General features: G+C 52.9%; 50 protein-coding genes, 1 tRNA gene and 4 pseudogenes (1 of these 55 running past the window's edge). 29 read left to right on the top strand and 26 right to left on the bottom strand.

Annotated features, from left to right (window positions below; all coding sequences use genetic code 11):
* The 6 genes and pseudogenes from narH to H7F08_RS15660 form a co-directional block, all read left to right on the top strand.
* Positions 1 to 1450, top strand: partial view of a nitrate reductase subunit beta gene (narH, locus tag H7F08_RS05845; RefSeq protein WP_193640077.1) — the 3' portion only. It extends 113 nt beyond the left edge of the window; 1450 of the gene's 1563 nt are visible here — the last part of the coding sequence; the start codon falls outside the window, past its left edge; the stop codon is at positions 1448 to 1450.
* Positions 1447 to 1998 carry a nitrate reductase molybdenum cofactor assembly chaperone gene (gene narJ, locus H7F08_RS05840; protein ID WP_035219302.1) on the top strand — a complete coding sequence of 184 codons (552 nt, stop codon included), beginning with the start codon at positions 1447 to 1449 and terminating at the stop codon, positions 1996 to 1998. The genes narH and narJ overlap by 4 nt, the downstream gene beginning before the upstream one ends.
* On the top strand, positions 1995 to 2693 hold the full coding sequence (gene narI / locus H7F08_RS05835; RefSeq protein WP_193640076.1) for a respiratory nitrate reductase subunit gamma: 699 nt from the start codon (positions 1995 to 1997) through the stop codon (positions 2691 to 2693). Before narJ ends, narI begins: the two co-directional genes overlap by 4 nt.
* An 83-nt stretch (positions 2694 to 2776) precedes the next feature.
* The gene (locus H7F08_RS05830) at positions 2777 to 4084 is read left to right on the top strand and encodes an MFS transporter (protein ID WP_193640075.1); all 1308 of its coding nucleotides are present in this window, start codon (positions 2777 to 2779) and stop codon (positions 4082 to 4084) included.
* Positions 4085 to 4555: 471 nt separating this feature from the next.
* Positions 4556 to 5857 carry an OprD family outer membrane porin gene (locus H7F08_RS05825; RefSeq protein ID WP_193640074.1) on the top strand — a complete coding sequence of 434 codons (1302 nt, stop codon included), beginning with the start codon at positions 4556 to 4558 and terminating at the stop codon, positions 5855 to 5857.
* Positions 5858 to 5939: 82 nt separating this feature from the next.
* A pseudogene (locus H7F08_RS15660) lies at positions 5940 to 5987 on the top strand (hypothetical protein); the annotation flags it as partial.
* Positions 5988 to 6137: 150 nt separating this feature from the next.
* Here the strand turns inward: H7F08_RS15660 and H7F08_RS05815 are convergent.
* The 5 genes from H7F08_RS05815 to H7F08_RS05795 all read right to left on the bottom strand — a co-directional run bounded on the left by H7F08_RS05815 (position 6138) and on the right by H7F08_RS05795 (position 12853).
* Positions 6138 to 7460, bottom strand: a complete 1323-nt coding sequence (locus H7F08_RS05815) for an OprD family outer membrane porin (protein ID WP_193640072.1) — start codon at positions 7458 to 7460, stop codon at positions 6138 to 6140.
* A gap of 189 nt (positions 7461 to 7649) precedes the next feature.
* Positions 7650 to 8567, bottom strand: a complete 918-nt coding sequence (locus tag H7F08_RS05810) for an extracellular solute-binding protein (protein WP_075323371.1) — start codon at positions 8565 to 8567, stop codon at positions 7650 to 7652.
* Between the two features lie 295 nt (positions 8568 to 8862).
* Positions 8863 to 10131, bottom strand: a complete 1269-nt coding sequence (tolB, locus tag H7F08_RS05805) for a Tol-Pal system beta propeller repeat protein TolB (RefSeq protein ID WP_193640071.1) — start codon at positions 10129 to 10131, stop codon at positions 8863 to 8865.
* Between the two features lie 19 nt (positions 10132 to 10150).
* A complete protein-coding gene (locus tag H7F08_RS05800) occupies positions 10151 to 11320 on the bottom strand; it encodes a D-alanyl-D-alanine carboxypeptidase family protein (protein ID WP_081577634.1) in 1170 nt (389 codons plus the stop codon).
* 27 nt (positions 11321 to 11347) lie between these two features.
* Entirely contained in the window at positions 11348 to 12853 is a 1506-nt protein-coding gene (locus H7F08_RS05795) for a Do family serine endopeptidase (protein WP_031576023.1), read from the bottom strand.
* A 42-nt stretch (positions 12854 to 12895) separates the two neighbouring features.
* On the opposite strand from H7F08_RS05795, the gene H7F08_RS05790 reads away from it, so the two are divergent.
* From H7F08_RS05790 to H7F08_RS05775, 4 genes are all read left to right on the top strand, one after another.
* Positions 12896 to 13033 (top strand): hypothetical protein, encoded by a 138-nt coding sequence (locus H7F08_RS05790; RefSeq protein ID WP_193640070.1) that lies wholly within the window; start codon positions 12896 to 12898, stop codon positions 13031 to 13033.
* Positions 13034 to 13257: 224 nt separating this feature from the next.
* Positions 13258 to 15105 (top strand): penicillin-binding protein 2, encoded by a 1848-nt coding sequence (mrdA, locus tag H7F08_RS05785; RefSeq protein ID WP_193640069.1) that lies wholly within the window; start codon positions 13258 to 13260, stop codon positions 15103 to 15105.
* 371 nt (positions 15106 to 15476) lie between these two features.
* Complete coding sequence (gene kch, locus H7F08_RS05780; protein WP_010639263.1) at positions 15477 to 16724, top strand: voltage-gated potassium channel protein; 1248 nt, start codon at positions 15477 to 15479, stop codon at positions 16722 to 16724.
* Positions 16721 to 17029, top strand: coding sequence for a superinfection immunity protein (locus tag H7F08_RS05775; RefSeq protein ID WP_024893103.1), 309 nt, complete (start codon positions 16721 to 16723; stop codon positions 17027 to 17029). Before kch ends, H7F08_RS05775 begins: the two co-directional genes overlap by 4 nt.
* Here H7F08_RS05775 and H7F08_RS05770 read toward each other — a convergent pair.
* Both H7F08_RS05770 and H7F08_RS05765 read right to left on the bottom strand, forming a co-directional pair.
* Positions 17010 to 18125 (bottom strand): septal ring lytic transglycosylase RlpA family protein, encoded by a 1116-nt coding sequence (locus tag H7F08_RS05770; protein ID WP_193640068.1) that lies wholly within the window; start codon positions 18123 to 18125, stop codon positions 17010 to 17012. The genes H7F08_RS05775 and H7F08_RS05770 overlap by 20 nt on opposite strands.
* Before the next feature lie 14 nt (positions 18126 to 18139).
* Entirely contained in the window at positions 18140 to 18292 is a 153-nt protein-coding gene (locus H7F08_RS05765) for a hypothetical protein (protein WP_155270571.1), read from the bottom strand.
* Between the two features lie 58 nt (positions 18293 to 18350).
* Here H7F08_RS05765 and H7F08_RS05760 point away from each other — a divergent pair, with 58 nt between their 5' ends.
* A complete protein-coding gene (locus H7F08_RS05760) occupies positions 18351 to 20096 on the top strand; it encodes a peptidoglycan D,D-transpeptidase FtsI family protein (RefSeq protein ID WP_010639267.1) in 1746 nt (581 codons plus the stop codon).
* On the opposite strand, the gene H7F08_RS05755 is transcribed toward H7F08_RS05760, so the two are convergent.
* Both H7F08_RS05755 and H7F08_RS05750 read right to left on the bottom strand, forming a co-directional pair.
* The gene (locus H7F08_RS05755) at positions 20093 to 20650 is read right to left on the bottom strand and encodes a hypothetical protein (protein ID WP_193640067.1); all 558 of its coding nucleotides are present in this window, start codon (positions 20648 to 20650) and stop codon (positions 20093 to 20095) included. The genes H7F08_RS05760 and H7F08_RS05755 overlap by 4 nt on opposite strands.
* A gap of 4 nt (positions 20651 to 20654) precedes the next feature.
* Complete coding sequence (locus H7F08_RS05750) at positions 20655 to 21029, bottom strand: glycine zipper domain-containing protein (RefSeq protein ID WP_193640066.1); 375 nt, start codon at positions 21027 to 21029, stop codon at positions 20655 to 20657.
* A gap of 214 nt (positions 21030 to 21243) precedes the next feature.
* Between H7F08_RS05750 and H7F08_RS05745 the strand changes: the two genes are divergently transcribed.
* Both H7F08_RS05745 and H7F08_RS05740 read left to right on the top strand, forming a co-directional pair.
* Positions 21244 to 21630, top strand: coding sequence for a DUF3568 family protein (locus H7F08_RS05745; protein WP_193640065.1), 387 nt, complete (start codon positions 21244 to 21246; stop codon positions 21628 to 21630).
* Positions 21631 to 21800: 170 nt separating this feature from the next.
* The gene (locus tag H7F08_RS05740) at positions 21801 to 22358 is read left to right on the top strand and encodes a GTP-binding protein (protein ID WP_193640064.1); all 558 of its coding nucleotides are present in this window, start codon (positions 21801 to 21803) and stop codon (positions 22356 to 22358) included.
* A 19-nt stretch (positions 22359 to 22377) separates the two neighbouring features.
* On the opposite strand, the gene H7F08_RS05735 is transcribed toward H7F08_RS05740, so the two are convergent.
* From H7F08_RS05735 to H7F08_RS05700, 8 genes are all read right to left on the bottom strand, one after another.
* Complete coding sequence (locus H7F08_RS05735) at positions 22378 to 24180, bottom strand: putative bifunctional diguanylate cyclase/phosphodiesterase (RefSeq protein ID WP_193640063.1); 1803 nt, start codon at positions 24178 to 24180, stop codon at positions 22378 to 22380.
* 112 nt (positions 24181 to 24292) lie between these two features.
* Positions 24293 to 25600, bottom strand: coding sequence for an ammonium transporter (locus H7F08_RS05730; RefSeq protein ID WP_065974529.1), 1308 nt, complete (start codon positions 25598 to 25600; stop codon positions 24293 to 24295).
* 52 nt (positions 25601 to 25652) lie between these two features.
* Positions 25653 to 25991, bottom strand: coding sequence for a P-II family nitrogen regulator (gene glnK, locus H7F08_RS05725; RefSeq protein WP_010639279.1), 339 nt, complete (start codon positions 25989 to 25991; stop codon positions 25653 to 25655).
* Positions 25992 to 26048: 57 nt separating this feature from the next.
* Entirely contained in the window at positions 26049 to 27227 is a 1179-nt protein-coding gene (locus H7F08_RS05720; protein ID WP_010639280.1) for an outer membrane beta-barrel protein, read from the bottom strand.
* Between the two features lie 155 nt (positions 27228 to 27382).
* Positions 27383 to 28873: a SpoVR family protein gene (locus H7F08_RS05715; protein WP_193640062.1), complete on the bottom strand. Its 1491-nt coding sequence runs from the start codon at positions 28871 to 28873 to the stop codon at positions 27383 to 27385.
* Positions 28866 to 30170: a YeaH/YhbH family protein gene (locus H7F08_RS05710; protein ID WP_031571633.1), complete on the bottom strand. Its 1305-nt coding sequence runs from the start codon at positions 30168 to 30170 to the stop codon at positions 28866 to 28868. The genes H7F08_RS05715 and H7F08_RS05710 overlap by 8 nt, the downstream gene beginning before the upstream one ends.
* Before the next feature lie 221 nt (positions 30171 to 30391).
* A complete protein-coding gene (locus tag H7F08_RS05705) occupies positions 30392 to 31714 on the bottom strand; it encodes an ammonium transporter (protein WP_226831352.1) in 1323 nt (440 codons plus the stop codon).
* A gap of 220 nt (positions 31715 to 31934) precedes the next feature.
* Positions 31935 to 33869, bottom strand: coding sequence for a PrkA family serine protein kinase (locus tag H7F08_RS05700; RefSeq protein WP_024893113.1), 1935 nt, complete (start codon positions 33867 to 33869; stop codon positions 31935 to 31937).
* A gap of 602 nt (positions 33870 to 34471) precedes the next feature.
* On the opposite strand from H7F08_RS05700, the gene H7F08_RS05695 reads away from it, so the two are divergent.
* Positions 34472 to 35422, top strand: coding sequence for a PDC sensor domain-containing protein (locus tag H7F08_RS05695; RefSeq protein ID WP_031571629.1), 951 nt, complete (start codon positions 34472 to 34474; stop codon positions 35420 to 35422).
* On the opposite strand, the gene H7F08_RS05690 is transcribed toward H7F08_RS05695, so the two are convergent.
* From H7F08_RS05690 to H7F08_RS05675, 4 genes are all read right to left on the bottom strand, one after another.
* Positions 35419 to 38808, bottom strand: coding sequence for a DUF2126 domain-containing protein (locus H7F08_RS05690; protein ID WP_142087841.1), 3390 nt, complete (start codon positions 38806 to 38808; stop codon positions 35419 to 35421). The genes H7F08_RS05695 and H7F08_RS05690 overlap by 4 nt on opposite strands.
* 32 nt (positions 38809 to 38840) lie before the next feature.
* Positions 38841 to 39827 carry an alpha-E domain-containing protein gene (locus tag H7F08_RS05685; RefSeq protein ID WP_031571626.1) on the bottom strand — a complete coding sequence of 329 codons (987 nt, stop codon included), beginning with the start codon at positions 39825 to 39827 and terminating at the stop codon, positions 38841 to 38843.
* The gene (locus tag H7F08_RS05680) at positions 39812 to 41275 is read right to left on the bottom strand and encodes a circularly permuted type 2 ATP-grasp protein (protein ID WP_193640061.1); all 1464 of its coding nucleotides are present in this window, start codon (positions 41273 to 41275) and stop codon (positions 39812 to 39814) included. The genes H7F08_RS05685 and H7F08_RS05680 overlap by 16 nt, the downstream gene beginning before the upstream one ends.
* Positions 41276 to 41535: 260 nt before the next feature.
* Complete coding sequence (locus H7F08_RS05675; protein WP_010639297.1) at positions 41536 to 42285, bottom strand: proteasome-type protease; 750 nt, start codon at positions 42283 to 42285, stop codon at positions 41536 to 41538.
* A gap of 347 nt (positions 42286 to 42632) precedes the next feature.
* On the opposite strand from H7F08_RS05675, the gene glnL reads away from it, so the two are divergent.
* The 9 genes from glnL (at position 42633) to H7F08_RS05630 (ending at position 52065) form a co-directional block, all read left to right on the top strand.
* Positions 42633 to 43718, top strand: a complete 1086-nt coding sequence (glnL, locus tag H7F08_RS05670) for a nitrogen regulation protein NR(II) (RefSeq protein ID WP_193640060.1) — start codon at positions 42633 to 42635, stop codon at positions 43716 to 43718.
* Positions 43715 to 45124: a nitrogen regulation protein NR(I) gene (gene ntrC / locus H7F08_RS05665; RefSeq protein WP_193640059.1), complete on the top strand. Its 1410-nt coding sequence runs from the start codon at positions 43715 to 43717 to the stop codon at positions 45122 to 45124. The genes glnL and ntrC overlap by 4 nt, the downstream gene beginning before the upstream one ends.
* 95 nt (positions 45125 to 45219) lie before the next feature.
* Positions 45220 to 46158: a hypothetical protein gene (locus tag H7F08_RS05660; protein ID WP_193640058.1), complete on the top strand. Its 939-nt coding sequence runs from the start codon at positions 45220 to 45222 to the stop codon at positions 46156 to 46158.
* Positions 46159 to 46282: 124 nt separating this feature from the next.
* Entirely contained in the window at positions 46283 to 47251 is a 969-nt protein-coding gene (locus H7F08_RS05655; RefSeq protein WP_010639305.1) for a polyprenyl synthetase family protein, read from the top strand.
* Positions 47252 to 47261: 10 nt separating this feature from the next.
* A tRNA-Pro gene (locus H7F08_RS05650) sits at positions 47262 to 47338 on the top strand.
* Between the two features lie 291 nt (positions 47339 to 47629).
* Positions 47630 to 49720, top strand: a complete 2091-nt coding sequence (locus tag H7F08_RS05645) for an O-antigen ligase family protein (protein WP_193640057.1) — start codon at positions 47630 to 47632, stop codon at positions 49718 to 49720.
* Positions 49717 to 51471, top strand: coding sequence for a peptidoglycan D,D-transpeptidase FtsI family protein (locus H7F08_RS05640; protein ID WP_193640056.1), 1755 nt, complete (start codon positions 49717 to 49719; stop codon positions 51469 to 51471). The genes H7F08_RS05645 and H7F08_RS05640 overlap by 4 nt, the downstream gene beginning before the upstream one ends.
* Complete coding sequence (locus H7F08_RS05635) at positions 51468 to 51779, top strand: hypothetical protein (RefSeq protein ID WP_075323353.1); 312 nt, start codon at positions 51468 to 51470, stop codon at positions 51777 to 51779. Before H7F08_RS05640 ends, H7F08_RS05635 begins: the two co-directional genes overlap by 4 nt.
* Positions 51780 to 51789: 10 nt before the next feature.
* Positions 51790 to 52065, top strand: a complete 276-nt coding sequence (locus H7F08_RS05630; protein WP_031571614.1) for a hypothetical protein — start codon at positions 51790 to 51792, stop codon at positions 52063 to 52065.
* A 215-nt stretch (positions 52066 to 52280) separates the two neighbouring features.
* Here H7F08_RS05630 and H7F08_RS15850 read toward each other — a convergent pair whose 3' ends face one another.
* From H7F08_RS15850 to H7F08_RS05620, 4 genes and pseudogenes are all read right to left on the bottom strand, one after another.
* On the bottom strand, positions 52281 to 52757 hold the full coding sequence (locus H7F08_RS15850; protein WP_413541255.1) for a hypothetical protein: 477 nt from the start codon (positions 52755 to 52757) through the stop codon (positions 52281 to 52283).
* A gap of 36 nt (positions 52758 to 52793) precedes the next feature.
* A pseudogene (locus tag H7F08_RS15845) lies at positions 52794 to 53270 on the bottom strand (ATP-binding cassette domain-containing protein); the annotation flags it as partial.
* A gap of 33 nt (positions 53271 to 53303) precedes the next feature.
* Positions 53304 to 54140: pseudogene (locus H7F08_RS15840) on the bottom strand (ATP-binding cassette domain-containing protein); the annotation flags it as partial.
* A 93-nt stretch (positions 54141 to 54233) separates the two neighbouring features.
* On the bottom strand, positions 54234 to 54584 hold the full coding sequence (locus H7F08_RS05620) for a DUF4870 domain-containing protein (protein WP_031571608.1): 351 nt from the start codon (positions 54582 to 54584) through the stop codon (positions 54234 to 54236).
* 163 nt (positions 54585 to 54747) lie between these two features.
* Between H7F08_RS05620 and H7F08_RS05615 the strand changes: the two genes are divergently transcribed.
* The 6 genes from H7F08_RS05615 (at position 54748) to H7F08_RS15835 (ending at position 57247) form a co-directional block, all read left to right on the top strand.
* A complete protein-coding gene (locus H7F08_RS05615) occupies positions 54748 to 55686 on the top strand; it encodes a uracil-DNA glycosylase (RefSeq protein WP_031571606.1) in 939 nt (312 codons plus the stop codon).
* A 136-nt stretch (positions 55687 to 55822) separates the two neighbouring features.
* The gene (locus H7F08_RS05610) at positions 55823 to 56119 is read left to right on the top strand and encodes a type II toxin-antitoxin system MqsR family toxin (protein WP_010639321.1); all 297 of its coding nucleotides are present in this window, start codon (positions 55823 to 55825) and stop codon (positions 56117 to 56119) included.
* A gap of 2 nt (positions 56120 to 56121) precedes the next feature.
* Complete coding sequence (locus H7F08_RS05605) at positions 56122 to 56523, top strand: type II toxin-antitoxin system MqsA family antitoxin (protein ID WP_010639323.1); 402 nt, start codon at positions 56122 to 56124, stop codon at positions 56521 to 56523.
* Positions 56524 to 56592: 69 nt separating this feature from the next.
* Positions 56593 to 56790, top strand: a complete 198-nt coding sequence (locus H7F08_RS15415; RefSeq protein ID WP_226831350.1) for a winged helix-turn-helix domain-containing protein — start codon at positions 56593 to 56595, stop codon at positions 56788 to 56790.
* The gene (locus H7F08_RS05595) at positions 56735 to 57004 is read left to right on the top strand and encodes a transposase (protein ID WP_142087859.1); all 270 of its coding nucleotides are present in this window, start codon (positions 56735 to 56737) and stop codon (positions 57002 to 57004) included. Before H7F08_RS15415 ends, H7F08_RS05595 begins: the two co-directional genes overlap by 56 nt.
* 69 nt (positions 57005 to 57073) lie before the next feature.
* Complete coding sequence (locus H7F08_RS15835; protein WP_193640055.1) at positions 57074 to 57247, top strand: transposase; 174 nt, start codon at positions 57074 to 57076, stop codon at positions 57245 to 57247.
* A gap of 242 nt (positions 57248 to 57489) precedes the next feature.
* Here the strand turns inward: H7F08_RS15835 and H7F08_RS05585 are convergent.
* Positions 57490 to 57654: pseudogene (locus H7F08_RS05585) on the bottom strand (IS110 family transposase); the annotation flags it as partial.
* Positions 57655 to 57671: the final 17 nt, after the last annotated feature.

Below are 57671 nucleotides of genomic sequence, written 5' to 3'. Positions count from 1 at the left end.
TATCTGGTTCAATAATGTCGAAACCAAACCAGGAATAGGTTATCCCAAAAACTGGGAAAATCAAGACCAATGGCATGGCGGGTGGATATTGAAGAATGGTAAGTTATCCCTAAAACAAGGTGGTCGTTTCTGGGAGCTGATGACTATTTTTGCCAATCCACATTTACCCGAGATTTTGGACTACTACGAACCTTTTACGTACGACTATGCACATCTCCTCAATGCACAATTATCAGAAACAGCACCGGTCGCACGCCCAGTTTCACTGGTGAGCGGTCAGGTTATGGAAAAAATTGAATGGAGTGCGAACTGGGAAGATCAATTGGGTGGTACTTATCAAACGCGATCTGTAGATTACAATCTTAGAGATGTCCCAGGCAAAGACCTTTTGGGGGAATTCGAGAAAACCTTTCTTTTTTATTTACCACGCATGTGTAACCATTGCTTAAATCCGGCCTGCGTTGCTGCGTGCCCTTCTGGGGCCATTTATAAACGAGAAGAGGATGGCATTGTTCTTATTGATCAGGATCGCTGTCGCGGTTGGCGTATGTGTATCTCTGCGTGCCCATATAAAAAGGTATATTTCAATTGGGACTCCGGTAAATCGGAAAAATGTATTGCTTGCTATCCCCGAGTTGAATCAGGATTGCCAACTATCTGCTCAGACACCTGTGTGGGACGTATACGGTACAATGGCATTATGTTGTACGATGCGGACCGCATTGCTGAACTGGCCGGCACGACTGAAGAAAAGGATCTTTATGAAGCACAAATGAACATTTTTCTTAACCCGCACGATCCAGAGGTAATCGCACAAGCACGCCTCGATGACGTTCCTGATTCCTGGATTGATGCAGCACAGCGCTCGCCTATTTACAAAATGGCGATGGACTGGAAAATAGCACTACCTTTGCATCCTGAATTCCGAACCCTCCCCATGGTCTGGTATATCCCACCTTTATCACCTATGGGGCGCGAAATATCACCACGAAATATTCCGAGTAAGGCAGAGGACATAATCCCACGCTTGGAATCATTGCGTATACCAATCGACTATCTAGCCAGTCTTTTTACGGCGGGGAACCATAAGCCAGTAATCGCATCGTTGAAAAAACTCATTGCAATGCGAGCCTATCAGCGCAGTCTACATGTTCAAGGCGTGCCTAATACAGAGGTTTTAGACGGAGCCGATTTGGACGAGGCCACCGCTCAGGATATGTATCGGTATCTGGCCATAGCCAATTATGAAGATCGGTTTGTGATCCCTACCAGCCATCAGGAAACCATGATGGATGATCCATATGATTTTCAGGGACAAAATGGCTTTGTGTTTGGTAACGAAAGTAGTGCGGGTATCAGCGCTGGAGAGCTATTCCCAAGGCGTCGCAAAGAAACACCAGCGGCGAACGTGCAGCCGCTCCATTTCGTTCGGCACCGGGGAAACGTATGAGTATCTTTCATCAACCCATTTTGCACGTTGTGGCACTGCTACTGGATTATCCAGACGACGAACTCCTACAGAACCTACCAGAGATCGCCTTCGCACTAGAATCACTAGACAATGCGCACAAGAAAGAAGTTATTATGTTGCACGATCATATAAAGTGGATGCAAAGTCTGGCCCCTTTGCAATTAGAAGCTTTATATGTGAATACATTTGACTGGAATCCCAGTTGCGACCTGCATCTGAGTAATCACATCCTTCCTGAGGATGATCGTGGCCGAGGCGACGTTCTCGTCCGACTTCTTGAATACTACTCTACTTATGGATGGGCTCCAGGTGCTCGGGCGTTGCCAGACTTCCTACCTGTTGTTTTGGATTTCGCGGCAACCTTAGAGATAGAGGAGTCTTACATCTTTCTGAGCAGCGCAGACGAAAGTATTCAGATATTGCGAAACAATCTTTCAGAAATACAGAGTCCCTATGCCCGTTTATTAGAACCAGTACTGTATCGCAGTCATTTTCTTTCACCTATTTCATCAGGAGTTTCTGTATGATCTGGTCTTGGAATACCTTCTTGTTTGGCATCTATCCTTACATAGCCGGAACAATATTCTTGTTGGGTTCAATTATTCGTTATGAACGTGAGCAAGCCGGCTGGACTAGCTATTCCAGCCAGATTTTAGCATCGAAACGCTATATGATGTGGGCGAGTAATCTCTGGCATATAGGCATACTGACGCTTTTTCTCGGACATTTTACGGGATTTCTGACCGACATCCTGGAATGGCTAGGTTTAGATCCTGTCGAGCATCAATGGCTTGCTGCTAGCGCAGGTATCACAGCCGGAGTGGTGGCAATGGTTGGTGGAGTCATGCTTTTATTACGCAGGGTGCTTGATCCAAAGGTGCGTTACGCTAGTCGTCCTATGGATATTATTATATTGGTATGGTTATTGATAACACTTTGCTTTGGTTTGGGCACCCAATTCATCAGTGTGCCCGAAGTGATTCATGATCATGTCCAAAATATGGAAATACTTATTCATTATGTTCGAAGCATTGCCGAGTTTCAAGCCAATCCGCAACTCATTATAAACATTCCATTGATCTATAAGGTGCACATGTTTTGTGGATTTACTGTATTTCTCCTTTTTCCTTTCAGTAGGCTTGTGCATATTTGGACTGCACCATTAAATTATGTTGTCAGACCTTATCAGCTGGTACGCTCAAAAATTCGCTCCGTCGTATAAAAGTGATGACCTTGGTATTTCACCGAATTTGTTGGGGAAAGAAAAGGTTGTTTAATTATCATTAAAATGAAAATGGAGGTAACGTGGAAGCCACTCAACCCACAGTAACCGGATCGGCCAACCGCGCATTAATTGGCGCAACCATAGGATTTTTTATTGGTGCAGGGTCTGTTTCCCTGTTTGGGCCAACCGCACACATCTTTCTTAAAGCTATGCACCTGTCTCCCCAACAAGTGGGACTATTGGTAGCTATGCCTATGCTCACTGGATCCCTGCTGCGCATACCCTTTGGTGCATCTGTTGACAGGAATGGTGGTCGATTACCCTTTCTTGTATTGCTAATAGCATCCGTTATTGGTATTGCCGGGCTTTATTGGATGCTTCTGACGCTATATCCGAATCAACTTACGGCAAAATACTATCCGATGCTATTAACCTTTGGTGCACTAGCAGGGTGTGGAATTGCCACATTCTCTGTTGGTATTGGACAGGTATCGTATTGGTACTCAAAAAAGAAACAAGGATGGGCGCTCGCCGTTTTTGGTGGACTCGGTGATTCATCACCAGGATTTGTTGTCTTGATATTGCCGGCCGTTATTATGACCGTCGGCCTTTGGGGTGGGTATTTGTTTTCCTTGGCAATTATTATCGTTGGAATAATAATTTATTACCTCATGGGATTGAATGCACCATATTACCAAATCTATAAACGAAACCATGATACTGCTCGTGCTACTGAGGAAGCCAAAAAGTACGGTCAAGAGCTTTTTCCTACTGGCGGGACCTGGCATACGCTCCTTTTATCGGCAAAGCATTGGCGGACCTGGCCTCTAGTTATTCTGTATTTTACAAATTTTGGCGGATTTCTTGCGTTAACTGCATGGTTGCCTATTTTCTGGCAAACGTATTTCCATGTGGGCGCATTTCATTCCGTAGTGCTTACTGCGGTATTTTCATTAATTGCAGCATTTATTCGTGTTTATGGCGGAAAATTGTCTGACGAGATGGGTGGCGAAAAGACCGCAGTTATTTCACTGATTGCATTGCTAGTTGGGTCTGTAATTATGACTTTTTCCAGCTTGTTATGGTTAACCATCATTGGGGAAATATTGGTTGGTGCGGGTATGGGGGTGAATAATGCTGCGGTGTTTAAACTGGTCCCACATTACGTACCAGATGCTGTAGGTGGTACTGCGGGTTGGGTCGGAGGATTGGGGTGTCTTGGTGGTTTCGCAATTCCTCCGATACTAGGAGATATCGTTGCATTAGTGGGTATCAACGGCTACGCCTTAGGTTTCGGTATATATATTATATTATCCATCTTATGTTTGTTATTGGTTTGGTTGCTGTATAGAACCAGAGAAAATCTCACGGCACATCTCAGTCGCTGATATTTCTCGTGATTAAGTACTTTTTCTATCATTCTGTCCGCCACTACCGCTTAAGAACAAAAGAAAATTTTCTCTCTCGTTGAACCATGGTTTTCCTGGCTCTGTGTTAAACTGATTTATTGCTCATTAAATACAGGAGTAGTTTTTATGCGTACATAATGAAAGCGTCGCGAACAAAAAGATCCGACGTACAGTTGGCTGTTTGATTCTTTCTATTATATGGCGCGCTCTAAAATGAAGTGCAACATCTCTAGTCGAAGGCTGACGGAGGTGAGAGATCAGTGAGTTATGCCAGCCGTTCCAATTTGTTTGCATGTGAAACGACGTCTGTATTTCTGAGGCAGCGGGATTATTGCAGTTGAACACTGCACAAATTACATGTGTCTTACGGGAAACGACCTTGAAATGAGGGATTAGAAGGATCTGAAAAAATCATTCAGAACTTTGTCGAAATAAAAGGAGATATCAATCATGAAATATCCAATGATCGCTGCTGCTGTAGGCGCTTTACTGATGGGACCTCTAGTGGCCCAGGCTGATACTATGCCCCATGCGGAGCATTACCAGACAATTCAACAGTTTCTGGAAGCCAGCAAGGTCACCGGGAATATCCGTTCCTACTACGTCAATCAGCTTTATGGCGGTAGCACATTACCCAATAAGTATGCCTATTCACTGGGCGGCATGTTGAAAGTGCAAACGGCCCCGCTCTATGGTCTCAGTGCCGGTGTGGCTTTTTATACGGCCAACAGTCTGGGCGCCAACGATCTGAATGCTCCCGGTTATACCCATCTGGATGCGCTCTTGATGGGGGAAAAAGACAGTCTGAATGTGCTCGGACAAGCCTATTTGCAGTATCAGGATCGCTGGCTGAAAGTGAAAGCCGGCGATATGTTGCTGCATACCCCCTGGATGAATCCGTCGGATGCTTTCATGATTCCAAGCACCTTCCAGGCAGTCACCGTGCAGGCCAACCCCATTCACAACGTGCAACTGATCGGGATTCGCGAGTTTCGTTTCAAAAACCGGATACAGGAAAATTACTACCGAGAAACCCTGCTGAATCAAAATCCCATTTATCCCGATATGCCGGATCATATGGATGGCACACTGGCTTTCGGGATGAAGGCGCATTGGCAGGGCTTGAAATCCAGCGCCTGGTTCTACAAGTTTTATGATTTGGCGAATCTGTTTTACGGTACTGTCCATTATGGAGTGTCCTGCTTGCCCTATGGCTTGAAGCCCTTCGCCGACTTTCAGTATGCGCGGGAATGGGCGGACGGCGCGCAATACGCGGGTCCCGTCAACGCGACCGTATTTGGTGGCATGGTAGGTCTGCAAACGCCTTTGGGCCAGGTTTTTGCGGCTTATGATGATATTCCCGGTCGCAGTCCGTTTTCCATGGGTGGCCGGACTTTGTATAACGGCGGATTTGTTTCTCCCTATACCCAACAGTACAGTGCCGATCCACTGTACACCAGCATCATGGATTATGGGCTGGTCTCATCTTCTGCGGCGGGACATGCCTGGAAGTTTGGCTTTTTGATCCATCCCCTACGGCAATTGCGGATCAAGTATTCCTACAGCATGTATTGTACGCATCCCTACCTGCCGAACGTAGACGCCAACTATCTGGATGTGACCTATACCCCGGGAGGATTCTGGAAGGGATTATCTCTGCGTAACCGTCTGGCTGTAGATCATAGCAATCCCTATGCGAACTATCACGGAACCTTTATTGATGATCGTTTGATGTTGCAGTACGCCTTTTAAGGGCGTTTAAGCAAAGTGATGTGGTATTGATTTGCGGTGGTAAGGCGACCTCCTCCGTCTTAAACTCAAAGAGGGTGACGAAGTTTTCGCTGCTATCAAAGCCAGTGAAGTCAGTATCGAAAAACCCTGAAGCGACTTTTCCAGGCGATCCACCGTAACGCAGAGCAGGGCGTGTCGCTGTCCGATTACCCTGCAACTGCTGCCACGGATTCTCGGCAATGGCGAGTGTTTTAATCACTGCTATTGCCTTGACCATTCCCAAGCGGTGACTATACCGCCGTTAAAATTTATAGGTAAACATCACCCGATTATAAACGAAGGAGTGCTGAGGGGAGCCGGGGAATAAGCCCTGCACGCCGCCATTGCCGACTTCCACCTGATCCCGCAAGCACAGTCCTTTGAACATGCCCTGCGGAAAATAGCTGACGTTGAAGTGGGTCCAGTTGCTGTTGCCGGAAAAGTAAGTGGTGAACTGCGAATAGCCGGCGGTGAGTTGTACCTCTTTGGGCAAAACCCAGTAAGCGGCGCGGACCCGCCAGCCATGTCCGGGGCCAACACCCACCAGACCCTGAATCATGCTGTCCACATACAGTGGGTCCGCCGTATAGCCGACGGTGTAGGGGGAAATAATGGCTCCACCACCGAGGGCGTGAGCGTGTAATTCGGTAGCATCATAGGCCCACCATAAGCTTCCGTGGGGAAAGCTGACGCCGGTTTTGATCCCCCAGTTGGTACTGTTGACCCCTTGCCCCGATTGACCAAACAGAGTGGTTCCAGTGCTGGCAAAGGCTTCTCCGGCACCCCATTCCCGGGTGAACTGGGCGCCTACAAAGGGTTTGATGACGAAGGAAGTCGGCAGGGCGTAGTGGCCGCTCCAGTAGAACATGTTGGCAAATTGATCAAACTGATAAAACCAGGCATCAGTTTTGGCTGTGAGCCAGTGGTATCCGGCACCAAAGGCAAGTACCCCGTTGCTGGCCGGAGTGTCGGCGGGCAGGACGTTGGGTCCACCATAGAGAGAGTCACCATCATAGTGGCCAGGGTAATAGAGATTGTCCCGGTAGAACTGGTCAGTAGTACGGTCCTTCCAGCGGAAAATCCGCAGGGCGCTCAGGGTCAGCCCACTGACGGGATGAGCCTCCAGGGTAACACCCTGATAGGTGACGGGAATGACGCGGCCACCTACCCGATTCAGCCAGGGAGTATCGACCAGTTGATTGCCGACCTTGGCGGTGATCCAGTGATCCTGATATTCCAGGTAGGCTTGTCCAAGCGCGTTGACGGAGGGACTATCGCCCATCAGGGTCTTATCGACCCGGTCAGGATTGCTGGCGAGGGTACCCATGGCGTTGGCCGTATAAAAACTGACTCCTACCCGGAATCCCGATAAAAAAGGAGCGGTTAAAACATTGATGCGTCCTGCCAGAGAGTAAGCATAGGCGTTGGGCGTATCCGCTGTGCCGTACAGACGGCTGAAGTAGTAAGAGCGAATTTGTCCGTCGATTTTGCTTTTTGCAAAAAACTGGTCCAGGGTTTCACTCTGAGCATGGACGCAGCTCAGTATGCTGGCGGCAGTCATGGCCGTTACGAGCATTTTTTTCATGAAAGAACTCCAAATATAGCGATGGTTAAATGCGATAGGTTTTTTGATATATAGCGAATGGCGCTCAATAGCCTTGAAAATGATGACGTGAGCAGATATTCAACCCATGGGGAAAGTGTTCGTAATGCAGCAAGCCGGATATGAACTATGTCCGGCCCGCATCAGGAAACGAACAGGCGCAGAAAAAACTTACTTCAGGACGGGGCCTTTGGGTTCGCTGTATCCGGTTTCCTTGAACATGGCCTGACCCTGGGGGCTGGTCATGAAATGGATGAACGCCATGCCCAGTTTGGGATCAGGTGCGTCGCTAGGCACTGCCGCATAAAACACCAGCGGCTGGGTGTGGACGGTTTTGGTTTTGCCATCCACATTCAGGGTGAAATGGACCTTGCTGTACCAGTCCTTGGACATGGCCGGATCGCTGAGATTGATTTGATCGGGCAGGGTAATGTAGGGCAGATGCAGGGATTTTACGGCGCTTAAGTAACCCGAAGAAGCCGCCATCTGACCACTTTTGAGTCGCGCCAGCAGGGAGGCTTCGGTGAAAATCTGCTGCTGGTTCTCGACCGGGCCGAGAATGTTTTTGACCAGATCCGGCTGGTGATAATACTTTTCTGCCAGCATGAAGGTGAAAACAATGTTCTGTCCCTGCGGGTCGGTTTTGGGGTCGGTACGGCCAAAACGCACGCCCGGCATTTGCAGCACCTTGTACCAGGGCATTTTACCCGCAGCCGCCTTTTCAAAATCCTTGGCATAGGGGCTGTTGGGACTATAGGCAATGCACATGGCGGTGCTGGCTACGGGATAGGCTTCCTTGACCAGACCGGCTTTCATGAGGACTTCAATGGGTCCGGGAGTGATGGAGACAAACACATCGGTGCGCAGTTTGTGTCCGGCGATGAGATGTGCCAGACCATAGGCTCCTTGTCCTTCTCCTTGATAATTGACCTTGTGCGCTTTGGCAAAGGCCGGCCCCAGGTGCAAATCCATGACGGCACCCATGGAGCCGGCATAGGCGACGCGAAAGTCCTGAGCACTGGCGATGACCGGCAGGGTCATCAGGGTAGTGGCAGCGATGAGGTAAACAGCGGTGTTGCGTGGTTTCATTGTGGGTGTTCTCCTTTTTGAATATATACGATCATATATAACGATACCCAAGACATCGGTCAAGTACTTCATCAAAAATTCCTCTGCCGCGCTTTCTGCTGCAGGTACAGGGACTTTTCGAGATCCGAAAGTTTGTTGGTTTGCTGGCAGTCAGCCTGCGCTGCTACGCGGGTCCCGTGTGCTGCCGTCCGGGACTCTGAACGTGCTGATCAATCCGCAGCATTACGAAGCGGCGCAGTGCGTGATTACTGCCATTTACCATTGGCCTCTCGACCCGCAACTGTGCCGCAGGTGCTCAGCGCGGAGCCCAGGCCGGTTCATTAGTCTGCCCGGCAATAGATAAAAAATGCAGGCCTTTGCCGTTGATGGCTACTTCACCCAATACCTTCTGACCACCACGATGGGTGGCAAAAACAATCATGCGACCATCACGGGCAAAGCTGGGATGCTCGCAGTTGCCACCGTCATACAGCATCTGCACGCCACTGCCATCGGGCCGCATTTCCGCCAGGGAAAGCACGCCACGATAGGCATGCACAAAAGCAATCCAACGACCATCCGGGGCGTAAGAGGGCGAGACATTGTAGCCTCCGGAATAGCTCAGGCGCTGAATGTGGCTGCCATTCGTCCGCATCTGATAAATCTGGGCGCTGCCCTGACGGTTGGACACAAAAACCAGATGATGGCCACCGGGTGACCAGCTGGGGCTGGTGTTGACGGTTCCGGTGCGGGTCAGTACCTGTTCATGACCAGTTTGCAGATTTTCCCGCACCAATTCGGTGCGGCCGCGCTCCCAGACCTTGGCGAAGGCCAGATACTGACCATTGGGCGAAAAGGCCGGGGCGCTGAGCGCCGTGCCCTGATCGGGAACCTGATGACGCTGACCACTGGCGAGATTCTGAATGTAGATCACCGAGTGCCGATGCCGGTAGGTCACATAGGCCAGTTGTCGACCCCGGGGGGACCATGCCGGAGAAATAATCGGAATTTTACCCCGTAAAATGCTGTGCGGATTCCAGCCATCGGACTGGGCAACGTCCAGATCGTAGTGGCTTCCCTGCTGATTCACATAGGCAATATGGCTGGCAAAAGGACCTGGTTCACCGGTGATCTGCTGATAAAGCAGATCGGCTACTTCCTGACCGACCATGTGATAGCCTTCTGCATCACTGACGTAGCGCCGTCCGGCCAACATTTTGTGGGTGATCAGACTGACGGCATCTGCATCGACCACATAGCCGCTGCTGGTTGGATGCACTTTACCGACTACCATGGCCAATGCCCCGGTTTTTTCCCATTGGGCGACGTTGATGGTGGCGGCGGAATGCGGGTCGTCCGGATAAAGCGCGGGGTTGATGACCGAAAAATAGCCACTGTGTTGCAAGTCGTAGCGCACAATGCTGGCAATATCCGGCTGACCTGCTGGTCCGGAACCAAAAGATGGAACCGCCACGGGCGCCGAACTGCTGACGGCCTTGCTGATGTTGACGGTGAGGGCGCTGGCGCTCAGTGGTAGGGCGCTTAGTGCCATGAGCAGGGCGATACGACGAATAGGCCATTGCATGGAAGGCTCCTGGTTTGTTCTATAAGGATTGTTTGACGCGGTTCCACAAACTGCCAAAGGTGCCTGCCGGTTTGGCGGCATCGGCCGCAACCAGATCGGTTTTTCCCAGGACTTTGCCGTTCAATGACACGGTCATCTCACCAAGCTTCTGGCCTTTGGCAATACCCATGCTGCCAATTTTCTGGTAAGTCACCTGGGTTTTCAGATCTTTTTCAGCACCGGTGGGAATCATGACGTTCAGGCTTCGGGCGACGGTGACGGGGAGTTTGTCGGGGTCGAGGCTGGTGTCACTGTAGGTGCCCACCATGCTTCCGGCTTTGGTCACGGTGTGATCGGTGGTGAAGCGGTAACCATAATCCAGCAGGGCTACGACATCGTTGACCCCGCTGGGCCAGTTGGGAGCGCCCATGACTACGGCAATCAGGCGACGGCCATTGCGTACTGCAGTGGTATCCATGCAGTGTCCGGCAGCGTTGGTGTGTCCGGTTTTCAGGCCGTCAATGTCGGGATGTCCGAAAAGGGCCGGATTCCAGCTGCGTTGCTTGATGTTGTTGTAGCGATAATATTTTATTTTGGAAATGTTGATGACCTGGGGGTATTTGGCAATCAGGTCCCGGGAAATCATCGCAATATCCAGGGCGGAAAGATGCAGATCCGGGGTCGGAAGCCCATCCACGTCACCATAATGTGCACCGGGTAAGCCCAGTTTGGTCGCCGTGGCATTCATTTCATCTACAAAACTGGCGCGACTGCCTGCCACGGCCTGGGCCAGTGCCACCGCCGCGTCGTTGCCGGAGTCAATAATCAGTCCGTGCATCAGTTGATCAACGGTAACGGGGAGGTTGGGCTGAATGAACATGCTCGACCCGCCCGTGTGCCAGGCTACCCGGCTGACATGAATGCGCTGATGCCAGTGCAGGGTTCCGTTGGCCAGAGCGCCGTAAGTCAGATAAGCCGTCATCAATTTGGTCAGGCTGGCGGGGGGTAACTGCAGGTTGGCATCTTTTTCCGCAATAATCTGGCCTGTTTGGAAATCCATCAGCACATAGCTTTTGGCATCTGGTATGGGTGGTGGGGGGGGCATCAACAGGTTGGTACCCGCAAAGGCGGTGCCACCCGTCATCAGGGTGGCGAAGGCAGCAAGCAAAATGAAACGGGATTTGTGCTGCAGGTACTTTTTGTGGCGCATGCGACTTCCTTATACGATGGTTAATTTTTAGTGTGCAGGGAGTGTGATCACCACGTAGAGGCTTTGATGACCCTGGCGAACCAGCAATGGAATCGGGGTGTGAGCCGGCAATTTCCGGACAATTTGCTGCAGTTGTTCCGGGCTGTTCACTTCCTGCTGGTCAATTTGCTGAATGACCATCCCATCGGTCAATCCCATTTGCGCGGCGGGGCCGGGATAAATGCTTTCAATTTCCACTCCGTGATGAATGCCCAGACGCTTTTGTGCGGCCTGACCGAGGGTGGTGACGCGCAGCCCGAGACGGCGGATATCTGCCGTTTTTTCGGCTTCAACATGGCGCATTTTGGCGGGCATGGTGCCAATGGTAACCTGCAGGGTTTCCGGTTTACCGTTATGCAAAATACCCATGGGTACCGTGGTTCCCGGAGGGGTGTCACCGACGAGGGGGGGCAGTTGTCCGACGCTATAAACGGCCTCGTGGTTGTAGGTCACAATAACGTCACCCGGCTTCAGGCCTGCCCTGGCGGCTGCTTCATGGGGGCTGACCGAGGCAACCAGTGCCCCGACCGGTTCTTTCAGATGGAGGGCCTTGGCCATTTGCGGATTCACTTCCTGAACGTCCACTCCAAGCCAGCCAAAGCGAAGCTTTTTGTGTTCTTCGAAAGCATGTACTGCACGCATCGCCGTATTGATGGGAATGCTGAAGGAAAGACCCATGTAGCCACCATCGTTGGTATATATCTGATCATTAATACCGACGACCTGGCCTTCCATGTTGAAAATAGGCCCACCCGAGTTGCCGGGGTTGATGGGCACATCACTCTGAATGAAAGGAATATATTCATCATCATGGGGCAGCGGGCGATTCAAGGCACTGACTACACCCTGGGTGACCGTATTGTAAAAGCCAAAAGGCATGCCAATCGCCAGCAACCACTGGCCTACTTTAAGGTTACGGGAATTGCCCAGTTCTACCGTGGGCAGGTTGTGGGCATTGATTTTCAGCAGCGCCGTATCATAGCGAACGGATAAACCCACCACCTTGGCCGGGTAAGCATGATGGTTGGTCAATGTCACAATAATATGATGCATACCTCGCACCACATGCCCTGCCGTCACAATATAACCATTGTGGGAAATAATAAATCCTGAGCCGAGGGCCTCCATTTTTTCTTTCTGGGGCGGGTTGGCTCCGGAAAAGCCTTGGAAGAACTGGTAGAAAGGCGAGTTTCTGGGGAACGGATCGGTAGCATTTCCTGCCCCTCCCCGAACGATTTTAGTGTCGGAGTCATCAATTTTAACGATGGCATTCCCATATTTATTGACAATGGGTGTGAAATCGGGAAGATCCACCAGTTTTTGCGGCATGGTGTTTGTTGTTGCCGGGGCAGGTTTAGCCATTGTGGCGGGTGAGCTAGTCTGACTATCTGCAGCAAAAGCCCATCCTGCCGCACCGAGTCCAAAACCCGCCGTTGCGGCTATTACGGCGACAAGTATCTGTCGTGGCTGAAAACTGAATGAACGTAAAGGCATAAACGTAGGCTCCTAATTTTTTTCAGGATGATTTTTGTCCCAATGACGCAATATCTTCTCCACCAGAATGCTGGCTGGATAAGTGAAGAGGGCGATGCCTGCCAAAATAAGCAGTATTTCCAGGACGTCAGTCATCAGCATGGAACAGAGCTGAGTTCCAACGAACAACTACAGGAATGATTACGGGTCATTAGCGGCATCTTCAAGTCATGGTCACGGTGCTGTACACGCGTCTTAAGACGTCTGCTTTTCGCGGGAAGTTCCCGGCAGCTCAACAGTAATGTGTGAGGCTTGGGGAACTTTACCCGCTATCATGACCTCTCAGCATAGCCATAAACTTTGTTAGCAGAGGCCTTTACGCCGTTGTTGTTCCCTCATTTCATGGTTATTACAGGCAGGTTTTTATGAGTCCGAACGCCGTAAGAGCCGGTCGCTTCCGGGGTCGTTTGGCTTTGGCTATTACCTTGCTGCTGCTGGCGTTTGTGTATCTGGTCTGGCGTCTGGTCGATCTGGAGGTGCTGCATTATCAACGCTTCCGGCAAATGGCTCAGGCCAATCATACGGCCATTGTCCCGGTTGCTCCGGCGCGAGGACTGATTCTTGCCAGTCATGGCCAGATTTTAGCTGCCAATCATCCGCGTTATGTGCTGGAAATTATTCCGGACGAAACAGAACATCTGCATGCGACCCTGAAGCACATTGATCAACTGCTTCCTGTTCCGAAAAAAAATATTGCGCATTTACTGCGGACCCTGGATGACAAACCACCTTATATCCCCAGAATTCTTCTGCACCGCATGAATGCCCAACAAATAGCTGCATTTTCGGTGCGCGATATGCAGTTTCCAGGGGTGCAAGTGGCCGCACAGTGGCACCGCTATTATCCCTACAAAACCCTGTTTACCTCGGTAGTCGGTTATGTCGGACCGGTCAGTGCCCGAAATCTGAAAGGTTTTGATCCGCAAAAATACATTTATCGCCGGTTTATTGGAGAAAACGGTCTGGAGTATGCGTTTGAACGTGAATTGCGTGGAAAATTCGGATATCAGATCAAGGATGTAAATGCTTTGGGCGTACCTGTGGCCAATTTGCGGAATATTGCGCCGACGCCGGGTGATAATCTCCTGACCAGTTTGCGCCTGCGGGTGCAGCGTGCCGTCGCAAGGGTAATGCGCCGCAATCATTTTCGTGGTGCGCTGGTGGCCGTTAATCCCAATAATGGTGCAGTGATCGCCAGCTACAGTAATCCCAGCTTCAATGCCAACTGGTTTGTAAATGGCATCAGCGAGGTCCACTGGCAGAGTCTGCTGCAGGACAAGGGGCGCCCCCTGTTGAATCGGGTAGCGCAAGGGCTTTATCCTCCTGGCTCCTGCATCAAGCCCTTTTATTCCATTGAGGCGCTGCAGGATCATGTTATTTCGCCCCATTTCCACACCTACTGCCCCGGTTATATCCGTCTGGGTGGTCATGTTTACTGGGACTGGTATCGCTCGGGCTTCGGTGAAACCGGTTTGACCAAGGCGCTGGCCTGGTCGGTAGACGTATTTTTTTATAAGCTGGCTATCAAAATGGGTATTCAGCGTCAGGATGCGGCTCTCTGGCGTTTTGGCTTTGGTCACCCTGCGCCCATTGATACTCCCGGTAGCGCCAACGGTTTTGTGCCGACGCCACGTTGGAAAGAAGCGCATTTTCATCAGCCCTGGTACACCGGTGATTCGGTGATTCTGGGTATTGGACAAGGCTACTTGCTGGTGACGCCACTGCAATTGGTGCGTGCCGTGTCAGCCATCGCCAATGGCGGATATTTACCCTCTTTGCATGTGGTGAGCGCACTCATTAATCCGGAAACCGGAGTGCGGCAGCCTTTAGCGATACCGCCCGCCAAGAATCTGCATATTCCTGCCTTTGCTCTACGGGCCGTGCGCAAGGGGATGGCAGCCTGTGTAACCCGGGGAACCTGCAAAAGTATGGCAACACCGGGTTTGTCCATGGCCGGTAAAACCGGAACAGCCGAAGTGCCCATCGGTTATCACGAGGGCCGCACGATTTATAATGATGACTCACTTTTCATCGGTTGGGCGCCGCTCCATCATCCGCAAATTGCGGTGGCAGCAGTGGTGGAAGACGGTGGGAACAATGCCTGGCAGGCGCTGCCGGTAGCCAAGGCGGCTATTTTGAGTGACTTGCGTCCCAAAATGAAATTGCGGGATTTCACCAATATTGTCGTGAACCCCGCCCAGGCCTTTGGTTGATCTCTTTGAACTGTTCCCGATGATTACGGTCTACTGATATACTTGACTACCAGCTTATCCAAGAAGGAATCACTATCATGTTTTATGCTACTTTTATTGTTCTGGGCGCTTTGTGGGTTGTTGCCATGTATGCGGGTATGCGGACTACTTTTGGTCCAGCCGATCCAGATGAAAACGAGCACAGTGCCTGATCAAGCATTATTTGCGGCTTTGCGTCACCCTGTGTGCAAAGCCGGTTCAACGCCTCATCTATTCGTTCACTAGTTAAAGGCCTTATGTCGGGCTTTTTATTGCGTTGATTATGTCTGTAGGGTTAGTGTTGCTGCAACGCCATTAACTGAATAAGTAAGAATAGAGCCTGAGGAACTGCCATGATTCGAATTCCTGATGTAATGCGCCTGTCTTTGCGCCAGAGGTTATTTCGATTTGCGGCCAAGGCGCGTGCGGTTTTATATCTGGATCACTGGTTTCCCCATATTCCCATGGCATTAGCCGTAGGTTTGCTGGGTGCTCTCGCTATTCTCAATGCACTCCCCGATCTGCTGCGCATTTTCCCGGAGCTTGCTGAATTAGCACCTTCTACCAGTCTGACTCAGGCTCCTTTGCTTTCAGCGCTTGGCACCGTGCCCGAAGCCGTACTCGGCATCGTCCTCTTGTTAATGGCTTTTGGTTTGCTGTTCCGCTCACGTTTTTCCTGGGCGATTACGCTGGTATTGGCAGGGGCCATGTTGGCTATGCTGCTCCACCATTACGGACTGGAGTGGAGCGGATTCACTATTTTCAATGCCGTTATTCTCATTGCTTTGCTATTGTTCCGCCGACATTTTGCACACTCCAGTGTGGCGGCAGGTACGCTTTTCGCGGTCATCTCCATCTTGTTGTTGATGAGTTATGCGGTATTGGGTAGTTATGTGCTGGGCGCCGGTTTTTCGCCACCCATTACCAATCTGATCAGTGCCCTGTATTTTGCCGTGGTCACCATGTCGACAGTGGGTTATGGCGATATTGTTCCCAAAAGTACTGATGCCCGCTTTTTTGTAATTTCCATCATCATTCTGGGTATTACGGTTTTTGCCACCTCTATATCTGCAGTGATTGTGCCGTTACTTAATGGTCGGATGCAGCGCCTGCTTATGGGTGGTGAGAAACGCCATTATCGTAATCATTATTTGATTATTGGCGACAATATGCTTGCTCAAAATACCTATCGGGCGTTGCGCGCCCGCCATTTACGGACGCTGGTTCTGGTCCCTGCTCCCCCTGAAAACCAATGGATGGCCAATGAAGATTTAATGGTGGGTGATGCGACAGATCTGGAGGTTTTGCGGCGGGCGGGTGCTGAGTGTGCCCTGGGTATTCTGGCCCTGCGGGTGATTGATAGTGAAAATGCTTTTATCATTCTGGCCGCCAAGGAATTGAATGCTCCCGGAAAAACCGTTGCGGCTGTTCAGGATGCCAAAAATCTTGAACGGTTACGTCAGATTGGTGCAGATCTGATTATTTCGCCCGATGTGCTGGGCGGAGAACTGCTGGCCATGACCTTAAGTGGCGAGGAAATGCAGGGAGACATCATTATCAACAAATTGTTTGCCGCGAAAACGGAAGGAGCAGAAGCATGAGCGCATTTCTGGGTATCGGCATTGTGCTGCTGGCGCTGATTGGTCTGGGCATCGCCGCCTTGTTTATTCATTTTGTGGTCTGGTTACTGGCGGCGGTTCTCGGTTTGCTGATTTACTTCGTGCCGAGCGTAATTGCCGCTGCTCGTCATCATGAGCATTTCCTCTGGGTGTTGGTCCTCAATATCGTCCTGGGCTGGTCCGGCATTGCCTGGGTGGTACTGATCGTTTGGGCTATTCTGGGGGAGCGCCGCTTGCCGCCCCTGAACCGGGTACGGGCTGACGCCTCTAACCCGCCTGTTCGCTGACCACAAAAGTGCCTAGCCGCAAGCGCTCCAGGCTGGATGCGTAATCTTCGGGAGCAGCTGTCGGTGCCATGGGTCCGATTTTGATTTTGTAAAGACCGGCTGGGCTGCTGGATGCTGCGCGGACCAGCTTGGCGGTGCTGATGCCAAAGTCCTGAAGTTTGCTGCGCTCACGTAGTGCACTTTGCATACCCATCGCCTGGGCCGTTTCCAGATATACCTGCTCGACTTGCGGGCTTCTGTGCCAGCTGCGCAGAACATGGGCCGTCGGCGGCGCAGAGGGCTGTGGCGCAGACTGCGCTGGCATTGGCGGTGCTACCTGCGTGGGCACTGTCTGGACTGCCGGGTTGTTGCTGGCGAAAGCTTGATTGACGACTGCCGTCAGATTTTTCCGGGCATTTGCGGGAGGCGTGTAAGCGGGCAAGGGTATAGCCTGGGGAGCAGCCTGAGGAATCACCCGTTCTGGCGCTACAGATTGTAGTACTGGAGCTTGCGGCGTTGGCCTTTGTGCGACCTGGACAATCTGCGGGGTCGGGACATTGGGACTGAGAGCGCTGGGGACTACCTGGATATGTACCCGGGAAGTCCCCTGATTGAGCATTCCCAGAGCATTGGCGGCACCCGCCGACAAATCCATAATACGACTGTCTACGAAGGGTCCTCGATCATCTACCAGTACCACGATGCTGCGACCATTTTCAAGATTGGTCACCCGCACGCAGGAAGGCAGGGGTAAGGTGCGACTCGCGGCGGACAGTTGCCGGGCATGGAAGGCCGTGCCCATGGCGGTTGTGTCGCTGGAAGATTGACGATCATACCAAGAGGCGACACCGTTTTCAGAAAATCCCGAAGCGTTGTGCATCGGGTGATACCACTGTCCGTCAATTTCATAAGGCTGATTATAGGCAGCATTCAGGTCAGGAGACGGAGCGTAACAGGACTGCCCGGTTGAATAGGCGGAACTGGCCAAGGCGGATCCATAGCCGTTGCCTGAAGAAGCATGCATCTGGCCGGGCATGCTGGCACAGCCAGCCAGGGCCGCAACAGCTAGGGTAAAAGTCCCCAATCGGAAAAACGGGAATGCCTGTTTCAAGCGCATGAAAATGCATGACCTCAATAGTGTCGTTTCCGCCATTCTAGGGCAGAGTCTTCAGAAAGTTCAAGTTTGGCATTGGGTTGCCAAGCTTTTCTCATGTTCATATAGAACAGTATTTCAAATCCTGCCGTATTCCCGGAACTTTTTATCGGTACCGCCGTCTGATTCATGTTAAAACTCCATCAGAGTTCACTATGAATACTTTTACCAGCAGACAGTGCCCCAGTCATGGCTGAGACTTCCGTTAAAATATTACCCTCGGGTCGGGCGCGCTGGTTGATTATTATTCTTCTGCTCGGTTTTGCAGCCGTACTTGCCCGGGATTTGCGTTTGCAGCTATTGGAGCACCAAACCTTAAGATCTCAGGGGCGCATGCGTTATTTGCGGACCTTACCGCTGCCCAGTGAGCGTGGCGTAATCACCGCCCGAAATGGTGAGCCGTTAGCGGTCAATGTCAAAGCCGTCACCATCTGGGCTGACCCGGCCATTCTGGATAAACATCAAAATCATTGGGGCGCCATTGCTCAGGTATTACATCTGAGTCCTGCCAGTTTTGCCGAAAGGGTTGCCGGGGGTGGGGCAGATTATGCCTATATTCTCCGGCAGATTCCCCCCGCATTGGGAAAAAAGCTGGATGCACTGCAGGTTCCGGGTATTTATGTGCAAAACACCAGCCGCAGTTATTATCCGCTGGGTGCCGTCACTGCCCCCCTGTTAGGTATGGTCGACCTCCAGCATCAGGGAGGGACCGGACTGGAGCTGGGCTACAATCAGTGGTTGGCGGCTTACCCCGGCAAAGAAAAGGTTCTGGAAGATGGTCACGGACAGATTGTCCATGTCGATAAAATTTTGCGCCTTCCTCGCGCCGGACATGCCCTGCAGCTCACCATCAATCCACAAATCCAGTATTGGGCCTATATGACTTTGCTGGCTGCCCAGCGTCATTTCGGGGCAAGTAACGGTTCGGCGGTAGTCATGGATGTTCGTACCGGACAGGTGCTCGCGATGGCCAGTGTTCCCAGTTGCAATCCCAATAATATCGGGAGTTGCAGCAATCCCATGGATTATGTGGATAACGCCGTCCATCAGGCTTTTGAGCCGGGATCGGTCATTAAACCTTTTGCCATTGCCGCCGCACTGGCTACGCATAGTGTGCGCCCAACGGCCCGTTTCAACGTGTCTCATCCCCTCTGGGTGGGGGGGTATCCGATTACCGATGACGTTACCCATCACATTTTGAATATTGAGCACATTCTCAAGTATTCCAGTTGTATTGGCACCGCCAAAATAGCCCTGAAGACGCCGCGTCGAGATATATATGCCATGTATCGGGCGGTGGGTTTTGGCGATGTTCCCCAAGTCGCTTTACCAGGGACGACTTCAGGCGTTTTGCCCGCCTGGGAAGGTTGGGGAAAAGCACGTCACGCGACAATTTCCATTGGTTATGGAATATCTGTGACTACCCTGCAATTGGCAGATGCTTATGCGGCCATCGCCAACGGGGGCTATCATATTCGTCCCGTTCTGGTAAAAGGGGAGCCGTTAGTCAAACGTCGGGTCATGCCTTTTTGGGTAGCCAACGACTTGCGACGCTGGTTACGCAGTGTGGCAGAGCCCAATGGCACTGGTATTCTTGCTGCGATTCCCGGTTATGCAGTAGCAGGCAAAACCGGTACGGCAGATTTAGCCAACGGCAAGGATGGTTTTTTTCATCATCGCACCAACGCGACTTTTGTGGGCTTTGCCCCGGGACGTGATCCGCAACTGGTGATGGCGGTAACTCTGCGCGACAGCGATAAATTCTGGAATTTCGGGGGTGTCGAGGCGGCCCCGGTATTCCGGGTAACCATGGAGCATGCGTTGGAACAACTGGATATTGGTCCGGAATGGTGCGGCAAATCGGTGTGCCGTCTGCGGGCGCCGGATATTACCACAGCACAGGCGGAAATCTGGTCGGAGGGCGGCGGAAACTAAGTGCCCTGCTCTTTGGCCAGCTTATGTAATTCGTCCACCCAGTTTTGCAATTTACGTAAATCGTTTCTGATCAGAATTCCCATGATTAGACAGGAAAATATCAGGACCCCCAACGCTGTCCACCATAAAAATGTGGGCATCCCAAAAATCAGGTTGACCAGAAACACTCCGGCAACTGGACCAAAAAGAAATACCGAAAGTAGCCATTCGCGCTGCAATACTTCGCGAATGGCCGATTTCCGCAAAATTTCCGGATGCAAGGCAATATTGGCATTAGCCAGACGTACCGCCACAATGTGTCCCTGCCGGACCAGCAAATCTGCATCGGTTCCGCTCGGTAGCGGCTCCATGCTTTGGCAAATGAGTGGCGTGACAGGAACGCCTTCTTCCTGCGGATGAAACTGATAACTGCGAATGCTGCCCTCGCCCGAACTGAGAATGATGCCCGGCAGGGCGAGAGGGTACTTGTCGAGGGTTTTTCCACCCTCAAGATGCCCGCCGATATGTTCGATGGCGGGCATTGCGGACGGATTATTCATCGGTGCTACAGACATAAGTCTAGCGTGGTGTGCAGGTGTAACCCGCTGGACAGGCCGGAGGCTGTTGATACTGTGGTGCCGTTGGATTGCACACATAACCGGCCGGACAGGGGACACTGCCCTGGGGTGCTGCGTAATAGCCGGGTTGCGGGGCAGGGGCTTGCTGCTGCTGATTGGAAAGACCATATCCTGCCAATCCCCCCAGACCTGCACCGATTGCAGCACCCGCCAGTGGTGAACCGGTCTGGTTGCCAATGACCGCGCCAGCTACGGCGCCGAGCAGGGAACCACCGGCTGTATTGGCCGTCGTACCATTGCTGGCATAAGGATTATTTGCACAGCCCGCCAGTATCAACGGGAAAGCAGCAGCTATCAACCATTTAGCAGTTTTCATGAGTGTTCAGCTCCTCTAAGCGTTTAATCATAATAGGCCAAGCCAGCATTATGGGACAAAATTACAGGGTTATGCCACTGTAGCCAAGTGCCTACAGCAGAAGTGTGGTGAAAAGCGAGGCATGGCAGATAGAGCATTGTTCCCCGGAAATTTCGGGTATATTGTACATCAAACGATCATTCTGATTAATGTCTGCTGTTTTTGGAGGAATTTTATGTCTTTTTCGTCACGCCTTGCGACGGTGTCTGTGGTCTTGGCTCTGGGGCTGAGCGGTTGTACGGCCAGTTGGGCCCCGCAAGTCAATCCGGTGCCTTATTATACGTATTATCCGGCTTCACTGGCGGTGGTCACGGCGGCTGCAGAAAAGGCTTTGCCCCAGGCAGGCATGCAATTTACCGGAGCTAAACAAATCAGCCCGACCACCGTGGAAGTCCATGGCTATGATTCTGAGGGTAATGCTGTTCTTATCAATCTCACTTCCAAGGGTGCTGCAGTGACCAAATTTTCAGTACGCATTGGCCTCTATGGACATCTTCAGGAAGTTCAGCAAATAGAACACTGGATGGGGCGTTATGTAGGGCAGGCTATTAGCAAGCCATAATATGCGGTTAACGGACAAATTTACCGAGATAAAGCAGGTAAAAAGCAAGGTTGCCACTAAGGCGCTGATTAACGCCAGGCCTTGGTAGGCTATACGAATGATTATGCTTGTAGTATATTGCAAAAAAATTAGTTTTAACTGATTGATGTCGCGAATGGAATCATGAATTTATGAATGACGCTCCCATAGAAAAAAAGGTTATTATTGCGGGGCATGTTGGTTCTGGTAAAACGACCGCCTTACAATCCATTTTCGGTGAAAACATGCTGAGTACGGATGCCAAGTACTCAGATGCGCTGCCTTCGGAAAAGAAAAAAACTACCACGGTGGCTATGGATTATGGGGTGATTACCTGCCCAAAAACTGATTATCGCTTGCATATATACGCCATTCCCGGGCAGGAACGGTTTCAGTTTATGTGGGAAATTCTAGGCAAAAATACCGACGGGCTGGTTGTCCTGGTGGACGCCAAACGTCCTAATCCCATCGCTGCAATTCACCTCTATCTGGACAAGATCCTGCCTTATCTGAATCGGGCCGTTGTCGTCGTAGCCCTTAATAAGCTGTCTTTGGATGAGCGAGACATTCTTAAAATGCCGCCCTACTTGCGACATGGTGATCTTCGCTTGCGCCTGACGACGACGGATGCGCAAGACCCTGACGAGGTTTTTGCACTTTTACGTATGCTGCTGGATGAAATGGTGTTAGCAGCCAGCCTGCAAAGCTGAATTTTTATAGTCCGTTATTCTACTTTTGTATATAAGCGACCATTTCCTGTGCAGGCATTGGTCGGGCAATGTGGTAACCCTGACCACGATCCGCTCCGCTGGTCTGCAAAAGTTGCAGGGTGATTTCATCTTCAATCCCCTCGGCGGTCACGGAAACACCCAAGGCATGCGCCATTTGTATCATGGCGCGGACCATATCCTGATGACGCTGGCTGCGTGTCATGGGAATAACAAAAGTATGGTCAATCTTGATCTGGTTACATCCAAGTTCAAGCAGATATTGCAGGGCCGCAGGACCAGTCCCGAAGTCGTCTAGTGCAAATCTCACCCCCAGGCTCTGGCAGTCCTGAATTAATCGAGAGGTTTTGCCGATGTCCCGTAAGGCAATTCTTTCGACGAGTTCCAGGCAGACCCGTTCTGGAAGTAGTGCCGGGCATATGTTCAGATTCGCGCGCAGTTCTTCGCAGAGTCGATGATTCTCAATCTGGCGGGCGGACAGGTTGATTTGAATGTCGAGCAGGCAACCGTGTTCTGCCCATTGATTTCCCTGTCGGCAAGCTTCCTGAGTGACCCAGGCACCAATCCGCTGCATGGCCGGAGAGTTTTCGGCAATATCCATGAAACTGGCGGGCAGTAGCAGGCCCCTTTCGGGATGCTGCCAACGAATCAGTGCTTCTGCAGCGACACACTGACCCGTATGCAAGTCGATGATGGGTTGCCAGTATAAAACAAACTCTTTCTGTTTTAATGCGCGCTCCAGCTCGCCGCGCAAGCGTTGTGCGCTGCGGCGGCGTTCGTCATCGTCATGATCATAATAAACCCAGCAGTTGCCTCCCTGGCTCTTGGCTCGGTAGACCGCCTGATCGGCGTGATGAATAAGCTCCAGGACGGGAACTTCATCATGTGGATAAGTAGTGACTCCGGCACTGGCAGTGATGCGGATTTGCTGGTGATCAACACCCATACGAATATTCAGGGCAATCAGCACGCGTTGTAAAATATCTTCCAGATCCCGACGACTATGCAGATTTTCGAGGAGTAATAGAAATTCATCCCCGGCCAGGCGAACAATAGTGTCACTGGCGCGCAATACGTCTTGAAGACGCGTCACGATTTCGCGCAAGAGCCGGTCTCCAGCCTGGTGCCCCAGGTTGTCATTAACTTCCTTGAAGCCGTCAATATCCAGCAGGACCAGGGCCAAAGTGCGCTGGTAACGTTGTGCACGGGCACAAGCGGTTTGGAGTCTTTCCTCCAGTTGATAGCGGTTGGGGACGCCCGTGAGCGCATCCCGAGTGGCAATATGCTCCAGGTGCAGCTCCATGCCCATGCGGTACCAGGCCGCGCCAAGCGTGTCGGCAAGCAGTTGGGCGAGCTGCAACTGCGCTTCGTTGACTACTGGAATATTGGCGGTAAACCAGGAAATGGCAAGAATGCCATTGGTTCCTTCGGGACCATGCACCGGGATGACCAGACTGGCTTTTAATCCGGTAGCGATATATTCAGGCATGGCCGAGGAGTCTGCAGGATAATTGTCTACAAATACTGCCTGATCCAGTTGAATGGCCCGGCCACTGATGCCCTGATTATCGGGAAAAACATGGCTGGCTAAATCCGCATAAGCGGACGGCAAGCCATGAAAAAATAAATAACGTAAATTATTTCCTTCACGAACAATGAAGGCGGCCCCTTCGGCCTGCAATTGTTCCGCAGCCAGTGCTGCAGTTTCTTCAAAGAAAGCGCCGAAATCGTAAATCCGCGTGAGATGTTGCAGGCGACTGATGATAGATTCCTGATTCATGGCGTCCGTTTTAAGGCTGTTCATTTGGATAATCTCACTTAATTTAATTAGTCTAATTTTGTTTTTTTGCATGAGCACAAAAAAACGGCGGTTTCCCGCCGTATAGTACTTATTCCTAAAGTTTTACCAGATAGCTTCAGTCACCCGTCACCGGACGCCGTTCACCATCACCATAGAAAGCATAGGCTTCTTCACCATGAATGGCATCATCCCCAATCATCAGTTCTTCTTCAGACATGCGCAGCGGTACGATCAGACTGATCAGCTTCAGAAGAATATAAGTGACGACAATATTCAGGGCGATGATAAATGCTGCGCCAATAATCTGCAGCCAGACCTGATGCCAGTTACCGTCAGTAAGGGCACCTCCTGGGTTGCTGAGTCCGTATGCTTTACAGCCTTCCTTGGTGGCGAGCAAGCCCACCATAATGCCGCCCAGTACCCCGGCTACAGCGTGGGTGTGGAATACGCCGAGGGTGTCATCCACTTTACGGAACAGTGCGGTTTTACCGACAATATTCATACTGATCCAGGGGATAATGCCGGAAGCGATGCCAATGGCAATAGCACCATATCCGTCTACCACACCAGCGGCCGGGGTAATTGCGACCAGTCCGGTAATCATCCCTTGAACGGCGCCAATTACTGCTGGTTTTTTGAAGTAAAAAATATCCATGACCGTCCATGTCAACACACTCATGGCAGTAGCTACGTTGGTATTGAGGACGGCAGCACCGGCATCGCGGCTGGCAGCATAAGGATCGCCGCCGTTAAAGCCGTTCCAGCCGAGCCAGAGAATACCGGCACCAACCAGCATCAACAGCACGTTGTTGGGCTGGAAGTTTTCACGATCCCGGGCAAGACGGGGACCAATCACTGCCGCACCGACAAATCCGGCAATACCTGCAGACAAATGGATGACGTATCCACCGGAATAGTCGATAACACCCATCGTTGAGAGGAAGCCGCCACCCCAAAGACTGAAGGCGCCAACCGTGTAGGAGAAAGTCAGCCACAGGGGCACAAAAATCATCCAGGCCTTGAAACTCATGCGGCCCAAAAAGGCCCCCGCCATGATGACCAAGGTAATTGCAGCGAAGACAAACTGAAAATACACCATCGTCGCCATCGGCATGGCCGCAGTAGAGCCGCTGGTCGGGAAGACCGTTTGCATGAGTTCATCATTCATACTGGCTATGGGCCCCGGAATACCGACAAACGAGAACCATTGGTGGCCGAAGGCCATATTGTAGCCCCAGAGGAGCCAGGCGATCATTACCGCAGCAAAAGCATAAAAGGCCATGAAAGCAGAGTTGACAGCCCATTTCTTTTTGACAATGCCCGCGTAAAGTACCACGAGCCCCGGAACACTTTGCATTCCGACGATAGTTGCGGCAGTGAGCTGCCACGCATTATCGCCCGTATTCAGCCAAGCTACTGACATGAGGTGATTCCCCCTTTTAACAATTTAAGAGCGGTTGTAGGACGGTTTAAATTTAAAGTGCGTCGTTACCGGTTTCACCGGTACGGATACGGATGGCATCCAGAACTTCCGAAACAAAGATTTTGCCGTCACCGATTTTTCCGGTTCGGGCGCCTTTTTCGATGGCTTCGATGGCCTGATCGACGGCATCATCACTGATGACCGTTTCGATTTTGACCTTGGGAAGAAAATCCACGACGTATTCAGCACCACGGTAGAGTTCAGTGTGACCTTTCTGGCGCCCGAAGCCTTTGACTTCGGTGACGGTCAGGCCCTGAATCCCCACCGCCGATAAGGCCTCGCGGACATCATCGAGTTTGAAGGGTTTAACAATGGCAGTAATCAATTTCATGACGTTACCTCTTGCACAGGGTTGGAACATCCTGGGGGGTAATCCCCCCCCCAGGGGTTAGAACATAAAGCCGGTCTCGACCATGCCACGGATCTGGCTTTTGGCGAGCCCGGAGGTACCCGCGAAACCAGTACCGCTGGCCATGCTGGCCTTGACATAAGAAAGTTCAGCGCGGGCAAAAAAGCCGCCATCCTGATAGGTGGGTGTGGCCGTCAGAGACCAGGCGTGAGATCCTGCCCCAAAGCCTGTCAGATTGGCCGATCCATCCGTGGCGCTTCCCGAGTTGCTGATATATTCGACGCGACCAGCCAGGGAAATTTTGTCCGTCAGGCTGTAGTTTGCGAGGATGGCGCCCCCCAGGGTGCTGGTGGTTTTGCTGCCTGCACCCAAGGCCTGGATGGCACTGGCAGGAACGCTGGTGTATTGCATATACGGGGTAACGACAAGATTACCTCCGCTGTAGGTGTATCCGGCATCAACAATGGCCTCATTATTTTGCAAAGGCGTGGTGGCAATGCTGGAGTAGGCGTAATCCGTATGGCCCAGATTCCCGCCACCCTGGACGAAGAGCGTGTTCTGCTTGTCCAGCGCCCAGCTGACCATGCCGCTCATCCAGTTGAAACGATTGGAGTAGAATCCGTCATTCCAGGAGACGGCAGCGGTAATGGGTCCCGCACTATAGTTGAGTTGGATACCCTTATTGACGGCATTTTCCTGGCCCCAGAGCAGGCCCCGCGCAATATTCCAGTTCTGATAGCTGAAGGTATATTCCGCACCAATCAAGGTGAAAAGTTTGCCGATTTGGACGTTAAAATGATCATTCGGGGCAATTTCAATATAACCCGTGGGCAGAGCGCCAAAAGTGTCCTGGGTAAACGTCCCGGTAGAAGCATAATTGGCACCAAGGGTCATGACGTTATAGGCGCCGGCCTGGACGGCAAATTGCACGAGGCCGGAATTTTTGGAGATCATGACCATACCATTGCTGATATCGGCAGAGGCGGATTTGCTGCCCGGATTACTGGAACTGGGAAACTTGTTGTCCTGCCATACCCCATAGCCACTGGCTACACCTTGAACATTCAGGGTACCCAAAGGACCGGCATTGAAGGTCAGCGGGCTGGGCAGAGCCAGGGGGTCTGCCTCGGCGTTGTCCATGGCGAAGGGCGAAACAGCCAGCATCGCCAGGAAAATGGGGTGATATCGACTGCTTAATGTTTTTTTGCTGTTTTTCATTGAAGTAACGCTCCCTGTCAGTGTAGTTGCAGAAAGCGTTTAGCAAATTCAATGCCATGAAAAAAACATTTAAAAAACAAATAGATTATTAAATTTAACGACGGAGTAAGTTGTCATGCGCACCAATATGGTGCGCATTGCATCAAAATGATGCGCTACGGTTCGTCATCCGGTCGGGGTTGTGGCACCGTCAAGGTCTGATCTTCAATATCCAGATGGACGTCATAACCCCAAAGCTCCTGTATATATCCCAGAGTCTTTTGGGCTTCTTCAAGATCCAGGGCTTGCTGGTCCATTTGTTTCAGACGTAACTGCCGATCTCCCCAGCGGTCTACAGAGATGACCTGAATGTCCGGAGGGCGGCTACTGTCGGCAATTTGCTGGGCGAGTGCTTCGCGCAGGTGTTGGTAGCCCGCATCATCATGGATGGCGCTGACCCGGTAGGTCGCTTCATCTACCGCATTGTGCAGGGAGAACAGATGTAAATCCCGCATTACCTTGGGAGAAAGGTATTGCAGAACAAAGCTCTCATCCCGAAATTCGCGCATGGCAAAGTGAATGTGTTTCAGCCAGTCCGGGTCGCCGGCAAAACTGAACCAGCGCCGATCTTCCTCTGTAGGCGCCACGCAGATCCGTTTGATGTCCTGAAATATGGCAAAACCCAGCGCATAGGGATTGAGACCACTATAACGGCGGTCATCAAAATCGGGCTGCATGACTACCGCCGTATGGCTGGCGTAAAATTCCAGCAGCGTGCCATCCGTCAGTAAACCTTTGGCGTGGAGGCTGTGCATGATGTGATAGTGGACAAAGCAGGCAAAGCCCTCATTCATGATTTTGGTCTGGCCCTGCGGGTAAAGATACTGGGTGATTTTGCGGACAATGCGCAAAATTTCCCGTTTCCAGCCTTCCAGATGCGGTGCATTTTTTTCAATGAAATAGAGCAGGTTTTCTTGTGGTTCAGAGGGGAAATTGTCCGGGGAATGGGTGCTGGGAGTGTGTGCAGGGGGCAGGGTTCGCCATATTTCCAGAACCTGCTGCTCCAGATAACGTTCGCGTTCCTGCCAGCGCTGTTCTTCTTCCCGCGCCGAAAGCTGTCGCGGGCGGCGCGCCCGGTCAATGCCGTTGCGACTGATGGCATGGGCAGCGTCAAGGACATCGGTCACCGCATCCATCCCGAAGCGTTCTTCGCATTGGGCAATATAACGTTGGGCGAAAGCCAGATAATCGATAATCCCTTCGGCGTCTGTCCATTGCCGGAAAAAGGCATTGTTTTTGAAAAAGGCGTTATGTCCAAAAGCGGCATGGGCAATGACCAGAGTCTGCATGGTCATGGTGTTTTCTTCCATGAGATAACTGATGCAGGGATCACTGTTGATGACCAGCTCATAGGCCAGACCCATTTCACCGCGCCGATACTGCCCCGACTCAATGGCGCGCTGTTTGCCAAAAGACCAGTGCGCGTAATAGACCGGCAAGCCGATGGAGGCGTAGGCATCGAGCATCTGCTCGGCGCTGATGACTTCCAACTGATTGGGATAGGTGTCCAGATTGAGTTCTTCTGCGGCTATGACGGCAATCGCTTCCGTGACCGCATCCAGGCGAGGAAAAGTCCAATCGTTATCCGTAAACAGGAACTTAGACATGGCTGGGGATCTCCTCGCTGGAAAACAGGGTGCGGAAGAGGGGGTAAATATCTTCCCGGGCGCTGGCTCTGGCGGTGATCAGCTCGGGATAATCTTCCGCAATGCCATCATAAAGTTGCAGAAGATCACTTTCGTTTTCGCGGTTGACCTCCAGGTAAAAGAGATTGCGCAGGCGCGGTAAAAGCTGATGCAGGTGTTCAGCCACGACCGTATTATCGGCAAAATAGTTGTCACCATCGGAAACCTGCGCGACGTAGACGTTCCAGCGGTCAGGCGGAAAACGTTTGGTCATGATGTCTTCAGTGAGCATAATGGCCGGCGAAACCAGGGTGCCGCCACCCTCTCGGGCACCAAAAAAGGCCTGTTCAGTACATTCTGTTGCCGTACTGTGATGTTTGATGAAAACAATTTGTACGGCCTGATAATGGCGATGCAGAAAAAGGTAGAGCAGCAGGAAAAAACGCTTGGCCAGATCTTTTTCCTTTTCTCCCATACTGCCCGAAACATCCATGACACAAAACATGACCGCATTGGTGATGGGATGGGGTTGCTGGTCAATATGGGCAAAGCGCAGGTCGGCTTCATCGATAAAAGGAATCGCCTTGATTTTGCGCGCCAGGATGGAAATCTGCTCGTCCAGAATTTTCAGACGTTCCTGCTCCAGGGAAACATCTTCCTTGCGGGCAATGCGTGTGCTGATTTCCTCCTGCAGTTTGCTGCGGGCTTCTTCCAGCTCCTGAAGCTCGCGGCGTTTGCCAGCCCGCAGAGCCAGACGGCGTGCCCGGGCAGCGCGCATGGTGCGGCCGACATGCATGCGTGAGGGGCTGCCGTCCTTGATAAATCCGGCGCGACGCCATTGTTCCGCCTGGACATCGCCCTGCGCGGTTTTGCGTAAATTGGGCAAAGCCAGCCCATCAAAAAGCAAATCCAGAAACTCGTCGGCGGACAGGACGATGGCGACTTCGTCATCGCCCAGACCATCGGGAGAACCTTCACGGCCCTGACCGGCACCACCGCCTTCGGGTTTGTTGATTTCGTCGCCACGCTGATATTCCTTGTTACCAGGCAAGACTCTTTCCCAGGAGGAATCGCTGAAATCCCGGCGGAAGTTGGGTTCGTGCAAATCGCGGGTAGGGATGGAAATGGGTTGATCGGCATTTGCCAGATCTTCAATGGAGCCGGAGCGCGCCATTTTTTCCACAGCGCTCTTCAGGCGGGCGCGCACTCTTCTCTGGAGGCGCTCCTGATTACTGGTGGATCGGGTTCCGGAACTACGCCGGTCGATAATCGTACTCATGGCAGGCTCCTCGGAAAACCAGGTCTTTTCCGGATGATGACGCAAGAGAATGATTGCGGGATGCTCCCGTTACAGGTTGAGCAGAGCACGCTCGATGTTTCCAGTTTACGCGCGTAGGTCGTTCTGGAAAACAGGCAGCAGCCTGCAAATCGTGTTCTGATCAGCCCGCCCGGGGACCTGCTCCGGGCCTTGCAGCGGCCCGACACAGGTCCATTTTCGGGTTACTCGTAAACCTGTTCACCATGCTGGGTGATGTCCAGCCCTTCCCTTTCCTGCTCTTCTTTCACGCGCAAGCCGAGGGTCCAGTCGATGGCTTTCAGAATGATGAAGCTGACGATGGCGTCATAGACAATTGTGACGCCCACTCCGGTAGCCTGGATCAGCAACTGTCCGGTATTGCCTTCCAGCACGCCCGCAGTGCCGCCGATAGCTTTGACGGCAAACACCCCGGTGAGCAGCGCGCCGACAATACCACCCATAGCGTGGACCCCGAAGGCATCCAGGGAGTCATCGTAACCCATCCAGTTTTTCAGGTAGACAGAGGCCCAGAAACAAATGACGCCCGCCGCAATACCTATCCACAATGCGCCCATGGGACCCACAAAACCCGAAGCCGGGGTAATGGCTACCAGCCCTGCGACAGCTCCCGAAGTCATGCCCAATACCGTAGGTTTACCCCGTGCCACCCACTCTGCAAACATCCAGGCCAGAGCTGCGACCGCAGTAGCAATCTGTGTAACCGCCAGCGCCATGCCTGCCCGATCACTGGCCGCGACCGCAGACCCGGCATTGAATCCAAACCAGCCTACCCAAAGCAATGAAGCACCTATCAGGGTGTACATGAGATTATTGGGGTGCATGGCATCATGCTTGTAGCCGACCCGCTTGCCCATGACCAGCGCCGCTACGAGGCCCGCTACCCCGGCATTGATGTGCACCACGGTACCGCCCGCGTAGTCGAGGACGCCATCGGCGCCCAGCCAGCCGCCGGGTCCCCAGACCATGTGGGCGATGGGTGCATAGACCAGCAGGGACCACAGACCGGTAAACCAGAGCAGAGCCGAAAATTTCATGCGCTCTGCGAAAGCTCCCACAATCAGTGCCGGGGTGATAATGGCAAAAGTCATCTGGAAGGTCATGTACACCGATTCCGGAATGGTGGGTGCCAGACTGCTTACCGAATCCAGCCCCAGGCCATTGAGGAACAAGCGACTCATGCCCCCCATAAAGGCATTACCGGTGGTGAAAGACAGGCTGTATCCCAGCATCATCCATAATACCGAAATCAGCGCCGTGACCGCGAAACTCTGGGCAGCTGTGGCCAGCACATTTTTTTTGCGGACCATGCCTGCATAAAACAACGCCAGACCCGGCACGGTCATGAGCAGCACCAGTGCCGTAGAGGTCAGCATCCAGGCAGTATCCCCACTATTGAAACTGGGCGTGCTGGTGCCTGCCTCTGCCAGCGGACTCCCCAGGAGGGTGAGGGCACCCATCCATGCCGTTCCTCGAAATACGTATTGCCTTGCTCCCTTCTTCATCATATCGCTCCTTGTTTTCCATCGTTTCTGAGGCTGAATGCCCCGTGTGTGCAATTTGGTTTAGCAAAAACCATGCAAGCCATTAAAAACAACGAATAGAGGTATTTTGAGCCGGGAGAGAGAGCGAATCATCGAAACCATGCACCAATATGGTGCATGGTTTTCAGGGTAAAATAATGCCCGCATACGCGGGCAAAGATCAGAACTGGATAGAACCCGAATTTCAGTGGTGTTTACGATAGCGCATATACCAGTCCACCAGCAGGCGGACCTGTTTTTCCGTGTAGCCTTTTCGGGTCATGCGCGCGACAAAATCCTGATGTTTCCGCTCGTCTTCGGAAGAACTTTTTTTACCGAAGGAAATCACCGGCAAGAGGTCTTCGGTATTGGCAAACATTTTCTTCTCGATAACCGCACGCAGTTTTTCATAGCTGGTCCAGGAGGGGCTGATCCCATCATTGGAAGCCTTTACCCGCAGGACAAAATTGACCACTTCATTGCGGAAGTCCTTGGGATTGGCAATACCCGCCGGTTTCTCGATTTTTTCCAGTTCTTCATTCAGAAGGCCGCGATCCATGAGTTGGCCGGTGTCGGGATCACGGAATTCGGTATCCTGGAGCCAGAAGTCAGCATATTGAATGTAACGGTCAAAAAGATTCTGACCGTAATCCCCATAACTTTCGAGATAGGCTTTCTGGATTTCCAGACCCAGAAACTCGGCATAGCGGGGCGCCAGTTCGGTTTTCAGAAAAGCCAGATAATGGGATTCGGTGTCCGCCGGGAACTGTTCGGCACGAATCTGTGTTTCCAGCACGTGCAGCAGATGTACAGGATTGGCAGCCACTTCATCACTGTCAAAATTGAAGGTGCGCGACATGATTTTGTAGGCAAAACGGGTAGAAATGCCATCCATGCCTTCATCCACGCCGGCAGCATCCCGGTATTCCTGCAGGCTTTTGGCCTTGGGATCCTTGTCTTTCAAGGATTTGCCGTCGTAGATTTCCATTTTGGACCAGAGACTGCTGTTGCCCGGCTCCTTGAGACGGCTGAGCACTGAAAAACGCGCCAGCATGTCCATGGTGTCGGGTGCGCAAGGCGCGTCACTGAGGGCGCTGCTTTCCAGCAGTTTATGGTAGATGCGGGTTTCTTCCGTGACTCGCAGACAGTAGGGCACCTTGACAATATATACCCGGTCGAGAAAGGCCTCATTCCGCTTGTTGTTGCGGAAAGCGGACCATTCCGATTCGTTGCTGTGGGCCAGGATGATACCCTGAAAAGGCATGGCACCAAATCCCTCGGTACCATTATAGGTGCCCTCCTGGGTGGCCGTCAGCAGCGGATGCAGCATCTTGATCGGTGCCTTGAACATTTCCACGAATTCGAGAACACCCTGGGTGGCGACATTCAGGCCACCCGCGTAGGAGTAGGCATCGGGATCATCCTGGGAAAAATCTTCCAGTTTGCGAATGTCCACTTTGCCCACCAGGCTGGATATATCCTGATTATTCTCGTCACCGGGCTCCACCTTGGTAATGCCGATTTGATGCAACTGCGATGGCATCAGGCGCTGCACCTTGAATTTACGGATGTCTCCGCCAAATTCGCGCAAGCGTTTGGCCGCCCAGGGGGACATCACGCCATTCAGGGCACGACGGGGAATACCAAAACGATCCTCCAGTATGGGGCCATCTTCATCACGATCAAACAAACCCAAAGGCGATTCGAAAAGCGGCGAAACTTTGCCGTTGGCGGCCAGACAGTAAATGGGATGCTGCTCCATCAGGGTCTTCAAACGCTCGGCCAAAGAAGATTTGGCAGCCCCAACCGGACCCAGCAGGTAGAGAATCTGCTTGCGTTCTTCCAGTCCCTGCGCGGCATGACGGAAATAGGCCACCAGATTTTCGACGACATCTTCAATGCCGTAAAAATCCTTGAAAGCCGGGTAGGTGAGCAACTTTCGATTCATGAATATCCGCGACAGTCGGGGATCAGCCTGAGTATCAATCATCTGCGGCTCGCCGATGGCGGCCAGCATCCGTTCTGCAGCGCTGGCATAGGCTATGGGTTCACGGGCACAAAGATCCAGATAAGCATCCAAGGAAAGGGTGACTTCCTGCTGTTGCAGAAAACGCTCCTGATAACGGTCGAATAACGCCATTTGCCACTCCTTGCGGCAAAGCCGCGATTGTTTACAGCCTGAATCTTTTGGACATGGACGCAGCCCTGGGGTTCAGGTGTTGAAGAATGTTTTTTATTAAGCATTTCCTGTGCCAACATGCGGATAGTTCTGGTCTTTCCCCCCGATGAGGCCTGCTGTGTATTCCTGCACTGTGTACTAACAAATTGTTCGTAGGTGGTGCGCTCTGTGCACGATTATGGTGCATGGCGGCGGGTTGCGCCAGTCCGCATCCCGACCAGAAAATTTCTGTCCAGAAATGCTTCACAAAATATTAACTAGCTGTTTATCAGTGGATTATATGGATATTTGGCGATGAACCTAGGCTTTGAATAAAAAAAAGGGCGGGAGGACCGCCCTAGAAGCCACTTGAGGAGGAGTGATCAGATGACCATGATCAGGATATGTTAAGCAGGAAGCGTGCCATCTTTTTTGCGAAATGCCGATCCCCGCTTTTAGGTGAGTAGATTCTTTGAACAATAAAAGGTGTTGAGGCTATGGCACGCCCCTTGCTGCACTATCCATAGGTCATGATCTAATCAATTTGCACACAAACGCCACGAGCGACCTGTTGGGGGTGAGTCATGAATCGCTTCGAGCATTTTCGCGAGGTACGCAAGGATCTTGCCGCACTGCTTGGGGGCGTCGTTGACGCTCTCGCCAGTCCGGCATTGTTGCAGCAGCATGCGGATGAACAACGAAAAAAGCTGACTTGCCTCATTAACCGCCACCCTTTTCTGGATTTGTGCTATCTCCTGGATGCGGAGGGTCGGCAAATTGGGGATAATGTGGCTGCTTCCCGGCGCCGTACCGCTGGTAAAGAAGATGGAGATGGCGTGGATCGCAGCCATAGACCTTATTACCGTCTGGCCCTCAATGCCTTGTCTCCAATCCTGACCGAACCCTATTTATCTTCGGCCAATGGTCATATTTGTGTGACGGCTGCAGCACCTATTCGTGATGAAAAGGGGCGACTGCTGGGCATGCTTGTGGCGGATAGCGAGCTGGATAGAGCCCTCGCCCTGCTTGAAGAAGATGATATCCGGCGGGGCTTCGAACCCTATTTCAAGGCCATTTATACCCTGTTTTCGACTGGCCTGCTGGCGGTCAGCGCCGCTCTGGGTTTTCATGCAGTTGTCACCCTGAAACAGGTCTGGTCTGCGGTGGCCGCGCCAGAAGATTTTGCGGCACCTTTTCAGGCAACTATTTTGTTCACCCTGGCGCTGGCCGTATTTGATCTGTCCAAAACCATTTTTGAAGAGGAAGTCCTGCTGCGCAAAGACATTCGTCGTCATAGTACTACGCGACGCACTTTGACCCGATTTATTGCGGCCATCCTGATTGCGGTGTCCATCGAAGGCCTGATGCTGGTGTTCAAATTTGCTCTGGATGCCCCCCAGAATCTCTGGTTGGCCGTACTGCTGCTGGTCGCCGCTGCATTGCTGCTGGTGGCCCTGGGCGTATATGTATATTTGGGCGGCCAGGCAGAAGTGCTCCTGTCACAGCATCGTGACCAGCGCCACGATGCAGGTTAGGACCTTGGTTTTGGGGATCTGGCCATGCGCAGATCCAGGGTATGTGGATAATCCGGTTGTTCTTCATCATAAGGTGCTTGCCAGGGGTATTCACCGCTGCCTCTGGCAACGAAACGCCCCTCACCCGGAGCTACCGGAACCCCGATGATGGAGGGGGGTGTAGGAGGGGTTGATTCGGGTTGGCTGTGACCGGTCGTGGTAAAGCGGGATTGGCGCCGCGCCTCGGCTTCCCAGGCGTTGACGGGGAATACTTCCGAATTGCGTCCACCCGGATGCATGACATGGTAGGTACAGCCGCCGATGCTACGTCCATTCCAGGTGTCGATCAGATCAAATGTCAGTGGGGAATGCACCGGAATGGTCGGGTGCAGGGCAGATGGCGGCTGCCAGGCACGATAACGCACCCCTGCCACCTGGGTATCCGGGGCTCGGGTTGTCTGCAGCGGGACACGCCGCCCATTACAGGCCAGTATATGTCGTCCGGGAGTCATGCCCGTGACCTTGACCTGCAGGCGTTCAATGGACGAATCCACGTAGCGGGCGGTGCCACTTCCGGTGACTTCCTCACCGAGAACATGCCAGGGCTCAATGGCGGCACGCAGTTCTATTTGTACATCACCAATCTGCACATGACCATGCTCTGGAAAGCGAAATTCTGAAAAGGGTGTCAGCCATTCCAGTTGAAAGAGGATCCCGTGGTTTTGCAGGTCCGTACAGACCTCGCGCAAATCTTCCCAAACATAGTGGGGCAGCATGAAGCGATCATGAAGCGTCGTTCCCCAACGAATCAGAGCATGACGATAAGGATCTTCCCAAAAGCGTAAAATCAGGCTGCGGACCAGCAACTGCTGGACCAGGCTCATGCGCGCATGAGGCGGCATTTCAAAGGCACGCAGTTCTACCAGTCCTTGGCGTCCGGCGGAACCGGTCGGTGAGTAGAGTTTGTCAATGCAGATTTCTGCGCGATGAGTATTTCCGGTAATGTCGACCAGAAGATTACGAAACAGGCGATCTACCAGCCAGGGTTGCACGACATTGCCTGGAGGTACCTGGGTAAAGGCAATTTCCAGTTCATAAAGTGCTTCATGACGGGCTTCGTCCACCCGGGGTGACTGGCTGGTCGGGCCAATAAACATCCCGCTGAAAAAATAGGAAAGAGCCGGATGATGCTGCCAATAGGTAATGAGACTTTGCAACAAATCCGGACGGCGCAGGAAAGGGCTGTCGCCGGGGGTAGCGCCGCCCAGCGTCATGTGATTGCCTCCGCCGGTGCCGGTGTGGCGGCCATCCAGCATGAATTTTTCGGCGGTCAGGCGGCAGGCATGGGCTTCTTCGTAAAGCAGGGTGGTTTTTTCGACCATTTCCGGCCAGCTCGAAGAAGGGTGAATGTTCACCTCAATAACGCCGGGGTCCGGTGTGACCAGCAGTTTTTCCAGGCGCGGATCACTGGGCGGCGGGTAACCTTCAATGACGACCGGCATTTTCAGGGCAGCCGCAGTGGCTTCAATGGCGCTGAGTAGTCGCAGATAATGTTCAGTCACCTGCAGGGGTGGGAAAAAGCAATACAGGCAGCCTTGGCGAATTTCCAGGGTGACTGCTGTGTGGGGAATTTCCTCCCAGCTGGGGGCTTTGTTGCTGGCTGGGCTTTTCGCTGTTTGGGATTTAGCGGTGCTCCCCGGCGTCGGCTTGGCATGCATATCTGGTAAGGGCGGTAAGGGCGCAAAGGGGTCCGTTTCCGGTTGCCATTTTTTGTGCGGGTCGACCATCCACGGCAGGCTATCGAGGGGCAGACGCATCCCCAGAGCTGAGTCGCCGGGAATAAGAATCAGGCGTCCGCTGCGAAATACCCAGGTCGCGGAGTACCAGCATTGTTGATTCCATTCCCAGGCCAAAGGCAGAACCCAACCCACGGGGTGGTCCAGACCGGCCTGAAGCTTTTCGATGAGGGCCTGCCGCTCCAGAGGGTCATCAAGGCGATGGGTACTGAGGTCAATGTTGACTGGAACCCGGCCCTCTTGATGAAGGACATGCCAGGCATCTTCGTAGGCAGGAATGAGCCGGGTGCTGTCTACCTGCAATTGTTCGCAGAGCTGACAGGCGAAATGATGGAGATCTTCCGGTTTCCAGCTGTAATCCTTAAGTGGATCCGCCAGCAATGCCGGATTTTGCCACACCGGCAGGCCATCTTTGCGCCAGTATAAGCCTAAGGCCCATCTGGGCAGGGGTTCGCCCGGATACCATTTGCCTTCACCCGTATGCCGTAAAGCCCCTTGTGCAAAATGCTTGCGCAGGCGTTCCGAAAGGATTTCAGCACGTTCGCGTTTGTGTTTGCCCAGTGCCTCCAGATTCCATTGTGGATCATCCACAGCTTCCGTAGCCACAAAAGTGGGCTCCCCGCCCATGGTCAGGCGGACATCTGCTGCCTGCAGGCGGTCATCGACAATCTGTCCAAGCACCATGACTTCTTCCCACTGGCTCTCGGTATAGGGTTTGGTGACCCGGGGTGTTTCCGGCAAGCGGGTGACCTGATTGGAAAAATGAAAGGTAACCTCACATTTTCCGGTGGCACCGCTGATCGGCGCGGCACTTTGGTAGTGCGGCGTACAGGCCAGGGGGATATGCCCTTCACTGGCAAACAGACCGGAAGTTGGATCCATACCAATCCAGCCTGCTCCGGGGATGTACACTTCCACCCAGGCGTGCAGGTCAGTGAAATCCTGGGCGGGGCCGGAGGGACCTTCGAGGGGCGCCTGATCGGCCACCAACTGAACCAGATATCCGGAAACAAAGCGGGCAGCCAGACCCAGATGTCGTAAAAGCTGTACCAGCAGCCAGGCGCTGTCCCGACAGGAACCGCTGGCTTTTTTCAGGGTTTCTTCAGGAGTCTGGACGCCGACTTCCATGCGCAGGTTGTAAGCGATGGCAGTTTGTAACTGCTGATTGATGCCGACTAGAAAATCAATGGTCCGCTGTTTGCGTTTCATGATACCCAGCAACATTTGTTGCAGTAGGCGTCCGGCTTTTTCTTTTTCCAGGAAGGGAGCCAGCTCTTTATATAATGCCGGTTCGTAACGGAACGGCCAGCGTTCTGCCTGCTCTTCAATAAAAAAATCGAAAGGGTCAATCACGCTCAGATCGGCGATGACTTCGATGCTGAATTTGAGGGACTTGGCGCGTTCAGGAAAAACCAGACGGGCCTGATAATTCCCGAAGGGATCCTGCTGCCAGTTGAGGAAATGTTTTTCGGGGCTGACTTCCAGTGAATACGCAAGAATCGGAGTACGACAGTGCGGCGCCGGCCGCAGACGCAGTACGTGAGGATGGATTTCCACCAAACGATCAAAGTCATACTCGGTCTGATGACGCAGAACGACATGAATACCCATAAAATATCCTCGGTGGTGAAGTGCTGTGGGACTTAAGCTTGTGCAACCTGCAAGTGGAGTCCATTCAGAGCATTTTCCGAACCACTATCTTCCCTGGCGAAATAAGTACCCTGAATGGTCCGGTGGACCATGGCGAGATCCCTCTGGGCCTGATCCAGATATTCATGGAGCAGGTCCGGGCGGAGGTCGCTCAATTTCAGCTGATCCAGGCGTCGCCGGGCCCGGCGGACGGCCTCCGCAGGGGTTCCGGCATTGGGCAGATAGGCTAATGCCACTTCCATTTCTCCCAGGCAGTATTTCATGCTGCGCGGGAACTTGCCGTCCTTGAGCAGATAGTCTACTACCTGATTGCTGCGCACTTGCACGGAAATATGGCGACGGTACATTTCAAAGGCACTGAGTGATTTCAGAACCCCAATCCACAAGCTGCTGCCCGCTGTTTTCTGCAGGCCCTGATCCTGGGGTAAAATCACAGCGCTGGTGACATCGACAATGCGCGTGGTCATATCCGCCCGTTCCATATTGCGTCCCAGCTTGATGAACTGGTAAACGTTATCCTGACTCATGCTGCTGATCAGCAAGCCTACCAGGGCGTGGCGTCGGGCAATGACTTCGTTGAGAAAGGCGTAACGGGCATGACGGCTATCTGCGCCCGAAACGGCCTGATCGCGAACGTACAGAAACAGGGTGTTGAGGCGTTCCCAGAACTCGCCAGGCAGTAAGTCGCGAAACGTCCGGCAGTTTTCCCGAGCCTGATGAATGGCAGCCATGACCGAATTCGGATTGCGCTCGTCGGCAATCAAAAAACGCATGATGCGGTTTTCTTCGGGGGCACCATAAAGCTCTGTATAAAGCGTCGCGTCACCGGTGACCTGCAACAGGATATCCCAGCCAAAATAAGCTCCAGGGGGCAGATCCAGCAGCATCAGGGTGGTGGCATTAATCAGACGGGCTACGTCTTCCGTGCGCTCCAGGTAGCGCGCCATCCAGTACAGATTTTCAGCTACTCGGGAAAGCATGGTGCCTCCTCATCAACAATCCAGGTGTCTTTGCTGCCGCCACCCTGTGAGCTATTCACTACCAGTGAGCCCGGCTGCATCGCCACCCGGGTCAATCCCCCAGTGGTTACATACAGTTTATCCGCCTGTAAAATAAAGGGACGCAGGTCGAGATGCCGCGCCTCCAGATGATCATCTACCAGTGTGGGTGCGGTGGAGATATTCAGGGTTGGCTGGGCAATGTAGTTGCGTGGGTTGGCCTGGATCAGTTCGGCAAAACGGTCGCGTTCAGCCTGACTGGCCCTGGGTCCGATCAGCATGCCATAACCCCCGGACTCGTTGGCCGGTTTAACCACTAGTTCGGCCAGATGACTGAGGACATAATCCCGATCTGCATCGCGCATGCACAAATAAGTCGGGACATTGGGAATAATGGGTTCAGCATCCAGATAGTAACGAATAATTTCCGGAACAAAGGCGTAAACGACCTTGTCATCGGCTACTCCGGCACCGGGCGCGTTAGCAATGGCCACATTCCCGCGCCGCCAGGCGCGGAGTAGTCCGGGGATGCCAAGTACGGAATCCGGAAAAAATACTTCAGGGTCCAGGTAGTCATCATCAATACGGCGGTAGATGACATCGACGCGTTGTAATCCGGAAATGGTGCGTAAATAAACAATATCTTCCTTACTGACATAAAAATCCGGCCCCTCAGCAAGATAAGCGCCCATCTGCTGGGCTAGATAACTATGTTCGAAGTAAGCGGAATTGTATATGCCGGGGGTAAGTACTGCGAGCACGGGCTTTTCTTCCGGGCGCGGAGACAAGGCCGCCAGGGTTTCGTACAGGCGATTGGGGTAGTCGTCGACGGGTCGGATAATGGATGACTTGAACAATTCCGGGAAAAGCCGCTTCATGATCTGGCGGTTTTCAAGCATGTAAGAAACGCCCGAAGGTACCCGGAGGTTATCTTCCAGCACATAAATGGTGCCGTCGGCATCGCGCACCAGATCACTTCCGCAGATGTGTGCCCAGACTCCGAAGGGGGGACGAATACCCCGACAGGCATCCCGAAAATTGCGCGAACCTTCCAGCACTTCGGCCGGAAAAACGCCATCAGCAACAATGCGCTGATCATTGTAAAGGTCATCAATGAACAGGTTGAGTGCCTGCAGGCGCTGTTTGAGTCCCTCTTCAATACGCGTCCATTCGCTGCTGGAAAGAATTCTCGGGATAATGTCAAAGGGCCAGGCACGATCAATATTGCCAGCTTCACTATATACGGTAAAAGTGATTCCCATGGCGAGAATGGAGGCATCTGCAGCCTGACGACGCGCCTGCAACTCGCTGCTGTCCAGAGTGTTCAGATAATTGAACAGGGGGGCAGCCACCCGGCGCGGTCGGGCATTTTCATCCACCAGTTCGTCATGGGTAATCTGCTGTTGATAATGGGTTCTGAGCCAGTCCATCTGCTTTGTCTCCTCGTCGCAAGATTCTCGCCCATGCTTCTGTGTTGAAGCTGCTTGGGTATTATCGCGTTCAACTCAAATAACGAAGCAAAGCTCGTGCCAGTCAGGTTGATTACCTATATGAAAGATGAATGGAATTTGCTCCAGCAGCTTGGTTGCACGAAGGCTTTATCTAAAGCGGCTTGCCAAAATGTCGGTGAACCGATTGTACCATATTGGTGCGATATGCACCAATATGGTGCGTTACGACTGGCTTTCCCTTATAGCGGCGGCAGAGCCGTCGGAGTTTCCCAGTCAAAAGGCGGAAGACCGTCCAATGCCTGCAAGAGTCCCTGACTCCAGCGTTCACCAAGATTCCGATAAAAACGATCTTCTTCGGTCAGCGAAAGATAGCGGCCCATCTGCAGTGAATTGGTTTCATAGATGAGTAACTCAACCGGCGGGCCGACCGTAACATTGCTACGCATGGTGGAATTCATAGAGACCAGCGCGCAGCGGGCGGTGGCTTCCAGGGACAGTTCCGGTTTGATCACGCGGTCGAGTATGGGTTTGCCATATTTGATTTCGCCGATTTGTAAAAAGGGGTGATCAGCTGATTCGTGAATGTAGTTTCCCTGAGGATAAATCATGTAGGTGACAGGCACTTCGCTGCCGATCTGACCACCCAAAATGAAAGTGGCTTCAAAATTGGTGTTGGCCGTATCACGACAGACCTGATTACGCTGGATTTCGGCGTTAATCAGGCCAATGTAATCTGCAGCTTCTGCCATGCTGGAAAGGTTCAGCAGATGGATTTCGGCATTTTGGTCCATATCCTGCTGCAGGCGTTTGACGACTCCCTGAGTGGTGGCCAGATTGCCGGCTGAAAGCAGACAGAGAAAGCGATCACCGGGCCAGCAAAAATTATGCATTTTTGAGTAAATACTGACATTGTCCGTGCCTGCATTGGTGCGGGAATCAGAACAGAAAACCAGCCCCCCGGAAACGTGGGCAGTGAGGCAGTAAGTCATGAATTATCCCTGTAGGCATGCAGCATTGTGTAGTTATAGTCGCTGATATTTTGGTGTTTTGGAAGCCTGTTCACCATGAGCATGATTTACCGGCGTTGTGGTGGCCAGAGGTTGTGCACTATTATGGTGCGGTCGGTGCACTATCCGGGTTGCGTCCGTTGCTCTGGATGATGTGCGGTCATTTTGATTGAAGACTTCGCTGTTACTGACTAGAGCTGGTACCCATCTGAAGGGTTGTATGCGTACGCAGGGCAATTTCCAGGCTGCCAGAGACTGGTTTGGTGTGCTTTTTGCTTGGTTAAATTTATGAAGGCGCCTCCAGAGGCGGTTACCCACTTGGAGCTTGCATGGTGCAGCGCAAAATCACAAAAACAGCATTGACGGAAAACGCGGTACTGGATGCCCTGGAGTCAGCGGTAATGACTCTGGACGCCCAACACAAGCTGCGTTTCATGAATCCGGCGGCAGAAAATCTCCTGCGCATCAGTCAGCATCAGGCACGCGGCCAAACCGTTGCAGCCTTATGCAGTATTGTCGGAGAAGATCGTTTTGCGGCGCTGTTTGCCGATGCCACCGATTTGAATGGGACCATACTGCGTCGCGCCTTGCCATTGCAGCTCCATGATGGCAGCCATGCGGTGGTGGATCTGGTGGTGACGCCTTTGGCCGATGGTCATTTGATTATCGAAATGCGACCGATGGAGCTACCCGCACGGCATGCAGAAGAAGAAATGCAGGATCGGATTTACGGAGCAGCTCAGGAAATGTTGCGCGGCCTGGCTCATGAAATCAAAAATCCTCTGGGGGGATTGCGCGGCGCCACCCAACTTCTTGAGAGAGAATTGCAACGTCCTGAATTGAAAGATTATACCCGGGTCATACTCCATGAAGTTGACCGTCTGCATCATCTGGTGGATCGTTTACAGGGACCACGCAGTCGCCCGATTTTTGCTAGCGTAAATATTCATCAGGTGCTGGAGCATGTGCGACGTCTCCTCCAGACTGAGCTGCCCACAGGTATTGCGTTGCGTTTCGATTATGACCTTTCCATTCCGGAAGTTTACGCGGATCAGGAGCAGCTGGTACAGGTTTTCCTCAATTTGCTGCGTAATGCCCAGCAGGCGCTGGATCGCCATGGCACCATCCTGATTCGGACCCGGGTGGATCGCTATGTCACCTTGCTCCACCAGAAATTTCGCCTCGCCCTGCGGGTAGATATTGTCGATAGCGGTCCAGGGATTGCTGAGGATCTTTTGCCCCGCATTTTTCTGCCCCTGGTGACCAGTCGTGCGGCAGGCATGGGGATGGGGCTGGCTATTGCCCAGGGTCTGGTGCGCGGACATGGTGGCGTCGTGCACTGTCATTCCCGACCGGGGGAAACCATTTTTTCGGTCTCCCTGCCCCTTGGCCAACATCGTGAGGAGCCGCAATGAAACAGGTCTGGATTATTGACGATGATCCCTCTATTCGCTGGGTACTGGAAAAAGCTCTGGCTCAGGCGGAAATTCCTTCCCGGAGTTTTGCCGATGCTGACAGTGCCTTGCGGGCGTTGGGCCGTGATCAACCCAATGCCATTGTCACGGACTTACGCATGCCCGGTCTGGACGGTCTGGCTTTTCTGAGGGAAGTGCAGGCGCGTTGGCCCAGGCTCCCGGTTATTGTCATGACGGCCCATTCGGACCTCGATAATGCCGTTTCGGCTTTCCAAAGTGGGGCTTTTGAGTATTTACCCAAACCCTTTGATATGGACGAGGCCATCAATCTGGTTCGCCGCGCTTTGGGCAGTCAGGAAGAACCGACAGCCAGTAGCCAGACGGAGGATGTGGACCCGGCGGAAATGATTGGTGAAGCGCCAGCAATGCAGGAGGTGTTTCGAGCGATCGGACGCTTGTCCCGATCACAGATCAATGTGCTCATTACCGGTGAGTCAGGAGCAGGCAAAGAGCTGGTGGCCAGCGCCCTGCATCGTCACAGTCCACGGGCCAGAGGGCCTTTTATTGCGATCAATACCGCCGCTATTCCCGCCGAACTGCTGGAATCCGAACTGTTCGGGCATGAAAAGGGCGCATTTACCGGAGCGGTACAAACCCGCCAGGGGCGTTTTGAGCAAGCCTCCGGGGGTACCCTGTTTCTGGATGAAATAGGAGATATGCCGGCTGCTTTGCAAACCCGCCTGCTGCGGGTACTCTCGGATGGTACTTTTTACCGGGTGGGGGGGCATGCCCCTTTGCGTGCTGATGTGCGGGTGCTTGCAGCCACCCACCAGAATCTGGAAGCCAAGGTCCGCGACGGCAGTTTTCGCGAAGATCTCTACCATCGTCTGAATGTCATCCATATTCACTTGCCGCCGCTGCGCGAGCGCCGCGAAGATATTCCGAGGCTGGCGCGGCATTTCCTGCGCCGCAGTGCAGATCAGCTGGATGTCGAGCGCAAGCTGCTGAGCCCGGCTGCCGAAATGGCTTTCACCGAATGGCACTGGCCGGGCAATGTCCGGCAACTTGAGAATGTTTGTCGCTGGGTTACGGTCATGGCTCCTACCAGTGAGGTGCAGATCACTGATTTGCCTCCGGAGATGAGCGTAGCGGCGCCGCTAGCGGAACTGACAGAGGCACCGATCCTCCAGGATTGGCGGCTGCAACTGGGGACACTGGTGCGCCAACGCCTGGCCAGCGGAGAAGAATCCCTGCTCGATAAAATTCAGCCCCAGTTTGAGCGTTGTATGCTGGAAGCAGCACTCCAGCATACCCGTGGTCACAAGCAGGATGCCGCCCAGAAATTGGGTTGGGGACGTAATACCCTGACCCGCAAGCTGAAAGAACTGGGTATTGAAGATCACTAAAAATATTCTTGCAAATTCTGGCCCTTAGACTAATTGCACTGGAACATGCGGGGTAAGAGCATGTTTGAAAGCACGGTCGTGGGGTTGAGGTGTTTATGCAAGGCTTGATGATATTCCTGGAAGTGGTTGTTGTACTGCTATTGTTGGTAGAAGTGTTTATTCGCTTGCGCGCCCGGCGGCGACGTTTGCAGAATCGCGCTGCGACGGCTTCGCCAGATCTTTCCAGGGATGCCTCTGCTCTACCAGTCAAGACTGTTCCCGCTCCCCCGCGTGAAGTCACAGCCATTCCTGAAGCTGAAAAAGTGACAGCGACCACGCAGGAAGCGCTCAGCATCGATGACTTACTCAATGAGGCGAATATTTATCTGGAATACGGGCATCATGCGCAGGCGGCAACGGTATTACGTTGGTATGTCGATCTGAATCCTCATGAAACCCGGGTGATTAATCAGCTACTGGACACCTATATTGCCATGGCTAATATGGACAGTTATGCGGATTTGCTGGAAAGTCTGGGCGAAAAATCTGCCAAGGTTCCCATGGATGAAACCTGGTGGCGGGAGCGGGTGGAACACGGCTTGCAGCAGGATCCCGGCAATCTCGAACTTCTGGTGCTGGCCGAAAAGGTGGGAATGACTGTTCCCATGCCGCAGGAACAAGGCGGTGAGGCCGCGATGACCGCAGAAATGGCCCTTGCGCTGGTTGCCCGCAATCGTGACCCGCATTATGGCATGGCCATATTGTGGCGAGCGATTGCCCATGAGCCACTGCGTTTGCCGCTCTATGCCGAGTTACTGCGTATTACCCACCAGCAGCATCTTCTTGAGGAATACATCAACGCTTTGATTTTGCTCTTCCTGACGGTAGGTAGTGGCGGGAAAACGCTGCGAGAACGGATGTTGCGGGCGGGTCAGGATCTTGGACCGCACCCCTTATGGGATGTGCTGGCAGAGTGGGAGGGTGATCCTGAAGAATTGCGACAGCTGGCCCGTTCCCGACAGCTGGAAATTCCCAAGTCTCTCCCGGATGCCTGAGCCGTTGGGCAGGAATCGTGCTTGACAAGCCATTGTCGCCCTCACCACAATCCCCTGCGGCCGCAAGCTTGGCACTTTCTGGTGTAAAGTGGTGCCGATGCCAATAAACAGGGAGCAGCAAGGTATGGATCTGGAGTCGGTTAACCAACTGGTGCGGTCGGATATGTTGGCTGTAAATCAGGTGATTCAGGAGCAACTGCGTTCCGGAGTGCCGACCATCCCCGCGATGGGCACCTATTTGATTAACGCTGGTGGAAAACGACTGCGTCCTATCGTCCTGCTCCTGGCCGCGCGCATGGGTGGAGAACACAGCGCGCGACCAATTCCTCTGGCGGCAGTGGTGGAATTTATTCATACGGCGACGCTCTTGCATGATGACGTGGTGGATGGATCTGAGTTGCGCCGCAATAATGCCACTGCCAATCAGCTGTGGGGCAATGCGGCGGCGGTTTTGGTGGGTGATTTTCTCTATGCCCGCTCTTTTGAAATGATGGTGGCAGACGGGGATATGCGTATTTTGGCGACCATGGCCGAGGCAACCAGTGTCATTGCCCAGGGAGAAGTAGCACAACTGGAAAACGCGCACGACCCGGATTTGAGTGTAGCGTCTTATTTTTCGGTCATTGAAGCCAAAACCGCCAAATTGTTTGAGGCTGCCATGCGTATTGGTGCCTTGATCAACCATCTGGATCAGCAGGCCGAAACAGCACTGGCAAAATACGGTTCGTTACTCGGGATTGCTTTTCAGTTGATGGATGATGCCCTGGATTATTCCACCTCTGCCGAAAAAATGGGTAAAAACCGGGGAGATGATCTGGCTGATGGCAAGGCGACCTTACCCTACATTCACGCCATGCAGCATGCTACTCCGTCTGAGCAGGCCATTTTACGTGCGGCTTTGGATGGCGAAAACCCGGCCGATTTTGCAGCGGTCTGGGAAATCATTGCCAGAACAGAAGCTATTGATTACACTTTGCGCGTCGCGGCAGAAAAGGCTGAACAAGCCATTGCTTGTTTATCCAGCTTTCCCGATGGTCCGGAAAAGTCAGCTTTGACATTTCTGGCCGGGTTCGCGGTGCAGCGTGACTTTTAGGTAGTAGCATCGGGGCGTGGCTCAGCCTGGTAGAGCGCCGCCTTCGGGAGGCGGATGTCGGAGGTTCGAATCCTCTCGCCCCGACCAAATTGTGGAAAAGGCCCGCTTCGTCGGGCCTTTTTGGTGTTTTTATGGCGTTCCAAAAAATTGCGGCTCGAAGCAGGCAGGGATTTTGTGGATGTTTAAATGGTTGTTACTGGCAGGGTTTCTGGGTCTGTTGTTTTATTTCTGGCGACAAAAACAGCGAATACCCAAAAAACATCCTGAAGTGGAGTCCCTGGTTCGCTGCTCCGTTTGCGGACGCCATATATCCGTCCACTCCGCCATGATAAGTGCTAAAGGCCATTATCGTTGTACCCTACATGGGGGAGATCCGGATTGACTATCAGCAGTTATTCCTCGGGGACGAAAACCTCCGGGCAAGTGGTTTCATTCCGGGCGGGTTTATACGCCGTTTTGGCCTTGGTGATTTACGGCCTTTCCTGGTATTACAACGGTCAGCTGATTCCGTTGCTCGCTGCTGGAAGTATTGTTTTGATGATCTGGGGGGCTATCGTCTGGTGGCCATGCCTGCGCGCCGGCTTGATCTGGCCACGCGGTTTTCTGCCCATATTCATGTTGTTATGGTTTGTCTGGTTTGGTTTGACCTTGTTCTGGAGCGGATCTCCCTACAGCAGCTGGTTTTACTTTTGGGTGCTGGGTGCGCTGCCGTTGACCTTTCTGGTAGCCATCATGATCCCGGAGCCAGTGGCTGAACAATTCTGGGTCTGGTTCTGGCGCGGGATTTTAATCAGCGCCTGGATTTTGAGTGCCATGGCACTCTGGCAATATTATCAGGGGATGGCCACCAATATTATTCTGGCCAATTTACGGCCTTTTGGCCCCTTGCTGGATACTAACAGTTTTGCAGCCTGGCTGAATTTGCTTTTTTTCCCTGTTCTTGCCTTGTATTTTGTCAAAGATGGCCGACGCCAGGTGTCCTTTCTGCGCGGTGGTGTTCATCTGGAGGCTTTTTTCTATCTTTTGACCTTGGCGGTATTGCTCCTGGCATTTTTCTCGACCAGCAGTCGGGGAGGGCTTCTGGCCTGGGTCTGCACCATGCCTTTTGCGGTCTGGGGATTATGGCGTCAGCCTGCAGCACGGTCGCGTTTTCTTGTCGTTGCGGCTTTAGTCATCATAGCCTTTTTACTGATGGACTACGCGCATGGTTATGATCTGATCGGGCACCTTTCCCCCGGATACATTACCAGCAATATTACTACGGTATCGCGCAAGCTAATGTGGATTGCGACCTGGCATATGTATCTCAGTCATCCCTGGTTGGGTACTGGGATCGGCAGCTACTTTTTGAATTATCCGGCTTACCGGCTGCCAGGCGAACTGGCATCAGCAGGTACTTATGCACACAACGATTATCTGGAGTATCTGGCCGAGGGTGGACTGATCAATCTGGGCTTCCTGCTGAGTTTTGCCGGGATTTTGATGTACGCCATGTATCGTCTTTTATATCGGGCGGGGAAAGCCCTGCAGATTAGTGATGAACAGCGTCTGACAGCGCTCGGCTTGGTGTTGGGTGTGTTTGCCATCACCGGTCACGCTTTGGGGAATTTCATTTTTTATAATCTGCCTCTGAGTGTACTGGCAGGGCTTTTCATGGCGCGTGCCTGGCGGATTTATGGCACTTCCGAAAATACCCAACCCTTGCTGCCAAAAATTGGCATCAATCATGGGTTCATAGCACAGATTGTTTTGTTACTGGGCATAGTCGTCGCCTCCTGGAATTTACTGGCAGATGCGGCGACTTATGCTTTTCTCAGTGATAATACCTGGCTGAATTCTGTTATCAAAAATCCCCGGCAACGCGCTACGTTACTGTTGAAGGTCGCAGACACGTTGACTTCATTGCGTCCCTTGGCAACCCAACCCCACGTTTACCTTGCCAATACTTATCTGACATTGGCGGAACGCGATACCCGGATGAACAGCGCAAGTCGTCGTTCTTTGGTCCAGGCGGCATTGCATCAATATCAACAAAGCCTGATAGGAATTCCCCAACAATCCGGCGTGCTCAATTCTATTGGAACACTCTATCTTACTCAGGGGAAATTACTGGGTCTGGATGCCACACAAAGACAACGCCAGACGCTGCTGGCCTGGCGTCGAGGCCTGGCTATTGATCCTGAAAGCATCAGTCTCCGTAACCAGATTGCCCAACTGGCTTATGCCGATCAGGGCGATGTAAAAGGCGGTTTGACCTTTTTGCGGGCAGGATTAGCGCGACCGCTTTTCCCTTATCCCCGTTCGGAACTTTTGCTGGATATTGCGCTGATGCAATGGCGTGCAGATGAAAAAACGGATGCGGAAAAAACCCTGCTGCGTCTTTTGCATGAAAACCCGGCTTATGAGCCTGCCGTTTCGTGGTTGCAGTCCATTCATCGTCAGGCCGAACTGCATTCCGGGGATAGATGACTGCAGAACGCCCAAAGTCGAATCGCATTTTGCCCCGTTGGCGGGCTGTGCTCATTCTGGCGATCATCCTCGTCGGTTTTGTCGTTGTGCTGACCCGGGACACGGATTTGCAATGGTGGCAGGATCACACCCTGCGTGATCAGGGGCGCATGCGTTATATGCAGGATCGTCCTCTTCCTGCTGATCGCGGCGTGATTTATGCCGGTAATGGTACGGCACTGGCAGTCAATGTCCCCGCTGTCACCATCTGGACAGACCCGCGAATTTTTAATCAATACCGGAAGGATTGGGATAAGGTCGCTGCTGCCTTGAATTTAAGCCCACAGGTGTTAGCGGAACGTGTGCAATCCGGTGGTTCCGGGTTTGCCTATATTTTGCGTCAGGGCGAGCCGCAGATGGGCAAGGCTTTGAACGCCCTCCATGTACCGGGAATTTACGTGCAGGCAACCAGTCGCACTTACTATCCACTAGGCGCTGTAACTACGCCTCTGCTGGGCTTGGTACATCTGGATCACCATGGTGCTGCCGGTCTGGAAAGGGGCTATGACCAATGGCTGGCGGGCCATTCCGGCACGGAAAAAGTATTGGTGGACGGGCAAGGTGAAGTACTGCGGGTGCTGGGTGCCCGTCATGCACCCATACCCGGTCATGATCTGCATTTGACCATTAATCCCCAGATTCAGTACTGGGCATACATGACCCTGCTGGCTGCCCAGAAGCACTTTGGGGCAACAGAAGGCTCTGCAGTGGTCATGAACGTCGAAAATGGACAGATTCTAGCCATGGCCAGCGTACCCTCCTGCAACCCCAACTCCCGAAGTGGTTGCGGCAATCCTGCCGATTACGTCAACAACGCCGTGCATCAGGCTTTTGAACCGGGTTCTGTGATGAAACCCTTTATGGTGGCGGCAGCACTGAAAACCGGCAGTATCCAGCCGGACCAAAGCTTTAATGTTTCGCACTGTTTGCCGGTCGGTGGGTTTTGTATTCGTGATGATGTGGTGCATCATGAATTGAATGTGGCACATATTCTTAAATATTCCAGTGACATCGGGGCGGCTAAAATTGCGCTGCGGACGCCTGCCCAAGCCATTTATGACATGTATCGGGCTGCGGGTTTCGGGAAGGAACCGGATCTGGGCTTTGCCGGCGCTACTGGCGGCGTCCTGCCACAGCCTCAGACCTGGGATAAAGCCCGCCATGCCACCATTGCGCTGGGTTATGGCGTTTCGGTGACGACCCTGCAGCTCGCCGAAGGTTATGCCGCCATTGCCAACGGTGGTTATCATGTGGCACCGACCCTGATAGCGGGCCAGCCGGTGCAAAAACAGCGCATCATGCCGGCAAATATTGCCGCACATTTGCGCCACTGGCTTGAGGGTGTGTGTGCAGCCAACGGGACCGGCATTTTGGCTGCCATTTCTGGTTATGCGGTGGCTGGCAAAACCGGAACCGCCAATATGGCCAATGGTAAGGACGGGTTTCAAAAAAACAAGACCAATGCGACCTTCGTGGGATTTGCCCCCGGCTTTGCTCCAAAACTGGTCATGGCCGTGACCATGCGCGGCAGCACGCGGTACTGGAACTTCGGCGGCGTTGAATCGGCACCGGTGTTTCGGGTTACCATGCGCCATGCGCTGCAAGAATTGAATATTTCTCCACGCTGGTGTGGTGGCAAGGCTTGTGCTTCCAAGAATAAAGGCATTACTGCTACCCAGGCGGAAATCTGGGCAGAAGGAGGCGGAAATTGAGTCGAACCGATAAATGGGTCGCCAGCATTTTGGCGCTGGGTATTGCAGGCTTGTTGCTGGGTGTTCTCGCCTTGGCCGCTGTTTCGCGCATCCCGGTAGCCCATATTTATGTGAATGCCGCCGGTGCCCGAAATATTATTGTGGCCGGACACCGAGCCGTAGCCGCACCGGATTGGCCGGGCGCCTATCGGGTAACCCCGCGTTTTACCAATCCGGCTTTCTGGTCTGATGCGACCCTCTACTTTCGGCAGGGCAAGGTGGTGACTATCCCGCGTCAGGACATCAAACTCTGGGTGTACCGTGGTTAAAGCAGACCCCATGACTGCGGCTCTGAAGGCCCTGCTGCAAGGCGCTATCGCCGTTGTTCTGGTGCTTCTGGCAGTTTTGTTGTTGCTGGCACTGGATGGTCTTTTATTGATTCCCGGATTGATGTTGGCTTACACATTGATGGGTCTTCCCTGGCACTGGCCCGGTATTTTGCCGGACCCCCTGAATCCCCCCGGCCCCTGGATCAGTATGACCGTCGGGGTGATTGCTACCCTGATCCCGGCTGTCGTGGATGGAATCGTCCTGCACTTTTTTCTGCGCAAATGAAATCATTTCCAGTTAACCTGAAAACGGCAGTTGCCGTGGATGCTTTTTGCTCCATTGTTCCTTGCCTGTTGTTCTAAGGCTCATCCTGCTGTCAGGAGAGAACTCGCCCTACGGGCTCAAACAGCTCTCCTGACGGGCGCAGGACTTCGCCAAGAACAACAACGGCTCGAAACAAAAGTCGCTGCAAAGCACCCACGGCAACTGCCGTTTTAGGGTTAAGCGTTGCTGCTGGCAGCGGCTTTGGCTTCCAGGTGCTCCCAGCGTGAATAAGTCTGCTGCAACTTTTTTGCGAGTTGCTCTGACTGCAGTTGGAGCGCTTTCAGTTTTTCCGGGTTCTGGTAGGTTCCCGGTAAAGCCAGAGTCGCTGCCACGTTTTCCTGTTCCTGCTCCATAGCTTCTATTTGGGCAGGTAAAGCAACCAACTCCTGACTTTCCTTGTAACTGAGCGTAGTTTTTTTGCTGTTTTCCCGCTTGCCGGATGTTTTGCCCGTAGAGCTTTCGGCATTCTTGCTGGCAGCTCGCTGGATTTCTGTCTGCCAGCGTAACCAGTCTTCATAGCCGCCGGCATTCTGGGTAAGCTGGCCGTTTTCACCGAAGGCAATGACCTGGGTGACTACGTTGTCAAGAAAGTCCCGGTCATGAGAAACCAGAAACAGGGTGCCCGTATAATTCTGGAGACGCTCTTCCAGCACTTCAAGGGTTTCCAGATCCAGGTCATTGGTCGGTTCGTCGAGCACCAGAATATTGGCGGGGCGGGCAAACAAGCGGGCCAGTAGCAGGCGCGCCCGTTCGCCGCCCGACAGCGCCTTGATCAGTCCCCGGGCGCGACTGGGCGGGAACAGGAAGTCCTGCAAATATCCCAGAACGTGGCGCCGCTCCCCATTGATCTCAATGAAATCGTTACCATCTGCAATGGCATCCACTACCCGGCTTTCCGGATCAAGCGTCGCCCGCATCTGATCAAAATAGGCGACTTCCTGTTTGGTACCGCGCCGGATCTGGCCTTGCTGGGCTTCCAGTTCACCGAGAATCAGGCGCAGCAAAGTGGTTTTACCGGCTCCGTTGGGGCCGATAATACCGACCCGGTCGCCCCGCTCAATGCGTGTTGAAAAATTCCGGATGATGGGGCGCTCTTCATAGTGGAAGGACACCTGATCCAGTTCCGCAATCAAGGCCCCGGAGCGTTCCGCCGTGCTGATCTGCAGGCTCGCCTGCCCCTGCTGCTGACGACGGCTGGCGCGCTCCTCGCGCAGGCTTTCCAGACGACGCAACCGGCCCTGGTTGCGTTTGGCGCGCGCCTTTACCCCCTGACGCAACCAGGCTTCTTCCTCGGCGAGTTGCCCTTCCAGACGATTATCTGCCGCAGCCTCGGCCGCCAGTACTTCCGCTTTGCGTGCCTGATATTCGGCAAAGCTGCCCGGAAAGCTGCGTAAAATGCCGCGATCCAGTTCGACAATACGGGTAGCCAGGCGGTCCAGAAAGCGCCGGTCATGGGTGATGAATACCAGGGTGCCGCGATAGCGCAGCAGGGACTGTTCTAGGGCAAGAATGGCCGGTAAATCAAGGTGGTTGGTGGGCTCGTCAAAAAACAGAATATCCGGTTCGGAAACCAGTGCAGCAGCAATGGCTACGCGCTTGCGCTGCCCGCCGGACAAAGCAGAAACCACACCTTCCGCTGGCAGGCCCAGGCTATCGCGCAGGGCTTCCGCTTTATAGTCGATTTGCCAGGCATCATGATGGTCCGCCAGGGCATGGGCCTGCGCGTCTCCCGCCTCGGCATTTTGCAGCTGCCGCCAGGCGGGGTGTCCGGATTTGATAGCGGTGAGCAGATCGTGATCTGCGGCCAGTTCGGGCTCCTGGGCCAGATAACTACGGCTAAGTCCCGGCGCTACCCAAAGATTTCCGGCATCCAGCCTGCAATGACCGGCAAGTGCTTGCAGCAGGGTCGATTTACCTTCGCCATTACGGCCAATCAGACCAATGCGTTCACCGGCTTCAAGATTCAGATCCGCATGGTCCAGTAAGGCGCGGCCTCCCCACTCCACCTGCCCCGCTTCCAGCCGCAGAATAGACATAGCCCCAATCTCCCATGTGTTTTCATTCAGAAGGAAGATAGGGTACGGGGCGGGCTCTGGCGGCGCAAGCCGTCATTGCGGAAGGATGTTGGTTTAGCTCAGCAGACGCAGGGTCAGGGGATAACGGTAGCCTTCACCTCTACTCGATTTCAGGGCAGCGATAATGCAAAAAACCAGATTGAAGAGAAAAACCAGGGGAAAAATGAAAATCCCGATGAGTAAGGCGCTGAGCACGCTGGCGACAATATATGCGAGGAGAATGGTGATCTGAAAATTCAGGGCTTCTTTGCTCTCGGTGATGAGCCATTGATTGTCGCCATCCTTCTTGATCAGGTACACAATCAGCGCCGGTAAAAAACCGAATAAAATACCCCCGGCCTGGATTAATGCCATGATGTTGCGATCTTCCTTGTTGCTGCTGGTTACCAGACTGCTTGTTTCCATAATAACGCTCCCTTGCAAAATGAGTGGTCCAGCGATTAGAGGATGATTTTATGCCGCTGGTTTTATTATCATACTGATTATCATCATGAAGTGGAATATGCCCGCATGATATGGGCCAGCCATTGTATTTGCCAGCACAGCGTCCGACCCTTAGCATAAGCTCATGTCAGAGATTTTTAATGCAGAGCAGCGGCGGTTTCTGAAACTCCTGGGTTTGGCGGTGCCAGGGGAGAGCCCTGTTCTGCCCCTGGCAAAGAATCAAGCAGCATCTGCCCCGGTGCAAGCAGAGACCAAAGCAGAAATCCCGGAATCCACAGCAAGCTCTCTGAAGGCCCCGGAGGGTATCCGTACCTTGCGCGCAGCTGCAGGCATTCTCAGTGCCCCACCCACAGTAGCAGGCGTACCGCAGCCAGTAGCCCCGGAACTGCAGCCAAAAATCCCGGCTGAACCGGAAGCGGCGGCGACATTGTCTGATCTGCCTGCACCCGCCGAATCTGCCGAACCGCAAAGACTGCAGCAGATCAGCGCGAGTGACTGGCGTGATTTGCAAATCATGGTGCATAACTGTCGGGCTTGTTCGTTGGGCGAAACCCGCCAGCATGCGGTTTTCGGAGCCGGTAACCCCAGAGGTTCCTGGCTTTTTGTAGGAGAAGCACCGGGTGCCGAAGAAGACCGGCGCGGCGAAGCTTTTGTCGGTCGCGGCGGGCAGTTGCTGGATAACATGCTGAAAGCCATGGGCCTGACCCGGCAGCAGGATGTCTATATTGCCAATGTGCTCAAATGCCGCCCCCCCAACAATCGTGATCCTCTGGGTCCAGAGGTACAGTCCTGCCTGCCTTTTTTGCAGCGTCAGATTGCCCTGCTCCAGCCCCGAATCATCGTTGCCCTGGGGCGCTTTGCTGCCCAGAGTCTGCTGCAGGTCACCACACCTATCGGCCAGTTACGCGGGCAAACCCATCGTTACCAGAATATTCCATTGATTGTTACCTACCACCCGGCCTATTTACTCCGCAGTCCTCTGGAAAAGCGCAAGGCCTGGGAGGATTTGCAGATGGCGGTGCAGGTGTACTCAGCGCAATCATTGCCTGAATTATTCCAGTGAAACTATAGTGGCTCCAGATTTGAGACAGTAGTGTTGGGTCAAACACCGATAACAGTAAGAAATAATCGCGTGCCATGGAAGGCAATCCCGTGCTAACCAACTTGCCAAAATAAACCAACTTGGTTAGAGTTCTTTCATGGAGAAACAAGTTCCTCATTGCAAGCTTTCGGTCGTCAAAGCCTTGGCAAAGACCGGCAGAGTACGCACTACGCATGCAGCGCGTACTGGCGCAAATGAGTTGGGGTTGGTCTTCTCCGATATGCTGGACGTATTGATGGCACTAACGCCGACGGATTTTTACAAGAGCATGACCACCCATGCCGATCATACGGTATGGCAGGATGTGTACCGCCCAGGCACACAGGTGGGCGACGTGTACCTGAAGCTGACGGTCATTGATGACGTACTGATCGTGTCTTTTAAGGAGCTATGACCATGAAATGTCCTGTTTGCGGCGCGGCTGAACTGATCCATGACACCCGCGACCTGCCTTATACCTACAAAGGTGAAACCACCGTCATTGCAACGGTAACGGGCGACTTCTGCCCGGCCTGCGCCGAGTCGGTTTTGGACGCAGCAGAATCGAACCGCGTCATGCGCGAGATGCGTGCCTTCTCCAAGCAGGTGAACGCGGCCATCGTCGATCCGGGCTTCATCGCGGATGTGCGCAAGAAACTCGATCTTGATCAGCGTGAAGCTGCTGAAATCTTCGGCGGCGGCATCAATGCCTTCTCGCGCTACGAAAATGGCAAAACCAAGCCGCCGCTGGCCCTGGTCAAACTATTCAAGCTGTTGGATCGTCATCCCGATCTGCTCAACGAGGTCAGGACTGCCTGACAGGCCTGAAACAGTATCGTTGTGATCCCACAGCTCAAGCCGGTGATTGAGGAAAAAGTGGGGAAATCTATGGCACTGTCCACAATTTATCGCATGCTGGCCCGTCATGGCTGGCAGAAGCTGGCCCCGGATACTTATCATCCACAAGGCGACAAGGAACGTCGGGAAGTCTGGAAAAAAACTGCCCGAAGCCATAGCCGAAGCCTTCACGATGTTTCCGACTGCCCGCCCTCAGCGCGTCATGTACCAGGACGAAGCGCGCTTTAGGCAGATCAGCGATACCCGCTATTGTTGGGCCAAAAAACCCTTGCGTCCCGAAGTCAAAGCGATGCTGATCTACCAATACACGTATGCCTATGCGGCCGTACCCCCTCAGGACGAACGTATGGATTCGCTGGTGTTGCCCGAAGAGAGCAGCAAATGCATGCAGATTTTCCTCAATGAGGTGGCCTACGTTATCCCGATGAAAATATCCCCATGATTATGGATGGAGCTGGTTGGCACAAAAGTCACCATCTCCAGTTAGCAGAGAATCTGCGTTTACTATTTTTTGCCGCCCTATTCGCCAGAGCTGAATCCCCAAGAGCACCTCTGGGACGATCTCCGCGAAAAGTATTTTCACAACCGGGCCTTTGACAGTCTGGAGGCACTGGAAGACCATAACCGCGTGAAATCCATCGCGGGATGGAAATTTATAATTAACTCTATCTCTGCTGCAAATTAGAATCAGGGGTCAAGCTATGCTTCTTCTTATTTAATAAGCCTAAAATTATGAATATTTTCTCTTTGATAATCAGGTAAGTAATCTTCTACTCAGCCCCCGCTTTCACTGACGGAAAGAAAGGATGTGGAGTACTGGCTCGCTCAAGCATCTACTGTGATTATGCAGGTTACTGTGAAAGAGATGGGATTACGGGCACAGAAGTCCCTGGCCTGTGAGGACCATTTGACGGGATCTGAAAGCGGTTATGCCGGATCGGGCAGGAATCCGAACTTGATCAGCTTTTTAATCCAGCGTGCGGCATTACGTTGTACGCTCAAGGCTTCATAATCGGTGGCGGCGTCCCGGTAATATGTGCCGCGAGAGAGCATGAAGTAGATGWTKNGCAGCATTTTGTGGGCCAAGGCGATCCATTATCGCCTTGGCC

The organism is Acidithiobacillus sp. HP-11 (assembly GCF_015100075.1).
Classification (GTDB): Bacteria; Pseudomonadota; Gammaproteobacteria; order Acidithiobacillales; family Acidithiobacillaceae; genus Acidithiobacillus; species Acidithiobacillus thiooxidans.
The sequence above is the reverse complement of the archived record's forward strand: the minus strand, read 5'-3'. Positions and strand labels throughout refer to the sequence as shown.

Bases quoted from the DNA above. Each gene is read 5' to 3' on its own strand.
- narJ (WP_035219302.1), top strand. From the start codon at position 1,447: ATGAGTATCTTTCATCAACCCATTTTGCACGTTGTGGCACTGCTACTG.
- narI (WP_193640076.1), top strand. From the start codon at position 1,995: ATGATCTGGTCTTGGAATACCTTCTTGTTTGGCATCTATCCTTACATA.
- H7F08_RS05825 (WP_193640074.1), top strand. From the start codon at position 4,556: ATGAAATATCCAATGATCGCTGCTGCTGTAGGCGCTTTACTGATGGGA.
- H7F08_RS05815 (WP_193640072.1), bottom strand. From the start codon at position 7,460: ATGAAAAAAATGCTCGTAACGGCCATGACTGCCGCCAGCATACTGAGC.
- H7F08_RS05810 (WP_075323371.1), bottom strand. From the start codon at position 8,567: ATGAAACCACGCAACACCGCTGTTTACCTCATCGCTGCCACTACCCTG.
- tolB (WP_193640071.1), bottom strand. From the start codon at position 10,131: ATGCAATGGCCTATTCGTCGTATCGCCCTGCTCATGGCACTAAGCGCC.
- H7F08_RS05800 (WP_081577634.1), bottom strand. From the start codon at position 11,320: ATGCGCCACAAAAAGTACCTGCAGCACAAATCCCGTTTCATTTTGCTT.
- H7F08_RS05795 (WP_031576023.1), bottom strand. From the start codon at position 12,853: ATGCCTTTACGTTCATTCAGTTTTCAGCCACGACAGATACTTGTCGCC.
- H7F08_RS05790 (WP_193640070.1), top strand. From the start codon at position 12,896: ATGACGCAATATCTTCTCCACCAGAATGCTGGCTGGATAAGTGAAGAG.
- mrdA (WP_193640069.1), top strand. From the start codon at position 13,258: ATGAGTCCGAACGCCGTAAGAGCCGGTCGCTTCCGGGGTCGTTTGGCT.
- kch (WP_010639263.1), top strand. From the start codon at position 15,477: ATGATTCGAATTCCTGATGTAATGCGCCTGTCTTTGCGCCAGAGGTTA.
- H7F08_RS05775 (WP_024893103.1), top strand. From the start codon at position 16,721: ATGAGCGCATTTCTGGGTATCGGCATTGTGCTGCTGGCGCTGATTGGT.
- H7F08_RS05770 (WP_193640068.1), bottom strand. From the start codon at position 18,125: ATGCGCTTGAAACAGGCATTCCCGTTTTTCCGATTGGGGACTTTTACC.
- H7F08_RS05765 (WP_155270571.1), bottom strand. From the start codon at position 18,292: ATGAATCAGACGGCGGTACCGATAAAAAGTTCCGGGAATACGGCAGGA.
- H7F08_RS05760 (WP_010639267.1), top strand. From the start codon at position 18,351: ATGGCTGAGACTTCCGTTAAAATATTACCCTCGGGTCGGGCGCGCTGG.
- H7F08_RS05755 (WP_193640067.1), bottom strand. From the start codon at position 20,650: ATGTCTGTAGCACCGATGAATAATCCGTCCGCAATGCCCGCCATCGAA.
- H7F08_RS05750 (WP_193640066.1), bottom strand. From the start codon at position 21,029: ATGAAAACTGCTAAATGGTTGATAGCTGCTGCTTTCCCGTTGATACTG.
- H7F08_RS05745 (WP_193640065.1), top strand. From the start codon at position 21,244: ATGTCTTTTTCGTCACGCCTTGCGACGGTGTCTGTGGTCTTGGCTCTG.
- H7F08_RS05740 (WP_193640064.1), top strand. From the start codon at position 21,801: ATGAATGACGCTCCCATAGAAAAAAAGGTTATTATTGCGGGGCATGTT.
- H7F08_RS05735 (WP_193640063.1), bottom strand. From the start codon at position 24,180: ATGAACAGCCTTAAAACGGACGCCATGAATCAGGAATCTATCATCAGT.
- H7F08_RS05730 (WP_065974529.1), bottom strand. From the start codon at position 25,600: ATGTCAGTAGCTTGGCTGAATACGGGCGATAATGCGTGGCAGCTCACT.
- glnK (WP_010639279.1), bottom strand. From the start codon at position 25,991: ATGAAATTGATTACTGCCATTGTTAAACCCTTCAAACTCGATGATGTC.
- H7F08_RS05720 (WP_010639280.1), bottom strand. From the start codon at position 27,227: ATGAAAAACAGCAAAAAAACATTAAGCAGTCGATATCACCCCATTTTC.
- H7F08_RS05715 (WP_193640062.1), bottom strand. From the start codon at position 28,873: ATGTCTAAGTTCCTGTTTACGGATAACGATTGGACTTTTCCTCGCCTG.
- H7F08_RS05710 (WP_031571633.1), bottom strand. From the start codon at position 30,170: ATGAGTACGATTATCGACCGGCGTAGTTCCGGAACCCGATCCACCAGT.
- H7F08_RS05705 (WP_226831352.1), bottom strand. From the start codon at position 31,714: ATGATGAAGAAGGGAGCAAGGCAATACGTATTTCGAGGAACGGCATGG.
- H7F08_RS05700 (WP_024893113.1), bottom strand. From the start codon at position 33,869: ATGGCGTTATTCGACCGTTATCAGGAGCGTTTTCTGCAACAGCAGGAA.
- H7F08_RS05695 (WP_031571629.1), top strand. From the start codon at position 34,472: ATGAATCGCTTCGAGCATTTTCGCGAGGTACGCAAGGATCTTGCCGCA.
- H7F08_RS05690 (WP_142087841.1), bottom strand. From the start codon at position 38,808: ATGGGTATTCATGTCGTTCTGCGTCATCAGACCGAGTATGACTTTGAT.
- H7F08_RS05685 (WP_031571626.1), bottom strand. From the start codon at position 39,827: ATGCTTTCCCGAGTAGCTGAAAATCTGTACTGGATGGCGCGCTACCTG.
- H7F08_RS05680 (WP_193640061.1), bottom strand. From the start codon at position 41,275: ATGGACTGGCTCAGAACCCATTATCAACAGCAGATTACCCATGACGAA.
- H7F08_RS05675 (WP_010639297.1), bottom strand. From the start codon at position 42,285: ATGACTTACTGCCTCACTGCCCACGTTTCCGGGGGGCTGGTTTTCTGT.
- glnL (WP_193640060.1), top strand. From the start codon at position 42,633: ATGGTGCAGCGCAAAATCACAAAAACAGCATTGACGGAAAACGCGGTA.
- ntrC (WP_193640059.1), top strand. From the start codon at position 43,715: ATGAAACAGGTCTGGATTATTGACGATGATCCCTCTATTCGCTGGGTA.
- H7F08_RS05660 (WP_193640058.1), top strand. From the start codon at position 45,220: ATGCAAGGCTTGATGATATTCCTGGAAGTGGTTGTTGTACTGCTATTG.
- H7F08_RS05655 (WP_010639305.1), top strand. From the start codon at position 46,283: ATGGATCTGGAGTCGGTTAACCAACTGGTGCGGTCGGATATGTTGGCT.
- H7F08_RS05640 (WP_193640056.1), top strand. From the start codon at position 49,717: ATGACTGCAGAACGCCCAAAGTCGAATCGCATTTTGCCCCGTTGGCGG.
- H7F08_RS05630 (WP_031571614.1), top strand. From the start codon at position 51,790: ATGACTGCGGCTCTGAAGGCCCTGCTGCAAGGCGCTATCGCCGTTGTT.
- H7F08_RS05620 (WP_031571608.1), bottom strand. From the start codon at position 54,584: ATGGAAACAAGCAGTCTGGTAACCAGCAGCAACAAGGAAGATCGCAAC.
- H7F08_RS05615 (WP_031571606.1), top strand. From the start codon at position 54,748: ATGTCAGAGATTTTTAATGCAGAGCAGCGGCGGTTTCTGAAACTCCTG.
- H7F08_RS05610 (WP_010639321.1), top strand. From the start codon at position 55,823: ATGGAGAAACAAGTTCCTCATTGCAAGCTTTCGGTCGTCAAAGCCTTG.
- H7F08_RS05605 (WP_010639323.1), top strand. From the start codon at position 56,122: ATGAAATGTCCTGTTTGCGGCGCGGCTGAACTGATCCATGACACCCGC.
- H7F08_RS15415 (WP_226831350.1), top strand. From the start codon at position 56,593: ATGGCACTGTCCACAATTTATCGCATGCTGGCCCGTCATGGCTGGCAG.
- H7F08_RS05595 (WP_142087859.1), top strand. From the start codon at position 56,735: ATGTTTCCGACTGCCCGCCCTCAGCGCGTCATGTACCAGGACGAAGCG.